Origin of the sequence: Saccharopolyspora endophytica, assembly GCF_018070075.1 — a bacterium.
In the GTDB taxonomy this organism is placed as follows: Bacteria; Actinomycetota; Actinomycetes; order Mycobacteriales; family Pseudonocardiaceae; genus Saccharopolyspora; species Saccharopolyspora endophytica.
On record NZ_JAGPXE010000004.1, the window covers coordinates 458161 to 514867 of the forward strand.

54 protein-coding genes (2 of these 54 running past the window's edge) are annotated in these 56707 nt (G+C 70.1%); 29 read left to right on the top strand and 25 right to left on the bottom strand.

The features are described 5' to 3' along the window. Together rsmH and mraZ are read right to left on the bottom strand one after the other, a co-directional pair. Positions 1–985, bottom strand: the 5' portion of a protein-coding gene (gene rsmH / locus KBO27_RS12715) for a 16S rRNA (cytosine(1402)-N(4))-methyltransferase RsmH (protein WP_210970174.1). It extends 50 nt beyond the left edge of the window; only the first 985 of its 1035 coding nucleotides appear in the window; the start codon lies at positions 983–985; its stop codon lies off the left edge, out of view. Between the two features lie 174 nt (positions 986–1159). Continuing rightward, positions 1160–1591: a division/cell wall cluster transcriptional repressor MraZ gene (mraZ, locus tag KBO27_RS12720; RefSeq protein WP_132620661.1), complete on the bottom strand. Its 432-nt coding sequence runs from the start codon at positions 1589–1591 to the stop codon at positions 1160–1162. 509 nt (positions 1592–2100) lie between these two features. Here mraZ and KBO27_RS12725 point away from each other — a divergent pair. Genes KBO27_RS12725 through KBO27_RS12735 form a run of 3 tightly spaced genes read left to right on the top strand, consistent with a single transcriptional unit; the run spans position 2101 to position 6633 of the window. Then, positions 2101–3132, top strand: coding sequence for an AAA family ATPase (locus tag KBO27_RS12725; RefSeq protein ID WP_210970175.1), 1032 nt, complete (start codon positions 2101–2103; stop codon positions 3130–3132). A gap of 1 nt (position 3133) precedes the next feature. Beyond that, positions 3134–4384 (top strand): DUF58 domain-containing protein, encoded by a 1251-nt coding sequence (locus KBO27_RS12730; RefSeq protein ID WP_210970176.1) that lies wholly within the window; start codon positions 3134–3136, stop codon positions 4382–4384. Then, the gene (locus KBO27_RS12735) at positions 4381–6633 is read left to right on the top strand and encodes a transglutaminase TgpA family protein (protein ID WP_307870384.1); all 2253 of its coding nucleotides are present in this window, start codon (positions 4381–4383) and stop codon (positions 6631–6633) included. Before KBO27_RS12730 ends, KBO27_RS12735 begins: the two co-directional genes overlap by 4 nt. 76 nt (positions 6634–6709) lie before the next feature. Here the strand turns inward: KBO27_RS12735 and KBO27_RS12740 are convergent, their stop codons facing one another. Then, positions 6710–7129, bottom strand: coding sequence for an SCO2097 family morphological protein (locus KBO27_RS12740; protein WP_132620667.1), 420 nt, complete (start codon positions 7127–7129; stop codon positions 6710–6712). Positions 7130–7422: 293 nt separating this feature from the next. Further along, entirely contained in the window at positions 7423–8151 is a 729-nt protein-coding gene (locus KBO27_RS12745; protein WP_210970177.1) for a class I SAM-dependent methyltransferase, read from the bottom strand. A gap of 116 nt (positions 8152–8267) precedes the next feature. Here KBO27_RS12745 and KBO27_RS12750 point away from each other — a divergent pair, with 116 nt between their 5' ends. Continuing rightward, complete coding sequence (locus KBO27_RS12750; protein WP_132674839.1) at positions 8268–9098, top strand: ParA family protein; 831 nt, start codon at positions 8268–8270, stop codon at positions 9096–9098. Between the two features lie 4 nt (positions 9099–9102). Then, entirely contained in the window at positions 9103–9882 is a 780-nt protein-coding gene (locus KBO27_RS12755) for a DNA-formamidopyrimidine glycosylase family protein (RefSeq protein WP_210970178.1), read from the top strand. Positions 9883–10063: 181 nt separating this feature from the next. Here the strand turns inward: KBO27_RS12755 and KBO27_RS12760 are convergent, their stop codons facing one another. The 7 genes from KBO27_RS12760 to rimO all read right to left on the bottom strand — a co-directional run bounded on the left by KBO27_RS12760 (position 10064) and on the right by rimO (position 16566). Then, positions 10064–11332, bottom strand: coding sequence for a uracil-xanthine permease family protein (locus KBO27_RS12760; RefSeq protein WP_210970179.1), 1269 nt, complete (start codon positions 11330–11332; stop codon positions 10064–10066). Positions 11333–11492: 160 nt separating this feature from the next. Further along, entirely contained in the window at positions 11493–12305 is an 813-nt protein-coding gene (gene pspM / locus KBO27_RS12765; protein WP_210970180.1) for a phage shock envelope stress response protein PspM, read from the bottom strand. Positions 12306–12321: 16 nt separating this feature from the next. After that, on the bottom strand, positions 12322–13149 hold the full coding sequence (locus KBO27_RS12770; RefSeq protein WP_132674831.1) for a PspA/IM30 family protein: 828 nt from the start codon (positions 13147–13149) through the stop codon (positions 12322–12324). Between the two features lie 288 nt (positions 13150–13437). After that, positions 13438–13866 carry a helix-turn-helix domain-containing protein gene (locus KBO27_RS12775; RefSeq protein ID WP_132674829.1) on the bottom strand — a complete coding sequence of 143 codons (429 nt, stop codon included), beginning with the start codon at positions 13864–13866 and terminating at the stop codon, positions 13438–13440. A 206-nt stretch (positions 13867–14072) separates the two neighbouring features. Beyond that, entirely contained in the window at positions 14073–14564 is a 492-nt protein-coding gene (locus KBO27_RS12780) for a CinA family protein (protein ID WP_210970181.1), read from the bottom strand. Continuing rightward, entirely contained in the window at positions 14561–15151 is a 591-nt protein-coding gene (gene pgsA / locus KBO27_RS12785) for a CDP-diacylglycerol--glycerol-3-phosphate 3-phosphatidyltransferase (protein ID WP_210970182.1), read from the bottom strand. Before pgsA ends, KBO27_RS12780 begins: the two co-directional genes overlap by 4 nt. Further along, positions 15148–16566, bottom strand: coding sequence for a 30S ribosomal protein S12 methylthiotransferase RimO (rimO, locus tag KBO27_RS12790; RefSeq protein ID WP_210970183.1), 1419 nt, complete (start codon positions 16564–16566; stop codon positions 15148–15150). The genes pgsA and rimO overlap by 4 nt, the downstream gene beginning before the upstream one ends. Before the next feature lie 132 nt (positions 16567–16698). Between rimO and KBO27_RS12795 the strand changes: the two genes are divergently transcribed. From KBO27_RS12795 to KBO27_RS12805, 3 genes are all read left to right on the top strand, one after another. Next, entirely contained in the window at positions 16699–17199 is a 501-nt protein-coding gene (locus tag KBO27_RS12795) for an amino-acid N-acetyltransferase (protein ID WP_210970184.1), read from the top strand. A gap of 42 nt (positions 17200–17241) precedes the next feature. Then, a complete protein-coding gene (locus KBO27_RS12800; protein ID WP_132674819.1) occupies positions 17242–17760 on the top strand; it encodes an amino-acid N-acetyltransferase in 519 nt (172 codons plus the stop codon). 182 nt (positions 17761–17942) lie between these two features. Beyond that, entirely contained in the window at positions 17943–18446 is a 504-nt protein-coding gene (locus tag KBO27_RS12805; protein ID WP_210970185.1) for a phospholipase, read from the top strand. Positions 18447–18657: 211 nt separating this feature from the next. On the opposite strand, the gene KBO27_RS12810 is transcribed toward KBO27_RS12805, so the two are convergent. Next, the gene (locus KBO27_RS12810; RefSeq protein ID WP_307870397.1) at positions 18658–19899 is read right to left on the bottom strand and encodes an exo-alpha-sialidase; all 1242 of its coding nucleotides are present in this window, start codon (positions 19897–19899) and stop codon (positions 18658–18660) included. A 251-nt stretch (positions 19900–20150) separates the two neighbouring features. Continuing rightward, positions 20151–22640 carry an FtsK/SpoIIIE family DNA translocase gene (locus KBO27_RS12815; RefSeq protein ID WP_210970187.1) on the bottom strand — a complete coding sequence of 830 codons (2490 nt, stop codon included), beginning with the start codon at positions 22638–22640 and terminating at the stop codon, positions 20151–20153. Positions 22641–22733: 93 nt separating this feature from the next. Here KBO27_RS12815 and KBO27_RS12820 point away from each other — a divergent pair, with 93 nt between their 5' ends. Further along, positions 22734–23570 carry a lysophospholipid acyltransferase family protein gene (locus KBO27_RS12820; protein ID WP_372448841.1) on the top strand — a complete coding sequence of 279 codons (837 nt, stop codon included), beginning with the start codon at positions 22734–22736 and terminating at the stop codon, positions 23568–23570. Between the two features lie 126 nt (positions 23571–23696). Continuing rightward, complete coding sequence (locus KBO27_RS12825) at positions 23697–25271, top strand: alpha/beta hydrolase (RefSeq protein ID WP_210970188.1); 1575 nt, start codon at positions 23697–23699, stop codon at positions 25269–25271. A gap of 64 nt (positions 25272–25335) precedes the next feature. On the opposite strand, the gene KBO27_RS12830 is transcribed toward KBO27_RS12825, so the two are convergent. Further along, positions 25336–25968 (bottom strand): TetR/AcrR family transcriptional regulator, encoded by a 633-nt coding sequence (locus tag KBO27_RS12830; protein ID WP_210970189.1) that lies wholly within the window; start codon positions 25966–25968, stop codon positions 25336–25338. Between the two features lie 188 nt (positions 25969–26156). Between KBO27_RS12830 and KBO27_RS12835 the strand changes: the two genes are divergently transcribed. Together KBO27_RS12835 and KBO27_RS12840 are read left to right on the top strand one after the other, a co-directional pair. Next, positions 26157–26960: an SDR family NAD(P)-dependent oxidoreductase gene (locus tag KBO27_RS12835; protein WP_210970190.1), complete on the top strand. Its 804-nt coding sequence runs from the start codon at positions 26157–26159 to the stop codon at positions 26958–26960. 30 nt (positions 26961–26990) lie between these two features. Then, entirely contained in the window at positions 26991–28118 is a 1128-nt protein-coding gene (locus tag KBO27_RS12840) for a DUF5938 domain-containing protein (protein ID WP_307870385.1), read from the top strand. Positions 28119–28188: 70 nt separating this feature from the next. Here KBO27_RS12840 and KBO27_RS12845 read toward each other — a convergent pair whose 3' ends face one another. Next, positions 28189–28377 (bottom strand): ubiquitin-like protein Pup, encoded by a 189-nt coding sequence (locus KBO27_RS12845; RefSeq protein WP_210970191.1) that lies wholly within the window; start codon positions 28375–28377, stop codon positions 28189–28191. A 69-nt stretch (positions 28378–28446) separates the two neighbouring features. Continuing rightward, positions 28447–28725, bottom strand: coding sequence for a WhiB family transcriptional regulator (locus KBO27_RS12850; RefSeq protein ID WP_132673177.1), 279 nt, complete (start codon positions 28723–28725; stop codon positions 28447–28449). Positions 28726–28845: 120 nt separating this feature from the next. Between KBO27_RS12850 and KBO27_RS12855 the strand changes: the two genes are divergently transcribed. After that, positions 28846–29595, top strand: a complete 750-nt coding sequence (locus tag KBO27_RS12855) for an alpha/beta fold hydrolase (protein WP_210970192.1) — start codon at positions 28846–28848, stop codon at positions 29593–29595. Here KBO27_RS12855 and KBO27_RS12860 read toward each other — a convergent pair whose 3' ends face one another. After that, positions 29596–30060 carry an ATP-binding protein gene (locus tag KBO27_RS12860; RefSeq protein ID WP_210970193.1) on the bottom strand — a complete coding sequence of 155 codons (465 nt, stop codon included), beginning with the start codon at positions 30058–30060 and terminating at the stop codon, positions 29596–29598. A 65-nt stretch (positions 30061–30125) separates the two neighbouring features. After that, positions 30126–30500 carry an STAS domain-containing protein gene (locus tag KBO27_RS12865; protein ID WP_210970194.1) on the bottom strand — a complete coding sequence of 125 codons (375 nt, stop codon included), beginning with the start codon at positions 30498–30500 and terminating at the stop codon, positions 30126–30128. A gap of 69 nt (positions 30501–30569) precedes the next feature. Here KBO27_RS12865 and KBO27_RS12870 point away from each other — a divergent pair, with 69 nt between their 5' ends. Further along, positions 30570–31784 (top strand): PP2C family protein-serine/threonine phosphatase, encoded by a 1215-nt coding sequence (locus tag KBO27_RS12870; RefSeq protein ID WP_210970195.1) that lies wholly within the window; start codon positions 30570–30572, stop codon positions 31782–31784. Here the strand turns inward: KBO27_RS12870 and KBO27_RS12875 are convergent. Both KBO27_RS12875 and KBO27_RS12880 read right to left on the bottom strand, forming a co-directional pair. Next, complete coding sequence (locus KBO27_RS12875; RefSeq protein ID WP_210970196.1) at positions 31781–31978, bottom strand: DUF2795 domain-containing protein; 198 nt, start codon at positions 31976–31978, stop codon at positions 31781–31783. The genes KBO27_RS12870 and KBO27_RS12875 overlap by 4 nt on opposite strands. Positions 31979–32046: 68 nt before the next feature. Continuing rightward, positions 32047–32937, bottom strand: coding sequence for an alpha/beta hydrolase (locus KBO27_RS12880; RefSeq protein WP_210970197.1), 891 nt, complete (start codon positions 32935–32937; stop codon positions 32047–32049). A gap of 290 nt (positions 32938–33227) precedes the next feature. On the opposite strand from KBO27_RS12880, the gene KBO27_RS12885 reads away from it, so the two are divergent. From KBO27_RS12885 to KBO27_RS12925, 9 genes are all read left to right on the top strand, one after another. Next, on the top strand, positions 33228–34016 hold the full coding sequence (locus tag KBO27_RS12885; RefSeq protein WP_210970198.1) for an MlaE family ABC transporter permease: 789 nt from the start codon (positions 33228–33230) through the stop codon (positions 34014–34016). Between the two features lie 3 nt (positions 34017–34019). After that, entirely contained in the window at positions 34020–34859 is an 840-nt protein-coding gene (locus KBO27_RS12890) for an MlaE family ABC transporter permease (RefSeq protein WP_372448842.1), read from the top strand. Next, positions 34856–36178, top strand: a complete 1323-nt coding sequence (locus tag KBO27_RS12895; protein ID WP_210970199.1) for an MCE family protein — start codon at positions 34856–34858, stop codon at positions 36176–36178. Before KBO27_RS12890 ends, KBO27_RS12895 begins: the two co-directional genes overlap by 4 nt. After that, positions 36175–37203: an MCE family protein gene (locus KBO27_RS12900; RefSeq protein ID WP_210970200.1), complete on the top strand. Its 1029-nt coding sequence runs from the start codon at positions 36175–36177 to the stop codon at positions 37201–37203. Before KBO27_RS12895 ends, KBO27_RS12900 begins: the two co-directional genes overlap by 4 nt. Continuing rightward, positions 37203–38228 (top strand): MCE family protein, encoded by a 1026-nt coding sequence (locus KBO27_RS12905; protein ID WP_372448846.1) that lies wholly within the window; start codon positions 37203–37205, stop codon positions 38226–38228. The genes KBO27_RS12900 and KBO27_RS12905 overlap by 1 nt, the downstream gene beginning before the upstream one ends. Then, entirely contained in the window at positions 38225–39409 is a 1185-nt protein-coding gene (locus tag KBO27_RS12910) for an MCE family protein (protein ID WP_210970202.1), read from the top strand. Before KBO27_RS12905 ends, KBO27_RS12910 begins: the two co-directional genes overlap by 4 nt. Further along, complete coding sequence (locus KBO27_RS12915) at positions 39409–40551, top strand: MCE family protein (RefSeq protein ID WP_210970203.1); 1143 nt, start codon at positions 39409–39411, stop codon at positions 40549–40551. The genes KBO27_RS12910 and KBO27_RS12915 overlap by 1 nt, the downstream gene beginning before the upstream one ends. After that, complete coding sequence (locus KBO27_RS12920; RefSeq protein WP_210970204.1) at positions 40548–41654, top strand: MCE family protein; 1107 nt, start codon at positions 40548–40550, stop codon at positions 41652–41654. The genes KBO27_RS12915 and KBO27_RS12920 overlap by 4 nt, the downstream gene beginning before the upstream one ends. 200 nt (positions 41655–41854) lie before the next feature. After that, the gene (locus KBO27_RS12925; protein ID WP_246536922.1) at positions 41855–43015 is read left to right on the top strand and encodes a PucR family transcriptional regulator; all 1161 of its coding nucleotides are present in this window, start codon (positions 41855–41857) and stop codon (positions 43013–43015) included. 2 nt (positions 43016–43017) lie between these two features. Here the strand turns inward: KBO27_RS12925 and KBO27_RS12930 are convergent, their stop codons facing one another. Then, the gene (locus tag KBO27_RS12930; RefSeq protein ID WP_246536924.1) at positions 43018–45246 is read right to left on the bottom strand and encodes a GH92 family glycosyl hydrolase; all 2229 of its coding nucleotides are present in this window, start codon (positions 45244–45246) and stop codon (positions 43018–43020) included. A gap of 450 nt (positions 45247–45696) precedes the next feature. Here KBO27_RS12930 and KBO27_RS12935 point away from each other — a divergent pair, with 450 nt between their 5' ends. The 4 genes from KBO27_RS12935 to KBO27_RS12950 are packed head-to-tail and all read left to right on the top strand — an operon-like array spanning position 45697 to position 49353. Continuing rightward, positions 45697–47970, top strand: a complete 2274-nt coding sequence (locus KBO27_RS12935; protein WP_210970205.1) for a sensor histidine kinase — start codon at positions 45697–45699, stop codon at positions 47968–47970. A 5-nt stretch (positions 47971–47975) separates the two neighbouring features. Then, positions 47976–48398 (top strand): roadblock/LC7 domain-containing protein, encoded by a 423-nt coding sequence (locus KBO27_RS12940; RefSeq protein WP_210970206.1) that lies wholly within the window; start codon positions 47976–47978, stop codon positions 48396–48398. A gap of 3 nt (positions 48399–48401) precedes the next feature. Continuing rightward, on the top strand, positions 48402–48776 hold the full coding sequence (locus KBO27_RS12945) for a DUF742 domain-containing protein (protein WP_210970207.1): 375 nt from the start codon (positions 48402–48404) through the stop codon (positions 48774–48776). Then, on the top strand, positions 48760–49353 hold the full coding sequence (locus KBO27_RS12950; protein ID WP_210970208.1) for a GTP-binding protein: 594 nt from the start codon (positions 48760–48762) through the stop codon (positions 49351–49353). Before KBO27_RS12945 ends, KBO27_RS12950 begins: the two co-directional genes overlap by 17 nt. Here the strand turns inward: KBO27_RS12950 and KBO27_RS12955 are convergent. Continuing rightward, positions 49307–50650, bottom strand: coding sequence for a flavin-containing monooxygenase (locus KBO27_RS12955; protein WP_246536926.1), 1344 nt, complete (start codon positions 50648–50650; stop codon positions 49307–49309). The genes KBO27_RS12950 and KBO27_RS12955 overlap by 47 nt on opposite strands. Here KBO27_RS12955 and KBO27_RS12960 point away from each other — a divergent pair. Together KBO27_RS12960 and KBO27_RS12965 are read left to right on the top strand one after the other, a co-directional pair. Then, positions 50636–52003, top strand: a complete 1368-nt coding sequence (locus tag KBO27_RS12960) for a tryptophan dimethylallyltransferase family protein (RefSeq protein ID WP_246536927.1) — start codon at positions 50636–50638, stop codon at positions 52001–52003. The genes KBO27_RS12955 and KBO27_RS12960 overlap by 15 nt on opposite strands. A 91-nt stretch (positions 52004–52094) precedes the next feature. Continuing rightward, positions 52095–53387, top strand: coding sequence for an aspartate aminotransferase family protein (locus KBO27_RS12965; protein ID WP_210970210.1), 1293 nt, complete (start codon positions 52095–52097; stop codon positions 53385–53387). A 102-nt stretch (positions 53388–53489) separates the two neighbouring features. On the opposite strand, the gene arfA is transcribed toward KBO27_RS12965, so the two are convergent. The 3 genes in view from arfA to KBO27_RS12980 are tightly spaced (at most 15 nt apart) and all read right to left on the bottom strand, a layout consistent with a single transcriptional unit that may run on beyond the window. Continuing rightward, positions 53490–55004, bottom strand: a complete 1515-nt coding sequence (gene arfA, locus KBO27_RS12970) for an arabinosylfuranosidase ArfA (protein ID WP_210970211.1) — start codon at positions 55002–55004, stop codon at positions 53490–53492. Positions 55005–55019: 15 nt separating this feature from the next. After that, the gene (locus tag KBO27_RS12975; protein WP_210970212.1) at positions 55020–55850 is read right to left on the bottom strand and encodes a carbohydrate ABC transporter permease; all 831 of its coding nucleotides are present in this window, start codon (positions 55848–55850) and stop codon (positions 55020–55022) included. Beyond that, positions 55847–56707, bottom strand: the 3' portion of a protein-coding gene (locus KBO27_RS12980; RefSeq protein ID WP_246536929.1) for a carbohydrate ABC transporter permease. 18 nt of this gene lie beyond the right edge of the window; 861 of the gene's 879 nt are visible here — the last part of the coding sequence; the start codon falls outside the window, past its right edge — the gene reads right to left on this strand; it ends in the stop codon at positions 55847–55849. Before KBO27_RS12980 ends, KBO27_RS12975 begins: the two co-directional genes overlap by 4 nt.

The window sequence follows — 56707 nt, forward strand, 5'->3', positions numbered from 1 at the left end:
GCCGCACCGAAGCCGCCCTGGGGTTGGTTTCTCTCTCGTCCTCACCGGCCTGCTCGGAACCCCGGGTGAGCAGCCGGAACTCCGGCCCGTGCCCGGGGAGTTCGACCGGCAGGTCGACCGGGGTGCGGGACTTCACGCGATCGGCGAACTCCCGCTTGGTGATCTTGTCCTCCAGCGAGTGGTAGGACATGACCGCGATCCGGCCGCCCACGGCCAGCGATTCCATGGCCGCGGGCAGAGCCCGCTCCAGCACGGCGAGCTCGGCGTTGACCTCGATCCGCAGCGCCTGGAAGGTGCGCTTGGCCGGGTGCCCTCCGGTGCGCCGGCTGGCGGCCGGGACCGTGTTGTAGAGCAGCTCGACCAGCCGTGCGCTGTTGCTGAACGGTTCCTTGTCGCGCTCGCGCAGGATCGCCGAGGCGATCTTGCCCGCGAACTTCTCCTCGCCGTAGACCCGCAGGACCCGCGCCAGGTCCTCGTGCGCGTAGGTGTTGAGGACATCGGCGGCGGTGCGCGGCGCACCGGGATCCATCCGCATGTCCAGGGGCGCGTCCTGCGCGTAGGCGAAACCGCGCTCGGCCTCGTCCAGCTGCAACGAGGACACGCCCAGGTCGAACAGCGCGGCGTCCACAGCGGACAGTCCGAGCTCGGCGAGCACCCGGTCCCACTCGTCGTAGACCGCGTGCACCAAGTGGATCCGGTCGGCGTACGGCGCCAGCCGCTCGCCCGCCAAGCGCAGCGCGTCCGGGTCGCGGTCGAGCCCGACCAGCGTCAGCCCCGGGTGCGCGGCGAGCATCGCCTCGGAGTGCCCGCCCATGCCCAGCGTGGCGTCGACGACCACCGCCCCGCCCCGGGACAGCGCAGGCGCGAGCAGCTCCAGCGTGCGCTCCAACAGCACCGGCACGTGCTTGTCGCGGGCGGAACCGCCCGTCTCATGCGGCTTGTCGGCCACTGCGGTCCCTCCCTCCCGCGTGCCGTTCTTGCTCATAACCAGCGATCGGCGCGCACTCAGCAGTGCGCACCGACCGTCGCAGCGTTGATCCCCCTCTTGCGCCGGATCCCGTCAGGTCCCCGCCCGCCCGTCGCTTCCTGGTACCGGGGAAGATGCACCAGGAGGCGAAAGCCGAGCGGACCGAGGCCTCACGAAACCCGACCGTCACGCCTAGAACACGCCGGGCAGCACCTCCTCGCGAGCCTGGGCGTAGCCCTCCTCGTGCTCGTCGAGGTAGCTCTGCCACCTCTCCGCCTGCCAGATCTCCAGGCGGGTGATCGCGCCGATGACCACGCATTCCTTGTTCAGTTCCGCGTAGCGCCGCAGCTCCGGTGCGATGGAGATCCGCCCCTGACCGTCGGGCCGCTGCTCGTCGGTTCCGGCGAACAGGTACCGCTGGTAGGCGCGAACCGCCTCGTTGGTGAACGGAGCCTCGGCGACCTTGCGCGCCATCTGCTCGAACTCGTCGCGCGGGAAGACGTAGAGGCAGTGGTCCTGACCTTTGGTGACCATCAGACCCCCCGCCAGTGCGTCCCGGAACTTCGCCGGCAGCGTCAAGCGCCCCTTGTCGTCGAGCTTGGGGTGATGGGTGCCGAGAAACATCCCGGTCCACCTCCCCCGGCCCGGATCGCCCCTGCCGACGACTGGTCCCCGCGCCGAACCGACGCGGAGTCAACTGCCGACGAAGGCAGCAGGACCCCCTTTTGCCCCACCGCGCCCCACAGTACCCCACTCCGCTCCACCGTCAACACGAAACGCCCCCTTCACCCCAGCGAGATCACCGCTGTTTCCGCAGGTAGTGCGCCGTGGGGGCGGAGTGGGGGAAAACGGGGGCGCCGCCGCGTCCCCACCCCACCACGCACCACCGCCGGTCCACCAGCCACGATGAGTGGGAAATTCGCGAAAACCGCCGGTCAGCACGCGTGTAGATCAACTAGTCGGGCGGGCGGTTATGCTCAGTCCGTTCGATGTCCGGCAGCCGCCGGGCATCGGTGGTGGGGTGAAGTGGGGGCAGTGCCGCCTCCGGCTCCGCCGGCCCGGTCCGGGTGTCCTCCCGGCACCCCCGGTCTGCGGGCCAGACATGACCGGGAGGGCGCAATCCAGGAGGTGGCGTGACGCCGAAAACCCAGCTGACCGGTGCCGTCGGACCAACGACCGATGGGGCCGTCACCGCCGCGCCCGGCATCGATCACGTGCACGGGACCATCCAGCGCATCGCCGCCAACGTCGAGCAGGTCCTCGTCGGCAAGCCCGAGGTGGTCCGGATCGCGCTGGTCACCATGCTCGCCGAGGGCCACCTGCTGGTCGAGGACGTCCCCGGCGTGGGCAAGACCTCGCTGGCCAAGGCCCTCGCGCGCTCGATCGACTGCACCGTCAGCCGCATCCAGTTCACCCCGGACCTGTTGCCCAGCGACATCACCGGCGTGTCCATCTACAACCGGCAGACCGAGAGCTTCGAGTTCCGGCCGGGCCCGGTGTTCGCCAACATCGTGGTGGGCGACGAGATCAACCGCGCCTCGCCGAAGACCCAGTCGGCGCTGCTGGAGTGCATGGAGGAGCAGCAGGTCACCGTCGACGGCGCCACCTACGCGCTCGGCTCGCCGTTCATGGTCATCGCGACGCAGAACCCGGTCGAGATGGAGGGCACCTACGCCCTCCCGGAAGCCCAGCGCGACCGCTTCACCGCGCGGGTGTCGATCGGCTACCCCGACGCCAAGGCCGAGCTGGCCATGGTCGACGAGCACTCCGGGCACGACCCGCTGAGCCAGCTGCGCCCGGCCGCCGACGCCACCGAGGTGCAGGAGCTGCTGCGCGTGGTCTCCCAGGTGCACACCTCCACCGACATCCGCCGCTACGCGATCGAGCTGGTCACCGCGACCCGCAACCTCGCCGAGCTGCGCCTGGGCGCCTCGCCGCGCTCGACGCTGCAGCTCGTGCGGGCCGCTCGCGCGCAGGCCGCGCTGGCCGGCCGCGACTTCGTCATCCCCGACGACGTGCAGGCCGTGGCCGTCCCGGTGCTGGCGCACCGGCTGGTGCTGACCAGCGAGGCGCGCGCAGCCCGCCGCTCGGCGACCGACCTGGTGCGGCAGCTGCTGGAGCGCATCCCGGTGCCGCGCGGCGACACCCACGACGAACGAGGCTGACATGCTGTCCGGGCTGACCATCCGCGGCCGCTGCCTGCTGGCCGCGGGCGTGGCAGCCGGGATCTGCGCGCTGGTCCTCGACGAGCGGGACCTGCTGCGGGTCTCGGCGTTCGTGATCGCCTTGCCGCTGCTGGCGCTGGCGCTGTCCGGCCAGGTCAGGTTCGGCGTCGCGGCCCGTCGGGTGATCGATCCGCCGCGCGTGGAGGTCGGGTCGCGGGCCGACGTGCAGCTGCACATCAGCGGCAGCGGCCGGTTTCCCGCCGACGGGCTGGTCCTGGAGGACGGCACCCCGCACGCGCTGGGCGGCCGCCCGCGGTTCCGGTTGCCGATCGTGCCCCGCCACGGCGGCCAGGTGCTGACCTACCCGGTGATCCCGGCGCTGCGCGGCATCCACCACATCGGACCGCTGCGGACCTGGATCGGCGATCCGTTCGGGCTGGCCCAGTTCGAGCGCGAGCTGGCCGGGCGCTCCCGGATGGTGGCGACGCCGCAGGTCGTCGAGCTGGCCGGGCTGCCCGCCGGATCCGGCCTGGGCACCGGCGAGGACGGCACCGCGCGGCTGCGCGCCGGGCACGGCGAGGACGACGCGATGGTCCGCCAGTACCGGCAGGGCGACGACATCCGCCGGGTGCACTGGAAGTCCACCGCGCGACGCGACGAGCTCATGGTGCGGGTGGAGGAACGGCCCTGGCACGGCGGTGTCACGGTGCTGCTGGACCGGCGTTCGGCCGCGCACCGGGGCAACGGCGCGCACAACAGCGTCGAGTGGGCGATCTCCGCGGTCGCCAGCATCTGCCTGCACCTGGCCCAGCACGGGCAGCAGGTCCGCCTGGTCACCGAGGACGGGCATCCGCTGACCCGCAACATCGGCGGCGACGACGGCGGTCGGGACGAGGCGCTGCTGGACTCGCTGGCCGCCGTGCGCCCCTCCCCGCAGCGCGACCTGGAGTGCAGCCGCGACCCCGGCGACGGGCACGAGCTCATCGCGGTGCTCGGCGAGACCACCACCGCGGCCGTCGCGGAGCTGACCAAGCTCCGCCCGCAGGAGACCCGCAGCATCGCGGTGCTGCTCGCGGTCCGGTCGTGGAACGGCGACGGCGCAGGCAACGACGTGGACGACGCGGCGCGCAGGCTGCGCGCGGCGGGCTGGACCGTCGTGGTGGCCGACGGCCCTCGGACCCCGATCACCGAGGTGTGGCGGGAGCTGTGCGGGCAGACCAGGGCAGGCGACACCGCGGGAATGATGCAGTGAGCACCGACAGGACCGGTTCCCTCGACACCTCGCTGGTCGCCGCCGCGGCGGGAGCGGTGGCCGTCATGTGCGCCTCGGCGGCCTTCGCCGGGGTGCTCGCCGACCTGCGCTGGCTGCTGCCCTCGCTGATCACCGTCGTCGCGATCGTGGGCACGGGCGTGCTGGGCAGGCGCCTGGGCTGGCCGAACGTGGGCGTCGCGGCCGGTCAGCTGGCCGTCCTGCTGGTGACGTTGACCGTTCTGTTCGCCGGGTCCAGCGCGTTCCTCGGCGTGCTGCCGGGACCCGCCGCGTTCGGCGAGCTGACCCGGCTGCTGGGCGGCACCAGGGAGTTGATCAGCACCGGGGTGCCTCCGGTTCCCGCCGAGCCGCCGCTGCAGGCGCTGGTGTGCCTGGGCCTGGGCGTGGTGGCGCTGCTGGTGGATCTGATCGCGGTGGGCATCGGCACCCCTGCGGTGACGGGCCTGGTGCTGCTGTGCGTGTTCGCGATCCCGGCGTCGTTGTCGGACCGGATGCTGCCGTGGTGGACGTTCGCGCTGGGCGGTGCCGGCTACGCGCTGCTGCTCGCCTCCGGCGGCCATCACCGCAGGTGGCGGCGCTACGAGGAGCCGGACCGGGTCGCCCACACGCTGTTCGGCCGGACCACTTCGGTGGTCGCGGGCACGGCCGGGGTGATCGCGGTGCTGGCCGGTTCGGTGTTCACCGGGGTCGGCACCGAGGGCCGGCTGCCGGGTTCGGTGCCCGAGGAGTTCGGCGGCACCGACGGGATCGGGCTGCAGCCGTTCACCTCCCTGCGCGGCCAGCTCAACCGCGACCAGGTGGTCGAGCTCTTCCGCGTCCGGGGGCTCCAGCAGGACAGCTACCTGCGCGCGATGACGCTGCGCAAGTTCGACCCGCGTTCCGGCTGGCAGCTCGACGGCCTGACGCAGGGCGTCGACGCGAGCGCCCCGCTGCCGCTGCCGGAGGGCACCACCATCGGGCGCGGCAGGCCGGAGCGGATCGAGGTCCAGCCGATCGGCTACCGCGACCCGTGGCTGCCGGTGTTCGGCACGCCGGTCGAGGTGTCGGGCATGGGCCGGAGCTGGCGGTACGACCCGGCCGCCGGGATCGTGTTCACCCAGACCAACCAGGAGACCCGGCCTTACACGCAGCAGGTGATCGTCCCGGATCCCTCGCCGGAGGAGCTGCGCGCCGCGCGGGGGCCGATGCCGATCGACCCCGCCTACGTCGACGCCTCGGGCATCGCGCCGGAGGTCACCGATCTCGCGCGGCGGTTGACCGAGAACGCGCCCACCGAGTTCGACAAGGCCGTGGCGCTCAACCGGTACTTCACCGACCCCGCCAACGGCTTCCGCTACGACCTGACCACGGCACCCGCGACCGGCCAGGACGCGCTGAGCGACTTCCTGTTCCGGGGCAAGCGCGGGTTCTGCGAGCAGTACGCCTCGTCGATGGCGGTGCTGCTGCGCTCGATCGGCATCCCGTCGCGCGTGGCGGTCGGCTTCACCGCCGGCTACCAGGACGGCACCGAGCAGGTCATCACCACCGAGGACGCGCACGCCTGGGTGGAGGCGTACTTCCCCGGCTGGGGCTGGCAGACCTTCGACCCGACGCCGCTCAGCGACGGCCGCACGGCGCTGCCGCAGTTCCTCGACACGGCGCTGCACCCGCCGCAGGCGGCAGCCCCGCTCCCGGGTCAGCCGCAGCCCGCCCCCGCACCGGGGGCCCCGGTCCCGCCCGAGGCCGGGGCGCAGCCCGACCAGCCCGACGCCCGCGACGTGCCGGATCAGCGCCGCGAGCCGGCCGATCGCACGTGGTCGGTGGCGGTGCTGGTGCTGATCGTGCTGCTGGCCTGCGCGGGCGCGGCGACGCCGCTGGCGGTGCGCGAGATCCGGCGCGGCCAGCGCCTCCAGGCGATCACCGAGGGCCGGGCGGGCGCAGCGGACACCGCGTGGCGGGAGGTGCTGGACGAGTTCCGGGATCGCGGCTACCAGCCGCGCGACACGCACACGGCCCGGCAGCTCGCCGATCGGCTGGCCCAGGACCACGACCTGGACGCCACGGGCACCGATGCGCTGAAGCATCTGGTCAAGGCCGTGGAGCGGGAGTGGTACGCACCCACATCCCAGGCCGACGGCACCCTGCCGGAGACGCTGAAGGCGATCACCGCGAGCCTCCAGCAGAACGCTCCCCTGGACCTGCGCTCCCGCCTCTTCCCGCGCTCCGCGCTGCCCCCGTGGCGCACGTCCTGAGTGAGGGTCGGCCCGCACGCACGAAGATCGCCGCCGGGTCCTCGCGGGGCCCGGCGGCGATCTTCGCTGTGAGGTTCTACTGCTCGAAGCGCTTGCGGAAGCGCTCCTCCATGCGTTGGGCCAGCGAGCCGCGCGCGGAGGCGCGGCCGGAACCGCGCTTCGGCTTGTCCCCGCCGCCGCTGTTGTTGTCCGTGGCCTCGGCGTCATCGCCGCCACCGCGCAACGCGGACAGGACGATCACTGCTCCGCCGAACATCACGAGGAAGCCGACCACGCTCAACACCGGGATCTCCGCCGGTCGGAGGGCGGGGATCACCGCGCCGACGACCAGCAGAGCAAGACCCAGCACGAAGACGGCGATGCCCTGCAAACGCCGACGTCGGGATGGGCGTTGTAGCCGTCCTCCGCGCACGGTGGAGGCGAACTTGGGGTCCTCGGCGTAGAGCGCGCGCTCGATCTGCTCGAGCTGTCGCTGCTCGTGCTCGGAGAGTGGCATGACTCCTCCTCCGGCACAGGTTCTCGGTGGCGCCGGGCTTGCCGACCGGCGAACGCTTGGGGGCGTCACCACTGAGGATACGGTTCCAGCGACGCGACGACTACCCGGTCCGGCCACCGGAAACCTGCGACGTTGCGGACATCGTCGGATCTGGGCCGTGATCGACTTCTTCCACGAGGTCAACGACCAGCGGTAATCAGCCGAAGCACCCTGGGTAGTCGCGGTCGGTGATCATTTTGTCACCTGTACGGCCGATCGTCGAAATTTCCGAAACCGCACGGTTCGCCCCGTTCTCAGCTGGGCTTCCGGGCGATCGCGTGCAGCCTGGTGGCGATGTCGCGCAGCGGCGAGCGGGTGGCCGCCGCCTGCTCCAGCTCCGCGACGGCGTCGGCGGTGCGCGGGTTGTCGTCGGTGGCCGAGCCCGGCACGAGGTCGCTGAGCGCTCCCTGACCCTGGACGAGCTCGACGGTGAACCCGCCCGCGCTCAGCGACCGCTGGAGCCCGTCGGTGTCGAACCGGCGCTGCAGGGTCTCCGACCCCGCGTCCAGGACGCCGTCGGCGTCGTTGAGCAGCCGCAGCGCCTCACCGACGCGGCCCGCCAGCGCCCGGGCGAGGACCGCCGCGTAGCGGTTGGCGACCAGCACCGACACCGCTCCGCCGGGGGCGGTGGAGGAGGCCAGCGCCGCGATGGCGGCGTCGACGTCGTCGACGACCTCCAGCAGCCCGTGCGCGAGGACGAGGTCCGCACCACCGTCGGGGCTGAGCGCGGCGAGGGCTTCGGTGTCGCCTTGCAGCGGGGTGACGCGGTCGGCGACCCCGGCGTCCTCGGCGCGGCGCTGCAGGGTGGCCAGAGCGTTGGGGCTGGGATCGATGACGGTCACCGCGCAGCCCGCTTCGGCCAGCGGCACCGCCCACACGCCGCTGCCGCCGCCGACGTCGAGCACGCGCGGTCGGCGGCCGAGCCGCTGCGCCGCGTCGGCGATCTCGGTTTCCAGCACCTGGTGGACGGCGTCCGATCTCATGCCGAAAGCGTAATGCCGGGTGGGCCGAGATCCGCAACGGCGTGCCGCACCAGGACCGCCTGGGCAAAACACGGCCAGCACTGCTCATGTCGGCGCCGGTTCCGTAGGCTGACCGCGTGCAGACGGTTGCGGTGCTGAGTCTCAAGGGTGGCGTGGGCAAGACGACCGTGGTGCTCGGGCTTGCTTCGGCGGCCATGCGGCGCGGGGTTCGGACGCTGGTGGTCGATCTCGACCCGCAGTGCAACGCCACGGCCGCCCTGGAACCGGAGAAGACCGCGAAGGGCCTCACCGATGTCCTCGCCGATCCCCGCCCGGAGGTGTTGCGGGAAGCGGTGACCGGCAGTTCGTGGGGCGACGAGGTCGACGTGCTGGTGGGTTCGGAGGACGCCGAGAGCCTCAACGGGCACACCGAGGGCGATCACCTGTCCCGGCTCGACGACGCTCTGTCCGAATTGGACGATCTGATCGCCGAGGGCGAGCTCCCCTACCAGCTGGTGCTGCTGGACTGCCCGCCGTCGCTGGGCCGGCTGACGCGGTCCGCTCTGGTGGCGGCCGACCGGGCGCTGCTGGTGACCGAGCCGACGATCTTCGCGGTGTCGGGTGTTCAGCGCGCTTTCGAGGCGGTCCAGGCCGAGCGCGCCAGCAACCCGGACCTCCAGCCGCTGGGCGTGGTGGTCAACCGGGTGCGGCCGAGGTCGCACGAGCACCAGTACCGCATCGACGAGCTCCGGGACATCTTCGGCCCGCTGGTGATGCCGGTCGCGCTGCCGGACCGGCTCGCGGTCCAGCAGGCCCAGGGCGCGTGCATGCCGATCCACCAGTGGGGCACGCCGGGCGCTCGCGAGGTCGCGCTGGCGTTCAACCTCATCCTCGCCCGCACGTTGCGCGCGGGCCGGACCCGCCGGCCGGAGCCCGAGGACGAGGACTTCGCCGAGGAAGTCGAGTGACCCGGTGCCCGAGGGCGACACGGTCTTCCTCGCCTGCCACCGGCTGAACGAGGCCCTGGCCGGGCGGGAGCTGGTCCGCGGTGAGATCCGACACCCCCGCCTGTCCACTGTGGAGCTGAAGGGCCGGGTGGTGAGCGAGGTGCGCCCGGCCGGCAAGCACCTGCTGATCCGCTTCGAGGACGGCCGCACGCTGCACAACCACCTGAGGATGGACGGCTCCTGGCACCTGTACCCGCCGGGCGGCCGGTGGCGGCGGCCCGGACATCAGGCGCGCGCGATCCTGGCGACGGCCGAGCGGGTCGCGGTCGGCTTCGCCCTGCACGACCTGCGATGGCTGCCCACCTCGCACGAGTCGGAGCTCGTCGGGCACCTGGGCCCGGACCTGCTGTCGCCGGACTGGGGCCCTGAGCAGGAGGACGAGGCGCTGCGCAGGCTCACCGCCGACCCGGACCGCGAGATCGGCCTGGCCCTGATGGATCAGCGGATCATGGCCGGTGTCGGGAACCTCTACAAGGCCGAGGTCTGCTTCGTGCTCCGCCGCTCGCCCTGGACCCCGGTCGGCGAGATCGACGCCCGCGCGGCGGTCCGCCTCAGCCACGACCTCCTCCTCCGCAACGCCTGGCACCCCGAGCAGACCACCACCAAGAGCCTCCGCCGCGGCGACGAGCACTGGGTCTACGCTAGGAGGACCTGTCTGCGCTGCGGAAACCCGGTCCGACGAGGCTCCCAGGGCCAACCCCCGGACCACCGCGTCACCTACCACTGCCCCCACTGCCAACCCTGACCTCACGACTCCCGCGTTGCTTCCTCGGATTTCAGTGGAAATCAGGACGTGGACTTCAGTGGACATCAGATCCCCGAATTCCACTGAAATCGGGAGAACGGGGACGCGGAGGACGAAGTCCTGGGGTTCTGGCGGCCCCGGTTCCGGGGTTCTCCGGTGTCCGCAGGGGTCGAAGGTCTGGTCAGGGGACGTTGCGGAGGTCTGCGAGGTTCCGCAGGAGGGGGTAGACGATGACGATCCCGATCGAGCCCCAGACGAGACCGGTGATGCGGAGGTCCCCGACGCTGAGCGTCAGATCGCCGACGCCGGCGATGACGGCCGTGCCGAGGACCGCGAGGTTGACGGGGTCGGCGAAGTCGACGCGGGCGTCGAGCCAGATCCGGACCCCGACCAGCGCGAGCATCCCGAACAGCACGAGCGTCGCACCGCCGAGGACGCCCATCGGCACCGTGTTGATCAGCGCGGCGAGCTTCGGGGAGAACGACAGCACGATCGCCGCCAGCGCCGCGACGAAGCAGGACGCGGTCGAGTAGACGCGGGTCGCGGCCATGACGCCGATGTTGGCCGCGTAGCTGCTCACCGCCGAGCCACCGGCCGAACCGGACAGCATCGTGGCCAGCCCGCCGCCGATGAGCGCGTCACCGACGTGGGGGTCGAGATCGCGGCCCGAGACGGCGGCGACCGCCTTGAGGTGCGCGACGTGCTCGGCGACCAGCACTATCGCCAGCGGCAGCACGAACGGCACCACCGAGACGTGCACCTGCGGCGTGATCATCTCCGGGAACCCGATCCACGGCGCCGCGGCCAGCTCGGCGACCCGCTCGGGCACCAGCTGACCCATCCCGGCCGCGTACAGCCAGCCCACCAGGACTCCGATCAGCACGGCCGCGCGTCCCGCCATGCCGCGGCTGATCACCGTCAGCAGCACGACGGTTCCCAGCGTCAGGGCCGCGGGAACGCGCTGCTGGTCGAACGACGAGACGGACTGCGGGGCGAGGCTGAGCCCGATCATGAGCACGATCGCGCCGGTGACCACGGGCGGCATCGCGGTTTCCAGCAGGCGCACGCCGAGCGCCTTGACGGCGACGCCGAAGGCCAGCACCACCAGTCCGACCACCATGATCCCGCCGAGCAGGGCCGCCGGACCGGCACCGACCTCGCCGACCGCAGCGCTCATCGGCACCACGAACGCCACCGAGGAACCCAGGTAGCTCGGCACCCGGTTGCGGGTGATCACCAGGAACAGCAGCGTGCCCACACCGGACATCAGCAGGGTGGTGGCGACCGGGAAACCGGTCAGCAGCGGCACGAGCGTGGTGGTGCCGAACATCGCGAGCAGGTGCTGCACGCCGAAGCCGATCGTGAGCGGCCAGCTCAGGCGCTCCTCGGAGGACACGACGGAATCGCGCAGCAGTCGTCGACCGTTGCCGTGCACGGCCCACAACGCCACATTGGCCTCCCCGAGCCACCGTTCAGGTGGAACAACTGTCACGGCATGTGATGACTGGGGAAAGATTACTATTCGGCATCACGCAATCAAGGCACCCGGTCCGTCGAATGTGAGAAATATCGACTACCGTTAGTGATGCTTCTGCAGCGCGGTGTGAAGATCAGTGCTGAGCGGATCCGTCCACTTCGCCGAAGACCTCGCGCATCCCGACGGCGAGCCCGGCCAACCGGTCCGTGGCGTCCTGCAGCAGGTGCCGCTGCTCGCCCGAACCGCTCGCGGCCACCGCGCGCCCGGCCGCGGCCACCACACCGCCGTAGGCCGACACGCCCTCGTCCAGCTCGGCCCGCAACCTGTCGACGTCCGCGCGGAGCTCCTGCTGCTCGGCGGATGGCGCGTACCGCAGCGCCGACTCCACCGCGACCAGTCGCTTGGCACCCCGGCGCAGCTCCGCCGCAGCGGCGTCCGCCGTCGCCCGCGCCTCGGCCGCGGAGGCACCCGCACCGGCCGAGGTGAGCTCGGCCAGCGCGTTGTTGAGCGTCTGCTCCGCCTCGCGCAACCGCTGCATCGGCGGTCGCGCGGCCGAGCCCGGAGCGGGCAGCGGCTCGCTGGCGGTGGACTCCGGCAGCGGCGTGTTCTTCAACTTCCGGTACTTCAACCCGGCGCTGACCGCGCCCACGCCACCGGCCACGGCGACGCCGCCGAGACCGACCGCGGCGGTTTCCCCGGCCAGCGACCATGCGAAGACCGAATCCACGATCGGCGTCATCCACGAAGCGACGGCGCCCAGCCCAAAGACACCGGCGGTGGCGCCGCTGGTGCCCGCGAGCCGCTTGGCGGTCTTGCGCCGGCGGACCAACCGCGCACGCGGATCGCGCCAGTCGGCCCACTTGCGCCGGACCTCGGTCGCCACCGGCCCGCGCAAGGTCTCCAGGGCGGCCTCGCCCAGCTGCGCGAGCTCCTGTTTCCGGGACATGGCGCCTCCGCCTCGATCAGGCCTGGTCGGCCTGCGGCTTCTCCTGCTTCTTCGTCTCGGCAGGGGTCTGCTCACCGCTGGAGAGCTGCTGCTGCGCACCGCCGGTGACCTGCTGCTGCTCGCCGCCACCCATGGAGGCGCGCAGCTGGGCCAGGCGGCTGGCACCGGCCGCGTCCACGGAGGCCTGCTCGACCTCCATCATCCGGCCCTGCACGCTGTTCTGCGCGAGCTCCGCCTCGCCGAGGGCGGTGGTGTAGCGGCGCTCGATCTTGTCCCGGACCTCGTCCAGCGAAGGCGTGTTGCCGGGCGCGGAGACCTCGGTCATCGACTTCATCGACGCCGAGACCTGCTCCTGCATCTTGGCCTGCTCCAGCTGGCTGAGCAGCTTGGTGCGCTCGGCGATCTTCTGCTGCAGGACCTGCGCGTTGCGCTCGACGGCCTGCTTGGCCTGCTCGGCGGCACCCAGCGACTGGTCGTGCAGCGTCTTGAGGTCCTCGACGCCCTGCTCGGCGGTGACCAGCTGGCTGGCCAGCTGCGTCGCGGTCTCCTCGTACTTCTGGGCCTTGGCCTCGTCCCCTTCGGTGCGAGCCTGGTCGGCCATCACCAGCGCCTGCTTGGCCGAGGCCTGCAGCTTCTCGACCTCGCCGAGCTGGCGGTTCAGCTTCATCTCCAGCTGGCGCTGGTTGCCGATCACCGACGCGGCCTGCTGGGAGAGGCTCTGGTGCTGCCGCTGGGCCTCTTCGATGGCCTGCTGGATCTGCACCTTCGGGTCGGCGTGCTCGTCGACCTTCGACGAGAACGACGCCATCAGGTACTTCCAGGCCTTCACGAACGGGTTGGCCATCTCCTCCGCCTGCCTTCTCTCCGCTTGCCGGCTGCCCCCAGCCGATCTCTCGCCGATACAACGCATCAGGAGCCTCGGCTGGTTCCATCGTGTCAGGTAGTTGTGTCCGCTTCCACCAAACACGGCAGATCTCCGGGTATTTCCCGGAGCGCTCAGCGTTGATCGAACCAGCCCCGTCCGACCGCCGCCGCTCCGGGGGCATAACGGACATTGAACCGTGATCAACTAAAACCCGACCGCCCCGCGGGCCGGTGGCACGCGGGGCGGTCGGGTGTGTCGTCTAGTCGTTCAGGCGGCCACTACCTGCTTGCGCACAGGAGCGCTGATGCGCTGGCTGAGCACCGGCTGAAGCCCCGCGCGGGCGTCACCGGCATCGGCGAACTGCTCGGCGTCGGCGAGCTCGGCACCGAGCAGGCTCGGCACCAGCTGACCACCGTCGAGGTCCGCGGTCGCTGGCTGCTCGACGACGGATGGCACGACCATCGTCCCGTCGAGGTCACCGGCCACGGTCACCAACAGTTCTGGCAGCGGCAGGTCCAAGGCATCACAGATCGAGGACAGCAGCTCACTGGACGCCTCCTTGCGGCCCCGTTCGACCTCGGACAGGTATCCGAGGCTCACCCGGGCAGCGCGCGAAACGTCCCGCAACGTCCGAGACTGTGCGGTCCGGGCGCGGCGCAGCCGTTCACCGACCGCCTCCCGCAACAATACGGTCATCGCGCGCCTCCCTTCCTTCGTCGCCTTCCGCGTGCACTACGCGTGAACGCCCCCTACGTTACTCATCGATGGGCCGGAACGAGAACGATCGAGCGGAAGTCCGCCCAGGGCGAACGGTCCATGATCGATCGGCCTAGTCCTCGTTGGGCCATGTTTACGCAGCGCACAGCGCACGCGGACACATGACGACCCCTCCTGCAAATTGTTCAACGCAGCAGCCCGGCGAAGTGTTCCAGAGCCACCCGAACGGCCGCCGCGCGCACCGCGTGACGATCACCGTCGAGCTCCACCGTGCGCACCTGCGCACCTCCCGGACCGGCAAAGCCCAGGTGAACGGTGCCGGGAGCGACTCCGTCCTGCGTATCCGGGCCCGCCACCCCGGTGAGCCCGATGCCCCAATCCGCCCCGCACCGACGCGACGCGCCGACGGCGAGTTGGGCTGCCACATCCGGGTGAACCGCACCGTGCTCGGCGAGCAGGTCGGCGTCCACCCCGGCGAGACGGTCCTTGAGATCGGTCGCGTAGACGACTAGACCGCCGCGCACCACGGCGCTGGCGCCGGGCACCTCGGTCAGCGCGGCGGTGACCAGTCCCGCGGTGAGCGATTCCGCGGTCGCGACCGTCTCACCGCGCTGCCGCAGAGCGGCGATCAACGCCGCGACCTGCGGGAACGGCAGGCCGAGAGGTTCGAGGATCATGCGCCGGCCTTCGAGCCGCCCGCGGCCCGCAGCCGCAGCGCGCGGATCACGTAGTCCAGGCCGGTCACGACGGTGGCGATCAGCGCCGCGCCGAGCACGATCCAGCGCGGGACGTCGAGCCAGGACCCCAGCGGCAGCAGGTAGAGCCCGATCGCGATGGCCTGCAGCAGCGTCTTGATCTTGCCGCCGTGGCTGGCCGCGATCACGCCGTGCCGGATCACCCAGAACCGCAGCAGCGTCACGCCCAGCTCACGCACGATGATCACCCAGGTCGCCCACCACCACAGGTCGCCGAGCAGGCTCAGCCCGACCAGCGCGGCGCCGGTGAGCGCCTTGTCGGCGATGGGGTCGGCGATCTTGCCGAAGTCGGTGACCAGCCCGCGCTTGCGGGCGATCTCGCCGTCGATGCGGTCGGTGATGGAGGCCAGCGCGAACACACCGGTGGCGATCCAGCGCCACAGCTCGTCGTGCCCGTCGCCCCAGAACAGCGCGACCAGGAAGACCGGCACCAGCAGCAGCCGGGACATGGTCAGCACGTTGGCGATGTTGAGGACGGGCGCCTGCGGCGCCTGGCCTTCTGCCGTCATGGCTGCTCCCCGGACTTCTCCAGCGGTCGCACCACGAGGTCCACGCCTTCGCTGTCGATGACCTCGCAGCGCACGAGCTCGCCCACGGCGAGCTCGTCGCACTCGACGATCAGGCATTCGCCGTCGACCTCAGGACCCTGGTGGTCGGCGCGGCCGATGACGTCGTCCTCGTCGAAGCGCTCGACGATGACGGTGACCTCGGTGCCGATCCGGTCCTCGGCGCGCTGCGCGATCAGCTCGTCGGCCAGGGCCGTCAGCTGCTCGACGCGCTTGGCGACCACGTCCGGGTCGAGCTTGTCGTCGAAGCCGGCGGCCTCCGTGCCGTCCTCGTCGGAGTAGCCGAACACGCCGATGGCGTCGAGCCGGGCGCGGGTGAGGAAGTCCTGCAGCTCGGCGAAGTCCTCCTCGGTCTCACCGGGGAAGCCGACGATGAAGTTGCTGCGGATGCCCGCTTCCGGGGACAGCTCCCGGATCTGCTCGATGAGCTGCAGGAACGACTCGGTGGAGCCGAACCGCCGCATCCGGCGCAGCACGGACTCGCTGGAGTGCTGGAAGGAGAGGTCGAAGTAGCGGGCCACGCCCGGCGTGGTGGCGATGGTGCTCACCAGGCCCGGACGGGTCTCGGCGGGCTGCAGGTAGGACACCCGCACCCGCTCGACGCCGTCGAGCTCGGCCAGCCTCGGCAGCAGGGTTTCCAGCGCGCGCTGGTCGGAGAGGTCCTTGCCGTAGGAGGTCGAGTTCTCGCTGACCAGGAACAGCTCCTTGGCGCCGTTGCGGGCCAACCAGGCGCCTTCGCCGAGGATCTCCTCCGGCGGGCGGGACAGGAAGGAGCCCCGGAACGACGGGATGGCGCAGAACGAGCAGCGGCGGTCGCAGCCGGAGGCGAGCTTGAGCGCGGCGACCGGCGAGTCGTCGAGCCTGCGGCGGGAGACCTCGCGCGCGGCGGGGACCCAGCCGTGCCCGGGGACGGCGACCTCGGCCGCGGCGGCCGGGCGCGAGACCGGGCTGATCGGCAGCATCGTGCGCCGGTCCTGCGGCTGGTGGGACTGCACGGCGCGACCGGCGAGGACGTCATCGAGCCGGTCGGCGAGGTTGTCGTAGTGGTCGAAGCCCAGGACCGCGTCGGCTTCGGGCATCTGCTCGGCGAGCTCGGCGCCGTAGCGCTCGGCCATGCAGCCGACGGCCACGACCTTCGCCCCGGTGTCGGAGGCGGCCAGCAGCGTGTCCACGGAGTCCTTCTTGGCGGACTCGACGAAGCCGCAGGTGTTGACCACGACGACTTCGGCGTCGTCGGGTTCGACGAGGTCCCAGCCCCGGCCGTGCAGGTTGCCGGCGAGCTCCTCGGAATCGACCTCATTGCGGGCGCAACCGAGCGTGACCATGGCGACTCGGTGGTGTTGCTGCTCGGTTGACATGGGTCGAGCCTAACGTCCGTCCTGTCGACGCTCGGCAACGAGCCTGCCACCGCAGAATGCCCCCGAGTGGTGGCCAAGATTACGACTGTCCGGACGACCATCCTCCTGTTGCCATGGTTAGGCTTACCTAACGTGAATGCCATCGAGGTGCGACCGGCCCGAGTCCGCGACGCGCGAGCGATCAAGTCGTTGATCGACCACTACGCGGGAAAGGTGGTCCTCGGCAAGGAACTGGTCACCCTCTACGAGGACATCCAGGAGTTCCGGGTCGCCGAGGACGAGGGCCACATCGTCGGTTGCGGCGCGCTGCACGTGCTGTGGGAGGACCTCGCCGAGATCCGCACCGTGGCCGTCGACCCGATGGAGAAGGGGCGCGGGGTCGGCCACCTCATCGTCGACCGGCTGATCGAGCACGCCGCGGAGCTGGGGCTGTCCCGGGTCTTCGTGCTCACCTTCGAGACGGAGTTCTTCAGCAGGCACGGCTTCCGGCCGATCGCCGACACGCCCGTTCCGCCGGAGGTCTACGACGAGATCCGCCGCTCGCCGGACGAGGGCGTCGCCCAGTTCCTGGACCTGGCGCACGTCAAGCCGAACACCTTGGGCAACACGCGGATGCTGTTGCAGCTGACCTGATATTCGCGCGCTCCGCTGAGGGCGCGGCGTTACGATGGATGCATGAATGGTTATGCGCCGTCGGAGATAGTGATTCGACGGGCTCGGATCGCCGACGTCCCGACGATCAAGGCGCTGGTGGACACCTACGCGGGAGAGGTGCTCCTGGAGAAGGAACTCGTCACGCTCTACGAGGACATCCAGGAGTTCTGGGTGGCCGAGGACGACGGCCGCGTGGTCGGTTGCGGTGCGCTGCACGTGCTGTGGGAAGACCTCGCCGAGATCCGCACGGTGGCGATCGATCCGGTGGTCAAGGGGCGCGGCATCGGGCACCGCGTCGTCCGGCGGCTCGTCGAACTCGCCACCGAGCTGGGCCTGACTCGCGTGTTCGTGCTGACCTTCGAGACGGAGTTCTTCGGGCGGCACGGTTTTCGCACCATCGACGGCGCTCCGGTCAGCCCCGAGGTCTACGAGGAGATGCGGCGCTCGGTCGACGCCGGCGTCGCGGAATTCCTGGACCTGGCCAACATCAAGCCCAACACCCTGGGCAACACCCGGATGCTCCTCGAACTACCGGGTTGAGCGGTTCTTCCCCGCATCAGGTGAGGGGACTCGGCTCGCACCCCCACGCGAGGTGAGCCCCGAACTCCGAACTCCGTCGTTCATCAACCGTTCGCGTTCGTAAGTTCGCAACTTTCTCACGAGTCCCTCTGGCACCGGTTATAAACACCTGTGGTCATCCGTTCCACCCAGAGGAGACTGCCTTGGAACGCAACCGTCGCCGTGGCCTGATCGCCACCGTGGCCGCCACCGGTGCCCTGCTGCTGACCGGCGGAACGGCGCTCGCCGCCGACCTCACGCCCGAAGAGCTGCAGAAGACCACCGACAGCTACCTGTTCGAGCACTCGCTCGACGAGTTCACCCAGACCCGCTCCGAGCAGCCCCACGCCGACCAGCTCGACTGGTCCTCCGACGGCTGCTCCTACTCCCCGGATTCGCCGTTCGGCTACGAGTTCCTGGAGAGCTGCGACCGGCACGACTTCGGCTACCGCAACTACAAGTCGCAGGAGCGGTTCACCGAGGACAACCGGCTGGAGATCGACGACAACTTCCACGACGACATGTACTCGGCGTGCGACGGCGACGGCGCCTGCGAGTCCACCGCGGACCTGTACTACCAGGCCGTTCGCCAGTTCGGCGGCTCCGCCTCGTCGGTCGCGGAAGCCGTGGAGATGGCCAACCTCCCGGAGCGCGCAGCCCAGCGCTGACCAGTCCCGTTCGAATTTCGCGCGAAATTCGAGTCGGAACTTCGGGACTCGAATTTCGCGCGAAATTCGACGACTACGCCACCCGCGCCGCGCTGACCTGCGCAGACACGCCCGACCGCGTGGGCGGATTCGGATGTCGCGCGAAATTCGAAAAGCCCCCACCCGGCGGGAGGACCAGCTCTTCCGGGTGGGGGCCGTTCCGCGGAGGCCGTCAGCGGCCGATTCGGGTGTCCATCGGGCGGGGCTCGGACTTCGCCGCAGCGCTCCCGCCGTCGATCGGGCCGACGCCGTAGAACGCCTCGCACGGCCCGCCGATGTAGTGCTCGAAGTCCGTGGCCACGTGGATCATGGACTCGCCGTCCTCGGTGGCCAGCAGGCTGGGGCTGAAGTTCCGGCAGGAGCTGCCCTGGTTGTAGCTGATCTGCACCGGGGCCGGGATCTCCTTCCACGGCCCGTCGAGGTCCTTCGGGTCGTCGTTGACCATCACGGTCTTGCCGTTCCCGGGCGCCCAGCCGCCGTTGTCACCGCCGAGCATCTGGTAGCCCAGCAGCACTCGCCCGTTGGGGTTCGGGCCGGGCGCGAGCGCGATGGTCGGCGTGCCGAGCGGCTGCCCGCCGGTGTCGGAGACGATCTCGGTGCCCAGGTCGTAGGGGTCGCCCCAGTCCCAGCCGTCGGAGGATTTGCGGATCCAGACCGTGCAGGTGTGCACCGGGTCGTAATTGCAGACCTCGTAAACCATCAGGTAGGTGCCGTCCGGCAGTGTGCGAACTCCCGACATCCCGGGGCGCACCGTGAACTCGTCGTTCTTCAGCATGTCCTTCGCATCGGTCCAATTGCGACCGTCCGAGGAACGCACCTGCACCAGTTTTTGATCGTGCTGCGGGTCGCTGTCATCGGAATAGAACGCGACCAGGTCGCCCTGCTCGGAAACGGTGAACTCGGGCTCCCACACACCGGGCCCGACCGGGGCCTGCACGACGTCGGAGAGGTAGCTCCAGGTCTTGCCGTGGTCGTCGCTGCGCCACACGCGGATGCTGGTCCGCCGCTCGTCCTCATCCGAGCCGATGCCCGCGGAACCGGCCCACAGCAGCGTCCCGGCGGGCATGTCGCCGACCTGCTGCGGCAGCTCGTACAGCGTCGAGCAGCACATCCCCTTGGTGTTCTCACCTGCGGGATCGCGGATCTCGGAGAGCGGCTGGAAGGTCTTGCCGTCGTCGCGGCTCTCGAAGATCACCGCGAAACCGGCGTTGTCCCGGTAGGTCGTCATGCTCGACAGCACGCGGCCGTTGGCCTCGCCGGAGTTCTCCAGCCGGACCAGGCGCGGATAGCTGGACCCGCCGACGCGCAGCAGCTCACCCTTGTCCACGTCCTGGGTCCCGACATCGCCGGGAGCGGGTGCGGATAACGCCGCGTGCTGCAATCCCGCGATCACCAATGCCGCCGAGAACAGCACGACCAACAAAGCGCGAACTTTTCGAAAGACCATGCGCAATACCCCTCAACCCGCGGGCGGTTCAACCGTCAGCGGCGGAGAGGCTATCGCAGAAAGGATCTGAATCGAGCCCTCTGGAAATTCCGTTCAGAGCAATTGGGAGAACGCAAACGGAGCAGTGGAAAGAATGCGAAACAAACGGTGATGAACAACCGTGAAAAGCGCGGAAAACGAAGCGGTCCCGCGGCTTGAACCTCGCCGCGGGACCGTGCTCACTCCTCTTCGCCGGGCGGTGGCCCGCCGCGGATCGAGTAGAGGGCGTTCTCCAGCTCGTCGGGTTTGACCAGCACATCGCGCGCCTTGGAGCCCTCCGACGGACCGACGACCCCGCGCGATTCGAGCAGGTCCATCAACCGGCCGGCCTTGGCGAACCCGACGCGCAGCTTGCGCTGCAACATCGACGTGGACCCGAACTGGCTGGTCACGACAAGCTCGGTCGCCTGCAGCAGGACGTCGAGGTCGTCGCCGATGTCGGAGTCGACCTCCTTCTTCTCCCCCGCCTTGGCCGCGGTGACCCCGTCGGTGTAGTCCGGGTCGGCCTGGTCCTTGGTGTAGGCGACGATGCGGTGGATCTCGTCGTCGGCGACGAACGAGCCCTGCACGCGCACCGGCCGCGAAGCGCCCATCGGCAGGTAGAGCGCGTCGCCCATGCCGATCAGCTTCTCGGCGCCGGGCTGGTCGAGGATGACCCGGGAGTCGGTCAGCGACGAGGTCGCGAACGCCAGCCGCGAGGGCACGTTGGTCTTGATCAGACCCGTGACCACGTCCACCGACGGCCGCTGGGTGGCCAGCACCAGGTGGATGCCGGCGGCTCGGGCCTTCTGCGTGATCCGCACGATCGCGTCCTCGACGTCGCGCGGCGCGGTCATCATCAGGTCGGCCAGCTCGTCGACGATCGCCAGGATGTAGGGGTAGGGCTTGTACTCGCGCTCGCTGCCCAGCGGCGCGGTGATCTCACCCGAGCGCACCTTGGCGTTGAAGTCGTCGATGTGCCGGACCCGGTTGGCCTGCATGTCCTGGTACCGCTGCTCCATCTCCTCCACCAGCCAGGCCAGCGCGGCGGCGGCCTTCTTCGGCTGGGTGATGATGGGCGTGATCAGGTGCGGAATGCCCTCGTAGGGCGTGAGCTCCACCATCTTCGGGTCGATCAGGATCATCCTGACCTCCTGCGGGGTGGCCCGCGCCAGCAACGACACCAGCATCGAGTTGACGAAGCTCGACTTACCGGAACCGGTCGAACCCGCGCACAGCAGGTGCGGCATCTTGGACAGGTTCGCGGTCACCATGTGACCTTCGATGTCCTTGCCCAAGCCCATGACCAGCGGATGCGTGTCCTTGGCGGCTTCGGTGGAGCGCAGCACGTCGCCGAGCCGCACCATCTCGCGGTCGCTGTTGGGCACCTCGATGCCGACGGCGGACTTGCCGGGGATCGGGGCGAGCAGCCGCACGTTGTCGGTGGCGGCGGCGTAGGCGATGTTCTTGGTCAGCGCGGTGATCTTCTCGACCTTCACGCCGGGTCCGAGCTCCACCTCGTAGCGGGTGACGGTCGGGCCTCGGGTGAAGCCGGTGACCTGCGCGTCGATGTTGAACTGCTCCAGGACCGCGGTGATGGCCTCGATCATCGAGTCGTTGGCCTTGCTGCGGCTCTTCGGCGGGTCGCCGTCGGTGAGCACGTCCAGCGGCGGCAGCTGGTAGTCGCCCTCGACGTCGCGGCTGATCAGCGGCTGGTCGCTCTTCTTCGACTTCTCGGGCTTCTCCGGCTTGGCGGCCGGGACCTCGGCGGCCTTGGGCTTGGCAGGCTTGGCCGGCTCCTCCGGGACGTCGTCGAGCGAGAGCTGCTCGTCCTGCTCGGACATCGCCGACTGCCGGCGGCGGGACGGGCGGCGCAGCTTGACCGTCTTCGGGTCGCCTTCGAGCTCGGCCTTGCTGGGCGCGGGTTCGAAGCCGTCCTCGTCGTCGTAGCCCTCGCCGCGCAGCTTGGCGAGCACGTCGCGGACCGAGGACCCGGTGAGCACCAGCAGCCCGAACAGCCCGGCGAGGACGAGCACGGGGACGGCGACGTAGCCGGTCAGGCCGTAGGCCAGCGCGCCACCGGCGACGAATCCGAGCGCACCTCCCGCGACGGGCCATGCTTCGGCCTCCAACGGGGAACCCGACAGGACGTGGATGGTTCCCAGCGTCGCGAACAGCAGCAGCACCGAGCCGATGACCACGCGCGGCCGGGCTTCGGGGCTGGTCTCGGTGCGCATCAGGACCACGGCGGTGATCAGAAGGACGATGGGCAGCACGAGCGCGCCGATGCCGATGACCGAGCGCAGCGCCCAGTCGAACCAGTGACCGACCGGACCGCCGGCCTTCCACCACACGCCCGCGGCCACGATGACGGCCAGCGCCAGGTAGATCAGCGCGATCCCGTCGCGGCGGTGGGCGGGGTCGAGCTCGCGGGTCTTGCCGACCGCGCGGACCACGCCGCCGAGTCCGCCACCTTGCTTCTTGGTGTTCTTGGCGGGGGTGCGCTTCGCGGGCGTCTTGCGCGGCGCGTGCGTCGACCTGGGGCTCGGCTTGCTCTGCCCCTTGGAGGCCGTGCTCTTGCCCTTCGCCCCCGCGGAGGAGCTGCCACGCTTCGCGGCGGAGCCGCTACGCTGCGTCGCCGCCTTGCCGCGCGACGAGCCCCGCCCCCCGTTAGTTGTCCGGCTCGCCATGCCCCACACGGTATCGGCACCCGCCTCTCCCGTCACAACAACCACAGGGGTTCGCGCCCTTCCGGCGCACAAGCCATGAGATCCTTGCCCATCATGGTTGCCCTGCCCAGCGGCCCGGAGCCGACACACCGAAGCGACCGCGAGAACCTGTTCCGCGCCACGCCGAGGCTGTGGCGTGCGCTGATGCGCGTGGACCGCGCGGTGATCGCGCTGACCGGGCGGCTGGTCATCACCGGCGACGTGCCGGACGACCTGCGCGGGAAGCCGCTGCTGATGGCGGCCAACCACATCGGGAACCTGGATCCGCTGGTGCTCATCGCGGCCTGCCGGGAGCGCAGGATCTCGCCGCGCTTCGTGGCCACGGGCGGCCTGTTCGACGCGCCGGTGATCGGTTCGATCATGCGCGCCGGACGTCACGTCCGCGCCGACCGGGGCAAGGCGAGCGCGGGCGAGGCGCTGGGCAAGGTCGTCAACGCCCTCACCGAGGACGCGAATCCGGTTCTGGTCTACCCGGAGGGACGGCTCACCCTGGAGCCGAACATGTGGCCCGAGCGCGGCAAGACCGGTGTCGCGCGGATGGCGCTGGCCGCCGGGACCCCGGTGATCCCGATCAGCCAGTGGGGCGCGCACGAGGCCATGTGCTACGGCATGGTCCGCGTGGAAAGTGCCCATGACCTGTGGGTTCTGTTCTCGTCGTGGCTGCGGGCGGTCGTGCGGCGACCGACGATGCGGGTCCACTTCGGCGCTCCCGTCGACCTCTCCGACCTGGCCGCCGATCGCGTCGGTGACGCCGCGCGCGCCCGCGATCGCATCATGCGCGCCATCACCGAGGGCCTGATCCCGCTGCGCATCGACGAGCCCGAGGCGCCGCTGCACCACGACCCGACCCGCCCGGTCACCGACAAGCCCTCCCCCTGGCTGAGCCGGTGACCGAGCGGAAACGCGGCCGGTTCGACCATTTTTCGCCAATCACGATCCCTGAACCGATTCGATCTCGTTAACTGTCCACACTGCATCGCCGTCACCGGCGAGAACTCGGACAGACGAGGACGATCCGTGAAAAAAGTCGCCACCACCGCGCTGGCGCTCGGGCTGCTGATCGGCTTATCGCCGACGGTCGGCTCGGCATCCGCCGCGCCGGCACCCGAATTCACCCCGGCACCGATCCAGTGGGGCCCGTGCGAGAGCGAGTCCCTGCAGAAGGCCGGTGCCGAGTGCGGCAAGGTCTCGGTTCCGCTGGACTACGCCGACCCGGCCGGCGAGCAGATCAAGCTCGCGGTCTCGCGCATCAAGCACACCGTCCCGGAGGACCAGTACCAGGGAGTCATGCTGGTCAACCCGGGTGGTCCGGGCGGTTCCGGGCTGAACCTGAGCGTGCTCGGCTCGTACGTCCCGAAGAACGCAGGCGCGGCCTACGACTGGATCGGCTTCGATCCGCGCGGTGTGGGCAGCAGTGAGCCCGCGCTGTCGTGCGACCCGAACTACTTCGGCTACGACCGCCCGCACTACGTGCCGACTCCCGAGCTGGAGAAGACCTGGCTGGAGCGCACCGAGAGCTACGCGAAGGCGTGCGGCAACGCGGGCAAGCTCCTCGACCACATCAAGACCACCGATTCGGTCGAGGACATGGACAGCATCCGCGAGGCGCTGGGCCAGGAGCAGATCAACTACTACGGCTTCTCCTACGGCACCTACCTCGGCCAGGTCTACGGCACGCTGCACCCGGAGCGGATGCGGCGCGTGGTGATGGACGGCGTGGTCGACGTCGAGGACATCTGGTACCAGGCCAACCTGAACCAGGACGTGGCCTTCGACCGCAACATCAAGATCTTCTTCGACTGGGTCGCCCGCAACGACGCGACCTACCACCTGGGCACCACCGCGGCCGACGTGGAGAAGCAGTACTACGACCAGCTCGCCAAGCTCGACCAGCAGCCCGCCGGTGACGTGATCGGCTCCTCGGAGTGGACGGACCTGTTCTTGCAGGCCGGCTACTCGACGTCGGTCTGGCCGGAGCGCGCGCAGGCGTTCTCGGCGTGGGTCAACAACGGCGACTGGGCCCCGGCCAAGGCGCTCTACGACGACACCAACGCCCCGGGCGACGACAACGGCTACGCCATCTACACGGGCGTGCAGTGCACGGACGTCCAGTGGCCGACCAGCTGGGAGCAGTGGCGCAAGGACAACTGGGAGACCCACGCCAAGGCGCCCTTCGAGACCTGGGGCAACGCCTGGTACAACGCCCCGTGCTTGAACTGGCCCGCCAAGGCGGGCAAGCCGGTCGAGGTCGACGGCAGCGAGGTCGAGAGCGCGCTGCTCATCAGCGAGGAGCTCGACGCCGCCACCCCGTTCCCGGGCGCCCTGGAAGCCCGCAAGCGCTTCCCGAACTCCAGCCTCATCAGCCTCCCCGGCGGCACCACCCACTCGGGCTCGCTGAGCGGGAACGCCTGCGAGGACGACCAGATCGCGGACTACCTGCTGACGGGCGAGCTCCCCGCCCGCCAGCCCGGCGACGGCCCGGACACCACGTGCGAACCCCTGCCGCAACCCACCCCCGAGCAGGTCGGCACCCAGTCCACCCACGGCCAACCAACAGTCCTGCAAGAAGCCCTGCAGTCCAACCACCGCTGACCCACCCCAAGAAGACGGGCCGACCTCCCCAGGAGGCCGGCCCGTTCTTTCTTTTCGCTGGGCGCTATTTCGCGATCAGGAGGTCCAGCAAGCGAGCGAGTTCTTCGGCGAGGCCGGCGACCTGGTCGTCCATTTCGGACAGTTGGTGGAGCAGGGCGAGCTGGAAGACGCCGTCGAGGGTCGCGTAGGCGGCTGCCTGGGAGGTGGCCGGTTCGGTGCCGGAGAGCTCGGCGTAGCGGCTCAGGACGCGCCAGATCATCTCCTGCCTGCGACCGTCGATGTCGAGCACGTCGTTGCGGAACGACTCGTCGAACAGGCTCTGGTTGCGCAGGTCGTACCAGAGCCGGTGCAGGTGGGCGTCGGCCTCGAGGGTCCCGAAGAACATGTCGACGAAGCCGCTCCGGAGCTCTTCGGCCGTGCCCGCGTTCGCCACGACGTCGTCGTAGCGGGTCACGCAGACCTCTTCGTACTGCCGGACCGCCTGGGTGATCAGGTCCCGCTTGTCGGCGAAGTAGTAGTGCAGAACGCCGTGCGAGAACTCGGAGTTCTGCGCGATCTCCCGCAGGCTCGTGCGCGCGTATCCCAGGTCGGCGAGGGTCTGCAGCGTCGCGACGGCGAGCTCCCTGCGTCGCGTCTCGAACTTGTCGACCTGACGGCGAGCGATCCGCTCCTGCTTGGTTTCAGCGACCTCGGTCACGGGTTCGTCCCTGTCGGCTGGCTGGTTCCGGCGTTGTGGCTGTCCGCCAGTCTATCTCCCGCCCTTCTCTTTGACAGTTGTCAAAGAATTTCTTGACGACTGTCAAAGGACGCTTCTATGGTGTGACCCAACTCGCACCCCGGGTTCGAGGGCGGCGCGCAGCAGTGATCTCAAGGAGGAGATTCCGCATGACCAGTTACGACCTGTCCGGAAGAAGAGCCCTGGTCACAGGGGGTGCGCGCGGTCTGGGAGCCGGAATGGCCGAGGCGCTGGCCGCCGCGGGCGCCGCCGTGGCCATCGGCGACGTGCTCGACGACGAGGGCAAGCAGACCGCCGAGTCGCTGCGCGCGAAGGGCGCGACGGCGGAGTTCGTCAAGCTCGACATCACCGACGAGGACAGCTGGGCCGCGGCGGTCCCGGAGGTCATCGCCTCGCTCGGCGGGTTCGACCTGCTGGTCAACAACGCCGGTGTCGAGATCACCAGCCTCGTAGCCGATCTCGACCCCGCCGACGTCCGCAGGATGCTCGACGTCAACGTGCTCGGCACGGCGTTGGGGCTCAAGCACGCCTTCCGCGCCATGCGCCCGGACGGTCCGGCCGGAAACGGCGGCGCCGTGGTCAACGTCGCCTCCGTCGCGGCCACCATCGCCTTCCCCGGGATCTCGATCTACTCCGCGACGAAGTCCGCGATCGACCGGCTGACCAGGGTCGCGGCGGCGGAGTCCGGGAAGCTCGGCTACGGGGTTCGCGTGAACTGCATCTACCCCGGCCTGACCCCGACCGCGATGGGCAACCAGCTCGCCGTCGACTGCGCGGAGATCGGGTTGTTCCCCTCCCCCGAGGAAGCCGCCAAGGCGGTCGTGGACCTCACGCCGCAGGGACGGCTCGGGCAGGTCGACGACATGGCCGACGCCGTCGTGTTCCTGGCATCGGGCGCCGCCAAGTACATCACCGGCGCAGGACTCCCGGTCGACGGCGGCATGGGCATGTGACCCGCTTCTGCACTGCGAAAGGACGAATTCGTGAGCACTGACAAGCCTGTTGTCGTCTACGGGGCCTCCGGCTACACGGGACGCCTCATCTGCGAATACCTGCGCGAGCACAACATCCCGTTCCTGGCCGCCGGCCGCGATCACCAGCGCGTCAAGGAAGCCGTCGAGGCGGTTCCCGGCGTGGAGACCGTGCCGCACGAGATCGTCGAGGTGGAGCACGACGCGGCGGCGCTGGCCGAGGCGTTCCGCGGCGCGAAGGTCGTGCTCAACACGGTCGGCCCCTTCGCCCGCCACGGGCACGAGGTCGTGCAGGCGTGCCTGGACATCGGCGCGCACTACACCGACCCCAACGGCGAGCAGAACTGGATGATCGACGTGGAACAGCGCTACGGCGCCGATTTCGCGGCCCAGGGCCTGCTGCTGTCCCCCGGTCTGGCGCAGATGTACACCATCGGCGAGATCGCGGCCAACATCTGCCTGGAGACCCCGGGGCTGGACACCCTCGACATCCAGGTGTTCTGGAAGGGCTACCCGACCGTCGCCTCGACCAACACGATCCTGACCAACGCGGCGTTCTCCGAAGCCTTCTACCTGGAGCAGAACCAGTTCGTGGCGTGGCCCGCCGACGGTGGCCTGACCGAGGTCGTCGTTCCGGGACAGCACGAGCTCGCGCTCGCGCTGCCGTGGGGCGGCACCTCGCACCCGGTGTGGTTCTACAACGACCCCCGGGTCGCCAACGCCCGAGCGTCGGGCGGGGTGTTCAACCGCGAGCTGATGCAGGCGGTCCCGCAGATCGTCACGGCCGCCCTGCAGCAGATGGAGGGCAAGTCCGAGCAGGAGAAGTACGAGATCATCGACGCCACGTCGGCGCAGGTGCGAAGCGAGATGCCACCGAGGGAGAACCCGCGGATCAACACCTCGCTGGACTCGGTGCACGCCTCGGGTCCGCTGGGACGCGCGCACTGCGTCATCCACGGCAACTGCAACTACAAGCAGACCGCACTGCTCAACGTGCACGCGGCCGCGCACCTGCTGCAGGACCGCCCCCGGCGAGCGGGTTTCGCCTCCGGCTGCCAGGCGTTCGGGCACCGGGAGCTGCTGGGCACGCTGCGCGCCTTCGGGCTCGTGCTCAACCCGATCGTCGAAGTCCACCAGTGACCCGCCGAGCCGGGCGCCGCCCGCCGGCGCCCCCCCCCCCCGCCCCCGCCCCCCCCCCCAACCCCTCTTCTCACTGCCCGTTCTTCTGCACGTAGCCCCGGACGAAGTCCTGCGGGTTGTCCTCCAGGACGTCGTCGATGTCGTCGAGCAGTTCGTCGGTGTCCTCGTCGAGCTGCTCGCGGCGCTGGTGGCCCGACGTCGTCGGGGTCGGGGCGTCCTCGTCGTCGTCCGGGGGTCTGCGGGTCCTGTCCTGGTGCATGTGGGCCTCCACGGTCGGCGGGCTCGCCCGCTGGCCATACCCGTTGCGGTGGAACGCGAATCCCCGCGCTCAGCTCGCCTTCCGGAGCAGGCTGCGGCGCTCCTGCTCGCCGAGGCCGCCCCACACGCCGTAGGGTTCGTGGGACCGCAGCGCGTGCTCGCGGCACTGGGCGATGACCGGGCAACGTCGGCAGACGGCCTTGGCCTGGCGCTCCCGCTGGGCTCGGCGCTCGCCGCGTTCGTTGTCCGGGTGGAAGAACCGGGCGGTCCTGAGGTCCCGGCACGCGGCGCGCAGCTGCCAGTGCCAGGAGTCGCTGTTGGGTTTCGGAAGGCGCTCCGTGGCGGTCATTCTCACCTCCGTGCTGCAGACGCTGATCATCCGGTCGATCATCGGAATACCCGATGGGGGCTCGGTTCACACATGGCGGCGTCCGGTTCGGACCGGGCCGTTGCGGGTAGCCCGGAGTCGATGCAGCGCACGAGGACCGAACTCGACCGCCCGGACCTGTCCGAGGCCGGCGTCGTGGCGTGGCACGTCGAGGGCCCGGGCCCTCCGTTGGTGTGCGTGCACGGCGCCGGGGTCTCCAGCCGGGAACTGCTGCCGTTCGTCTCGGGCCGGGCCGGTGTGCGCGAGACGTGGGCGGTGGACCTGCCCGGCTTCGGGTCCAGCCGTCGTTCCGGGCGCCCGCTCGGCCTCCACGACCTGGCGCAGGCCCTGGACGTGTGGCGCCAGCAGGCGGGATTGGCGGAGGTCGTGCTGCTCGGATGCTCCTTCGGGTGCCAGATCGCCGTCGAGGCGGCGCTGCTGGCCCCGGAGCGCGTGCGCGGGCTCGTCCTGGTCGGCCCGACCACCGACCCGCGCGCCCGCACCTGGCAGGGGCAGGTGCGCCGGTGGTTGCGCAACGCCCGCTGCGAACCGCGCCGGCTCGCACCGCTGACCTTCCGCGACTACCGGGAAGCCGGCCCCCGGCGCGTGGTGACCAGCTTCGCCGAGTCGATCCACGACCGCGTCGAGGACAAGCTGCCCCGGGTCGGCGCGCCAGCGCTGGTCGTGCGCGGCGAGCACGACGCGCTGGTGCCGCAGGACTGGGCGCAGCGGGTCACCCGGCTGCTCCCGGAAGCGCGCCTGCTGGTCTGGCCCGGCGCGGCGCACATGGTGCCGTTCGCGGCGCCCGACGACCTGGGGAGCGCGGTCGAGGACTTCCTCGCCGCGGTGTGATCATCCGGCGGCGTCCGCGGCCGAGAGGTCGCCCTCGACGCGTTGGCCCCGGAGTTCCCACCGCATCCGCACCCGCGTGCCGTTCTGCCCGGCGGACACGACCGCTTCGTCGGCGAGCCGGTGGATCAGCGGGAGACCGCGCTTGCGGTCCTGGTCACCGTCCTGCGGTGAGCGCCACGATCCGTGGTCGGTGACCGTCACCTCGACGCCCCGGTCGACGAGCGAGGCCTCCACGTCGAACGGTCCGGGCATGCCGCCGTAAGCGTGTTCGACCGCGTTGGCCATGGCCTCGTAGGTGGCCAGCGCCAGCGCACCGGCGAGGCTGTCGCCGAGCCCGGCGTTGCGGGCCCACTGGTCCAGCTCGTCGCGCAGCACCGGCAAGCTACCGGCGGAGGCGAGGATTCCGCGGCGGCGCAAGGCGTCCACGGACCTGGGCTCCGGCCCGCCTGACTGAGCGGGTGCCATAGGTCGCTTCCTCACAGTTCTCCGTCAAACGAGGCTCAGCTCCTAGGTTCGGCGGCTGGGACGGCTCACAAACCCCGTGCGCCGGTCAGCGCGTCATCGCGGTCGGCGAACACGTCGAACTCCTGGTCCAGCCCCATCAGCTGGATCGGGCGCAGCGTGGCGACGTTGGCGGCGACGACACGGAACCGGGTGCCGGCCTCCTCCGCGTTGCGGTGGGCGCGCACCAGCACGGCCAGCCCCGCCGACGACAGGAACGTGACGTCCATGATGTCGAGCACCAGGACCTCGGGCCCGTCGGCGAGGGCGTGGTTGAGCACCGCTTCGAGCTGCGGTGAGTTGACCAGTTCGACCTCGCCGGTCGCGGTGACGAAGAGCGTGCGGCCCGACCACTCGGCCACCGCGCTGAACGGTGTCGGGCTCTCGTTGATGTCGGTAGCCATGGCCCCATGATGAGACCGGTGGGCCCACTTGGCAAAGACGCACGGCAGCGCGACGGTTATGCTGAACGCATGCGTGCTTCTGCGGACTCTTCCGCCGAGGAGCGTTTGCGGCGCATCGAACTGGTCACGGACACCTCGTTGGCTCACCTGGACGTCAACGAGCTGCTGCGCGAAATCCTGGCCCGGGTGCGCGATGTCCTTGGCGTGGACATGGCGACGGTCCTGCTGCTGGATCCGGGCGGTGAGGAGCTGATCGCCACCGCCTCGGTGGGCGTCGAGGACGAGGTCCGGCAGGGCGTCCGGATCCCGGTGGGCAACGATTTCGCCGCAGCCGTGCTCGACTCCGAGCGAGCCGTGGTGTTCGATCGCGTCGACGACGACGTCCTCATCAGCACGCCGTTGCAGCAGAAGGGGATTCGATCGCTCGTCGGCGCCCCGATGGTCGCCGGCGGCGACACGCTGGGAGTGCTGTGCGTAGGCGCGTTCGGCGAGCACGGGTTCAGCGACGAGGACGCCGGTCTGGTGCGCATCGCCGCCGACCGCATCGCCTCGGTCTCGAAGGTCGGTTCCTCGCGCGCGGAACGCATCGCCGCGACCGTGCTGCAGCACAGCCTGCTGCCCGGCCGCCTGCCGTCCGTTCCCGGTGTCTCGATGGACGGCCGCTACATCGCCGGCGCCGACCACGGCATCGGCGGTGACTGGTACGACGTGTTCGAGCTGCCCTCCGGCCAGGTCGGCATCGTGATCGGCGACGTCGTCGGCCACGGTCTGCTGGCCGCCGTGGTCATGGGACGGCTGCGCAGCGCGCTGCGCGCGTACGCGCTCGACGACGAGGACCCGGCCCGGGTGCTGCACAAGCTCGACCGCAAGGTCACCTACTTCGAGCCGGACGCGATGGCCACCGTGTCCTACGCGCTCTACGACCCGGCCACGGCGCGGCTGGAGCTCTCGCTGGCCGGGCACCTGCCCCCGGTGCTCGCGCTGCCCGGTGACTGCGGCGACCTCGTGAAGGTGCCGGTGGACCCGCCGGTGGGGGTGGAGGTGTCCCGCCGCGAGCGGCGATCCACCACCGTCGAGCTGCCGGAGTCCTCGGTGCTGTGCTTCTACACCGACGGGCTCGTCGAGCGCCGCCGGCAGTCCATCGACGTCGGGCTGAACTCACTGTGCGAGGCGATCGAGTGCGCCCCGGCCCCCGAGGTCTGCACGACCGTCACCAACCGCCTGGTGACCGCGGCGTCGGCCGGGGACGACGTCACGCTGCTGGTCCTCAGCCGCAACGGCTAGCTTCCCAGCGCGACCTCCTCGTTGACCTCCTCCTGGTTCTCGTAGGTGCGGTCGGGCACGATGCGCAGCGCGCGCAGCACCTCGCCGTCCACGCCCTGCTGCTCGGCGATGTGCACCAGTTCCTGCTTGCTGACCGGGTAGTGCACCTCCCGCAGGAACGGCTGCACGCGGTCCGGGTCCGGAGGATGGGTCATGACCGCTCACCTCGTCTTCGGCGTGTCCGGGCAGGCTCTGCGTGGTGGTTTCCCAGAAACCGGCCAGTTCAATCACCTACGAGAGCCGAAACCCGATCGGTCGCGTGCCTGGCCTCCGGCAGGGATTGCAGTATCCAGCCGTGGAACATCCCCGGGTATTCCTCGTAGTCGAGGTCGGCCCCGGTCGAGCGGATCCTGTCGCGCAGTCGTCGCGAGTCGGTCAGCAGCACGTCGCGGGTCCCGGTGAACACGCTGATCGGCGCCAGTCCCGACAGGTCGCCGAACAGCGGGCTCACCCGCGGATCGCGCAGGTCGAGGCCGTCGGTGTAGAGCCGGGCGGCTTCGCGGAGCCCCGGTCCGCTGAGGAACGGGTCGTGCGGCTCGCGCTCGGCGATGCCCGGATCGGTCGTGGTGAGATCCAGCCAGGGCGCGAACAGCACCAGGCGGCGCGGCTGCGGCCGGTCGTGGTGCTTGATCCGCTGCGCCACGAACAGGGGCAACCCGCCGCCCGCGGAGTCGCCCATGATGATCTGGTCCTCGGCCGGGAGATCGCCGAGGACGCGCTGGTAGGTCTCCCAGATCATCGCCAGGGTCTCGTCGTAGGTGTGCGCGGGCGCCAGCGGGTAGATCGGCACGGTGACCACCGAGCCGGTCGCGTCGATCAGCCGGGCCAGGAACCTCCAGTGCGCCTGCTCGACCTGATGCACGTAGGCGCCTCCGTGCAGGTAGAGGATGTGCTGCGAGTTCTCCGGCTCGTGGGGGTGCAGGGTGTAGCAGCGGTGCCCGAGCACGTCCGACTCCACGACGTCGAAGCGCCGGTGGACCCAGTCGGGCACCTGCACTTCCTCGGCCTGGTGGCTCTCCGCGCTCTCCCGCAACTTCCCGGGGTCGGCGAAGACCTGCTTGCGCCGCGTCACCCAGTACTTCGCGATGACGGCCCGGGCCTGCCAGCTCACCACGGGCGGAACCCCCTCTCGTGCTTCGACGGGTCTTCGTTCCGGGAGTACCCGTTCCAGCCCGGTCAAACCGGGGCCACGTCGGAGGCGGACGGGCGTGTTCCACTTGGGACCGTGGATGTCGTTGGGGTGGAACGAATTCCGCGAGCCCGGAGATGTCTATCGCTCGCGGGTCGGATTCGGGTTACGGGCGATGTGCACCAGTGTGGGGGAATCGCGGGGCAGAGTGCCCCTGGTTGCGAGGTGTGTGGCTGATCACTCTGGATGTCCTGTCGAGACCTCGGGGAGCCGCGATGGGTGTGCGAGTGGCGCGACCGGCCGGTACCGGTCCGCTCAGCGAGACCGGACGGCTGTTCCTGCACGCCGTGGACGTGGCGAGGGCGGTGTTCGCCCGGCCGTTCCAGTGGCGCGAGTTCATCCAGCAGTCCTGGTTCGTCGCCAGCGTGACCATCGTGCCCACCGCCCTGGTGTCGATCCCGTTCGGGGCGGTGATCGCACTGCAGCTCGGCTCGCTGACCAAGCAGATCGGCGCCCAGTCGTTCACCGGTGCCTCCAGCGTGCTGGCCATCATCCAGCAGGCCAGCCCGCTGATCACCGCGCTGCTCATCGCCGGGGCCGGCGGCTCGGCGATCTGCGCCGACCTGGGCGCGCGCACCATCCGCGACGAGATCGCCGCGATGGAAACCCTGGGCGTCTCACCGATCCACCGGCTGGTCGTGCCGCGTGTGCTCGCGGCGATGCTGGTGGCCACCTTGCTCAACGGCGTGGTCAGCGTCGTCGGCGTCCTCGGTGGCTACTTCTTCAACGTCATCATGCAGGGCGGCACTCCCGGTGCCTACATGGCCAGCTTCAACGGCCTCGCCCAGCTGCCCGATCTGTGGATCGGCGAGATCAAGGCGGTGATCTTCGGGTTCATCGCCGGGGTGGTCGCCGCGCACTGCGGGCTCAACCCGGCGCCGGGGCCGAAAGGCGTTGGGGACGCGGTGAACCAGGCCGTGGTCATCTCGTTCATGCTGCTGTTCCTGGTGAACGTGGTGCTCACCGCGATCTACCTGCAGCTCGTCCCGGCGAAGGGGATGTGAGCCGTGGTCGTGGCGACCGGCCGGGTCCGGCGGCTGCTCAACGCCCCGCTGCGGGTGCTCGACGCCTCCGGTGACCAGGCGATGTTCTACCTGCGCGCCCTCGCGTGGGCGCCGCGCACGCTGCGCCGCTACTCCAAGGAGGTGCTGCGGCTGCTGGCCGAGGTGACCTTCGGCAGCGGTGCGCTGGCGGTGCTCGGCGGCACGATCGGCGTGATGGTGGGCATGACGCTGTTCACCGGCACCGTCGTCGGGATGCAGGGCTACACCGCGCTCAACCAGCTCGGCACGGCCAGCTTCACCGGGTTCGTCTCGGCCTACTTCAACACCCGCGAGGTCGCGCCGCTGGTCGCGGGCCTGGCGCTGTCGGCGACCGTCGGCTGCGGGTTCACCGCGCAGCTGGGCGCGATGCGCATCTCCGAGGAGATCGACGCGCTGGAGGTCATGGCGGTGCGCAGCGTGCCGTTCCTGGTGACCACCCGGGTGCTGGCCGGGATCGGCGCGGTGATCCCGCTGTACGTGATCGGGCTGATGTCGTCCTACCTGGCCTCGAGGGTGATCACGGTCTACTTCTACGGCCAGTCCGCGGGCACCTACGACCACTACTTCCACCTGTTCCTGCCGCCGGAGGACGTGCTGTTCTCCTTCGGCAAGGTGCTGCTGTTCAGCCTGATGATCATCCTGGTGCACTGCTACTACGGCTTCCGCGCCTCCGGCGGTCCCGCCGGGGTCGGCAGCGCGGTGGGACGGGCGGTGCGCACCGCGATCATCGCGCTCAACGTGCTGGACTTCTTCCTCAGCCTCGCCATCTGGGGCGCCACCACGACCGTGCGGATCGCCGGATGAGGGCGGGCGAGCGGGCCGAAGCGGTGCGCCGCCGGGTGGTCGGGGCGGTGTTCATCAGCGTGATCGTGCTGTTCCTGGCCTCGACGGTCGCGGTGTACCAGAAGGCGTTCACGCCGGTGGTCGACGTGCTGCTGCGCACCGACCGCGTCGGGAACCAGCTGCAACCGCCCTCGGACGTCAAGGTGCGCGGCCTGGTGGTCGGCGAGGTGCGGGAGGTGCGCGCGACCGCCTCCGGAGCCGAGCTGGACCTGGCGCTGCACCCGGACAAGGCGCACCTCATCCCGGCCGGGGTCACCGCGCGGCTGCTGCCCAAGACCCTCTTCGGCGAGCGCTACGTCAGCCTCGTCCCGCCACCCGAGCCCTCCCGCGAGTCGCTGCGCGACGACGCGGTCATCGAGCAGGACCGCAGCGAGGCGTCGATCGAGCTGGAGAAGGTGCTCAGCGACCTGATGCCGGTGCTGCAGGCCGTCCGGCCCGACAAGCTCGCCACCACGCTCAACACCGTCTCGATGGCGCTGGACGGACGAGGCGAGCAGCTCGGCGAGACGCTGGTGGCCACCAACCGCTACCTGGAGCAGTTCAATCCGGCGCTGCCCGAGCTCAAGGGCAACATCCAGGCGCTGGCCGACGTCGCGCACCTCTACGCCGAGACCACGCCGGAGCTGACGCAGGCGCTGCGCGACCTGGCGGTCAACCACCGGACCGTCGCCGACAACCGCGCGGGCCTCGACCGCCTCTACCGCACGGTGACGACCGGAGCCGGGGACCTGGACGGATTCCTGCGCGCCAACAAGGAGAACATCATCGGCCTCAACGCGGCCAGCCGCGAGCACCTGCGGCTGCTGGCGCGCTACTCGCCCGAATACCCCTGCCTGTTCGACGATCTCGCCGATGCCGTGCCCCGCCTCGACCAGGTCGCGGGCAAGGGCACCGACACGCCGGGGGTGATCCGCCTGCGGGTGGAGATCAGCGACAGCGCCGACAAGTACCTGCCCGGCCACGACGAACCCAGCTGGCAGGACCGGCGCGGCCCCCGCTGCTACGACCAGGTCCCAATGCCCGCCGACCTGCCCGGCGGCGGACCGCCGCGCGACGGCTCGACGCACCCGCCGCAGCGCGAGCAGCGCACACCACCGGCTTCGACCAGCCCGAGCTCGTTCACCGGGACCGCGGGCTCGATGCAGCACTCACCGGCCGAGCAGCGCCTCATCGCGGCCCTGCTGTCACCGGCGACCAGGCTGCGCCCGGACGAGGTCCCTGCGTGGAGCACGTTGCTGGTCGGACCGCTGTACCGAGGAGCGGAGGTGCAGGTGCGATGAGGTCGATCACGCCATCGTTGACCAAGCTCGTCGCGTTCATCGCGGTGACCCTGCTGGCCACCGGACTGCTCGGGGTCACCATCGCCAACACCAGCTTCGGCCCCACCACGGGGTATTCGGCCCGCTTCACCGACGTCACCGGGCTCAACGAGGGCGACGACGTGCGCATCGCCGGGGTCAAGGTCGGCCAGGTCCGCTCGATCGAGATCGCCGAGAAGCGGCAGGCACACGTGGAGTTCACGCTCTTCGGCGACCGCGCGCTGCCCGCCTCGACCACCGCGTCGATCAAGTACCGCAACCTCGTCGGACAGCGCTACCTCGCCGTCGAGAGGGGGAGCGGTTCCGGGGCGATGCTGCCGGAGGACTCGACGATCCCGATCGAGCGCACCCGGCCCGCGCTGAACCTCACGGTGCTGTTCAACGGTTTCAAGCCGCTGCTGCAGGCGCTCTCGCCCGAGGACGTCAACAAGCTCTCGCACGCGATCATCCAGACCCTGCAAGGGGAAGGCGGCACCGTGCAGAGCCTGCTGGCGCACATCGGCTCCCTGACCCAGACCCTGGCCTCCCGGGACCAGGTGATCGGCGACGTCATCACCAACCTCAACGACGTCCTCGGCACCGTCAACAGCCGCAACGCCGAGCTCGACGAGGTGCTGGTGCAGACCCAGCAGGTCGTCTCCGGCCTGGCCGCCGACCGGGAGCAGATCGGCTCGGCCGTGGAAGGGATCGGTCAGGTCAACGAGGCGACCGCCGGGCTGCTCGCCGAGGGCAGGCAGCCGCTGCGCGAGAGCATCGCGCACCTGGGCGTGCTCTCGCACCACCTCGACAACCACCGGCCGCTCGTGGAGCGGTTCGCCGCCGGTCTGCCCAACAAGCTCAACACCATCAACCGCACCGCCAGCTACGGGTCGTGGTTCAACTACTTCCTGTGCCGCAGCTCCGGGCAGGTGCGCATCTCCAGCCTCGGCGTGACCGCGCCGCTGCCCGCGACGTCCCCCGAGCAGATGCCCGAGAGGTGCCGATGATCGAGCGGCTCAAGCGGCGCGACCCGGCCGCCGCCGGGGTGGTGGGACTGGTGCTGATCACCGCGATCTCGCTGCTGGCGTTCTACTTCGAGGACCTGCCGGTGGTCGGCGGCACCACCTACCGCGCGCAGTTCACCGAGGCGGCCGGGCTCAAACCCGACGACGAGGTCCGCATCGCCGGGGTCAAGGCCGGCGAGGTGACCTCGATGTCGTTGCGCGGCAAGCACGTCGAGGTCGACTTCCGCGTCGACGACGCCTGGGTCGGCGACCGCACCACCGCCTCCATCGAGATCAAGACCCTGCTCGGCCAGAAGTACCTGTCGCTGGACCCGCAGGGCGATCGCGAACAGGACTCCGCCGCAACGATTCCCGCCGACCGCACCCGCTCGCCCTACGACGTCACCGAAGCCTTCCAGGACCTCGGCCGCACCTCCGGCGAGGTCGACACCGCCGCGCTGGCCCAGAGCTTCCAGACCATGGCCGACACCTTCCGCGGCACCCCGGCCCACGTCGGCGAGGCGCTGCGCGGACTTTCGGCGTTCTCCCAGGTCATCTCCAGCCGCGACCAGCAGCTCAAGCAGCTGCTGAGCAACACCCGGCAGGTCAGCCAGGTGCTCGGCGACCGCGACCAGGTCTTCGCGAAGCTGCTGGCCGACGGCAACCTGCTGATGGAGGAGATCCGCTTCCGGCGCGAGGCCATCAGCACGCTGCTGCGCAGCACCCGGCAGCTCTCCGAGCAGCTGCGCGGGCTCGTCGCCGACAACCACGCCCAGCTGCGACCTGCGCTGACCACGCTGGAACGGGTCACCGAGGTGCTGCACCGCAACCAGGACAACCTCGACCGGGGCCTGCAGAACCTCGCGCCGTTCGCGCGGTACTTCAGCAACACGGTCGGCAACGGGCGCTGGTTCGACAGCTACGTGTGCGGCCAGGTCCCGCCGATGCTGCACGCCGGCCCGGTGACGTCCAACGAGGAAGGCTGCCGCCCACCGATCGCGGGCGGCGCCGGGGGAGGTCCGCGATGAGCAAGCGCGCTGTGGTCATCGTCCTCGCGACGGCGATGCTGATCACCGGCGGTGCGTGGTGGGCCGTCTCGCTGGCCGCCCGCACCTCCGTGACCGCCCACTTCGGCGCCACCGTCGGGTTGTTCCCCGGCTCGGACGTGCGCGTGCTGGGCATGCGGGTCGGTTCGGTGACCGAGGTCGTCCCCGAGGGGACCAAGGTGCGGGTCGAGATGCGCATCGACGACGGCACGCCGATCCCGGCCGACGCCAAGGCCGTCGCGGTCGCGCCGAGCCTGGTCAGCGACCGGTACGTGCAGTTCACTCCGGTCTACGAGGGCGGACCGGAACTGGCCGACGGCGCCGTGATCCCGCGCGAGCGGACGGCGACGCCGCTGGAGCTCGACGAGATCAACCGCAACACCGACCGCACGATGCGGATGCTGGGACCGGACGGGGCGAACGAGCAGGGCGCGTTGTCGGACTTCCTCGACGTCCAGGCCGCCAACCTGGGCGGGCACGGCGCGGAGCTCAACGACATGCTGCACCGGCTGAGCCAGGCGACGACCACGCTGTCGGGGTCCAAGGAGGACATGTTCGCCACCGTCGACAACCTGCAGCTGTTCAACCGCACGCTCGCCGACAGCGACCAGCAGGTGCGCCGGTTCAACACCCAGCTGTCCGACACCGCCGCGTTCCTGGCCGCCGAACGCGGCGAACTCGGCGCGGCGCTGCGGGAACTCGGGCCCGCGCTGTCGGAGACCGCCGGGTTCATCCGCGACAACCGCGCCGTGCTGCGGACGAACGTCGACCACCTCCAGGCGGTGACGCAGGTGCTCGTCGACCAGAAGGCGGCGCTGGAGGAGGTCACCGACCTCGCACCGCTGGGGCTGTCGAACCTCGCCAACACCTACGACGCCTCCACCGGCTCCACCCGCACCCGCGGCAACATCAACGAGCTGACCCACCCGCCGATCGTCCTCGTCTGCAAGCTGCTGCGGCAGTCGCCCCCGGACCGCCCGGTGCCGCCCGTGCTCGCCGACGCCTGCAAGCGCATCGAACCGGTCGTCACCGGAGCGGTCCCGCTGCCCTCCCCGGCCGAGGCGATCACCTCGCTGGAGCACGGGCGCGCACCGGACATCCCGCTCCCGCTGGTCGACGCCCTGCGCGACACCGGAACGCCGCATCCGGGAGGTGGTCGCTGATGCGGATCGCGATGGCGCTGCTGAGCTTCCTGCTGGTCGCCGGATGCGGCCAGCACGGGTTCACCGGCCTGTACAACGCGCCGCTGCCCGGCGGCGCCGACCTCGGCGACGACCCGTACCGGGTCACCGCGCAGCTCGCCGACGTGCTGGACCTGGTGCCGCAGGCCAGCGTGAAGGTCAACGACGTCGCCGTCGGCCGCGTCTCCGGCATCCGGCTCGCCCCGGACGGCTGGACCGCCGAGGTCACCCTGGAGATCAACCGCGACGTGCGGCTGCCGGCGAGCGCCATCGCCCAGCTGCGCCAGTCCAGCCTCCTCGGCGAGAAGTACGTCCAGCTCGACGGTTCCGCGACGGAGGGGCAAGCGCTGCTGTCCGACGGCGACCGCATCCCGCTGTCGCGCACGAACCGGCACCCGCAGGTCGAGGAGGTGCTCGGTGCGCTGTCGATGCTGCTCAACGGCGGCGGCATCGGCCAGCTCCAGCACATCAACCAGGAACTCGGCGCCGCCCTGTCCGGAAACGAGGCCGACATCCGCTCGCTGCACCGGAACCTGGAGGTCTTCACCCGGGAGCTCGACGGCCAGCGCGACGAGATCACCCGCGCCATCGACGGGCTCAACCGGCTCGCCACCTCGCTGGTCGGGCAGAAGCACGACATCGCCTTCGCGCTGGACAACCTCGGACCCGGCCTGAAGGTCATCAACGAGCAGCGGGGGCAGCTGGTCACCATGCTCCAGCAGATGGACCGGCTCTCCGAGGTCGCGGTGGAAACGACCGAGCGCAGCCGGCAGGACACCGTGGAGAACCTGCGGTCGCTGAGCCCGATCCTGCAGAAGCTGGCGGAAGCGGGCGAGGACCTCCCCAAGTCGCTGGAAATCCTGGTCACCTTCCCGTTCACCGACTACACCGTGAACGCGATCAAGGGCGACTACACCAACCTGGACCTGCAGCTGGACCTCGACCTGAGCACCATCGTCGACAACGTGCTGCAGGGACGCCCGCCGCCCACCGGTGGCGTCGGGCCCGGCGAGTTCCCGCTCCCGCTCCCGCTGCCCGGACCGGCACCCGCGCCCGCACCTGCCATGCCGCCACCGCCGCGACCGGGCGGGCCGTTCGACGCAGTGCTCGGAGGTGTCCGGTGATCTCGAAGCGGGTCAAGCTGCAGATCGGGGCGTTCGTGCTGATCGCCCTGGTCGGCATCACCTACGTCGGCGCCACCTACGCCGGGCTGGACCGGCTGGTGTCCTCCCGCGGGTTCACCACCATCGCCCGGTTCCGCGACTCCGGCGGCATCTTCACCAACGCCGAGGTCACCTACCGAGGTCTGCCCATCGGGCGCGTCGGACCGCTGCGGCTGACGCCGGAGGGCGTCGACGTGTCGCTGGAGATCGAGGACAGCGCTCCGAAGATCCCGGCCGACACCGACGCCGTGGTCGCCAACCGGTCGGCGGTGGGGGAGCAGTACGTCGACCTCCGCCCCCGATCCGACGGCGGACCGCACCTCGGGGAGGGCTCGGTGATCACCAGCGACCGCACCTCGATCCCGGTGCCCCCGGAGGACCTGCTGGCCAACCTGGACCGCACGGTGCGCAGCATCCCGATCGGGTCGCTCCAGACCGTGGTCACCGAACTGGACCTGGCGTTCACCGGCCTCAACGGTCCGCTCGGCACCCTGCTCGACACCTCGAACGCCTACACCCGGCACGCCACCGACCACCTGCCGCAGACGCTGGACCTGATCTCCAGCGGCCGGGAGGTGCTGGAGACGCAGCGGGAGCAGGGCGCCGAGATCGCCTCCTTCAGCCGGGACCTCCACCTGTTCGCCGGGCAGCTGCGCGCCTCCGACCCCGACCTGCGTCGCGTCATCGGCGCAGCACCGGACGCCGCCGAGCAGGTCAGCGGGCTGCTGCGGGAATCCGGACCGCAGCTCGGCGGGCTGTTCTCGAACCTGCTGACCACCGCCAACGTCTACCGCACCCGGCTGGACGGCGTGGAGCAGCTGCTGGTCACCTACCCGAGCCTCGCGCAGGGCACCAAGACCACCGTCCCCGGCGACGGGCGAGCCCGGTTCGGCCTGGTCCTCAACAGCTTCGACCCGTTCGTCTGCACCCGGGGCTACCAGAGCACCCACCAGCGAGCGGGCACCGACCTCGCCGAAGTCCCCGCCAACCTGCAAGCCCACTGCGCGGAACCCCCGGGCAGCCCCATCAACGTACGGGGCTCCCAACACGAATCACCCCGGTAGGGGAATTGAGGGATTGCTTTGCGTGGCGGTGCGGGCTGAGTCCCACACCTGAAGCACCGGCTCCGCCGCATTCCTAACCAGCTGCTCACCGACACTCCACAAATTGGACCTTTTGGGGCATAGTGCCTGCCGTGACTCGATCGTGGCCCTGTCCGTCCGCTCGGGTTCGGGAGTTGATCCGGCTCGGCGCGGAGACGGCGTTGAAACCGCCCGCGCGCTGGGCGGACGAGCTGCACGCCGCGGTGCTCGCCACCGACCGCACGCAGGCCATCGCGGCCGATCCGGTGCTGGCCGACGGGCTGCGGCAGACCAACGTCGACAACGTCGTGCACTGGGCCGCGGCCAACGTGCAGGACCCCGGCTGCCGCGTCCCGCCGCACCTCGGCAGGCAGGCGCTCGACACCGCGCGGGACCTGGTCCGCCGCGGGCTCGACGCCAACGCCCTCGACACCTACCGGGCCGGGCAGAACGTCGCCTGGCGGTACTGGATGGAGATCTGCTTCTCGCTGACCTCCGACCCCGATGAGCTGCGGGAACTCCTCGACGTCACGGCGCTGTCGATCTCGACCTACGTCAACGACACCATCGCCTGCATCAGCGAGCGGATGCAGGCGGAGCTCGACACCCTCATCCGCGGCACCAACGCCGACCGCCGCGCCGCCGTCGCGCTCATCCTCGAAGGTTCGCCGATCAGCGCGCGCCGGGCCGAGCTCAAGCTCGGGTACGGCCTGACCGGGCCGCACACGGCCGCCGTCGTGTGGAGCACCGCCCACGTCGGCCTCGAGGAGCTGGAGAGCGCGGCCGAGGAACTGGTGTCCCTCACCGGTGCGCGCCGCAGGCTGACCGTGGTGGCCACCGCAGGAACCCTCTGGGTCTGGCTGCCGGTGGCGACCACCGCGGGCACCGAGGAGCTGTCCGAGCACCTCGGTTCCCACCCGCACGTGCGCGTGTCGATCGGCAGACCGGGGCGGGAGGTGGACGGCTTCCGCCGCAGCCACCTCGACGCGCTGACCGCGCAGCGGATGCTGGCGAGGCTCAGCTCCCGTCGTCAGGTGGCCCGCTACGAGGACGTCCAGCTCGTGGCACTGATGACGGCCGATCCCGCCCACGCCGACGAGTTCGTCGCCGAAGCGCTCGGTGCTCTTCGAGACGCCGACCCCGAGGTGCGCCAGGTGGTGCGGACCTACCTCCGCGAGCAGTGCAACGCCTCCCGCACCGCCGAGCGCCTCTACACCCACCGCAACACCGTGCTGCGGCGCCTGGCGCGCGCCGACGAGCTGCTGCCGCGTCCGCTGGCCGAAGACGTGATCGGGGTCGGCGCCGCGCTGGAAGTGCTGCGCTGGCGCGGCGCCGACGCCTGACCTCAGCTCCCGACGTCGTAGGACGGCGGTGCGTCCTGCGGGGCGCTGCCCCACGCGGGATCGGGCTGGTCGCCGAGGGTGAAGTCGAGCGTGCCGCCCGCCGCGACGAAGTCCTCGCCCACCCACGGCTTGGTGCTGTCGGCGCCGTTGACCTTCAGGTCGTGCACGTACTTGGTGCCCTCGGAGGCCTCCGGCGCGTTGACGGTGATGCTCGTGCCGTTGCCGCGGTCGATGGTCACCGAGGAGAAGATCGGGCTGGCCAGCACCAGTTCCGACCTGCCCGGCACCTGCGGGTACATGCCGATCGAGGCCCACACCGACCACGACGACATCTGCCCGAGGTCGTCGTTGCCGACCTCACCGTCCGGTGTGGACTTGAACAGCGAGGTCAACGCCCGCCGCACGACGTCCTGGGTCTTGTCCGGCCGGCCCGCGTAGGCGTAGGCCCACGGGGTGTTCAGCGACGGCTCGTTGCCCAGGTAGGCGTAGGGCTTGTCGGGGCCGCCGTTGAGCTCGGTGAAGAACTCGTCCAACCGCGACACCACCTGCTCGTCGCCGCCCATCAGGTCGAACAGCGCCCGGTGGTTGAACGGCACCATCCAGGTGTACTGGGCGCCGTTGCCCTCGGTGTACTCCTCGGTCTGCACCGGATCGAACGACGGCCACGAACCGTCGGCGTTGCGCGGCTGGAGGTAGGAGTTGGCGGGGTTGAACAGGTTCTTGAACTTCTGCGCCTGGGCCAGGAAGTGGTCGTGCACCTCGGTCTCACCGAGTCGCGCGGCGAACTGCGACACGGCGAAGTCGGCGCTGTTGTACTCCAGCGTCGTGGCCGCCGACCCCCACACGTCCTGCACGCCCGGCGGGACGTGGCCGAGCGAGTCGTACTCGGAGTGACCGGGCCGCTCGTCGGTGTTGGTGGCGCCTTCCCGCATCTCCCGCAGCGCGGCCGCGGTGTCGAAATCCGTTGCGCCGAAGGCGTGAGCGCCGGCCACCATGATCGGCAGCGGATCGCCGACCATCACCCCGGTGCCGCCGTTGGCGACCGTCCAGCGGTCGAAGTAGCCGCCCTGCGCGGACTGGTTCACCGCCGACTGCGCGATGTCGGAGGCGATGTCCGGGGCGATCAGCGCCACCAGCGGCAGCTGCGAGCGGTAGACGTCCCACCCGGAGTAGTTGGCGTACTGGGCGTGGCCCTCGGCGGCGGTGTGCACCTGGCCGTCGAAACCCGCGTACTCGCCGTTGACGTCGCTGAAGACGTTCGGGTGCAGCAGGGAGTGGTAGAGCCCGGTGTAGAGCCGCCGCCGGTCCTCGTCGCTGCCGCCGCCGACGTCGATGCGCCCGAGCACGCCGTTCCACGCCGCGCGGGAGCCGTCGCGGACCTCGTCGAAACCGCGCCCGCCCTGCTCGGTCTCGGCGTTGGCCCTGGCGTTGTCCGCGCTGACGAACGAGATCCCGACCCGCGCCACGACCTGCGGGGACCGGGCGGTGTCGAACTTCACGAACGCTTGGCCGCCGTTGACCTCGTGGGCGGTGAAGTCGTGGTCGAAGGTCGCGTGGAAGTACACGCGGTAGGTGTTGTCGGAACCGCAGAAACCGCCGCTGTCGCTGTGACCGCTGATGGTGTTCGGTCCGATCTGCACCGAACCGCTCGCGTCGTTGAACGCCTTCGCCGCGTCCACCGACAACGCCGCCTGCTGCCCCTGCGGGTAGGTGAACCTCGCGATGCCGGAGCGCTGGGTCGACGAGAGCTCGGTCCGCAGCCCGTTGTCGAAGGTGACGTCGTAGGAACCGGGGGAGGCCGACTCGTTGTCGTGCGAGAAGGGGTAGTCGTTCACCGGCGAGTCGCCGAGGACCGGCATGAACGGGACGTTGCCGAAGTCCCCGCACCCGGCCCCCGAGAGGTGGGTGAGGCTGAACCCGCGAATCCGGTTGTCGTCGTAGGAGTAGCCGCCGTGCTGGTAGGTCGCGGTGTCCGGGCTGAACTGCATCATCCCGAACGGCGCCACCGCGCCCGGGAAGGTGTTGCCCGCTCCGCCGCCGTGCCCGAAGTCCGGCCCACCGGGCTTGGTTCCGACGAACGGGTTGACGTGCTGGGCCGGATCGTCGATCCGGTCTTGCGCCTCGGCGGCGGGGGCGATGGCGAGCGCGGTGGCCGCGGCGACCGCGAGGGCCGCGAGCCGGCTGGGAACGTTGGAGCGTCGAACGGTCTTGACGTCGTGCTGGCGTCGCAAGGAAGACCTCCCGATTGACAACGTTGTCTAGACCAGGATCTTCCCAACGTAGCGATCAGTCCGAGACCGTGCAATATCGGGCGAAAATGACAATCGGACAAGCGCGGGTGAATCTGCGCCGCGCGCGAATGGCCGCCGCAGCCCCGCCCTCCGGGGAAGATCTGCGCGGCGATCGAAAGAAGAACGTAACCGAAATTCAGTGCTGCTGTTCATTTCGGTTGAACGTGAAGACCTTTTTGGATCGCTGATCAACCGCGAAAACCGTGCTGGTACTGTCCCGGCCAAGCGCGGATGATCACGGAACCGGGAGTGCGGCGCGCCCGCTCGCATCGGTGACATCGCCCAATGCCGGGGAATCCCAGCGGAGCTCGTGCTTCGCGCAATTCGCGCCGAGGCTGCCGGGGGCCGGGGCCTGTCTCGTGAGAGCACAACCGAAGGAGCGCGGTCGACGTGAGGTTAACCAGGGACAGAACGCGCGAGCCGGACAGGACGAGTCTCCGGCGGCGGATCAGGAACATTCTGATCGCCATCGTCGCGCTGTTCTTCGTGGTCGTGCTGGCCGGGTTCGCGCCCGCGTTCGTCGACGCCTTCATCGTCCGCGCGGTCGCCGTCACCGTGCAGGACACCTCGATCCCGGCCGTGCGGACCTTCGCCGCCGTGCAGTCCGAACGCCAGCTGGTCGCCCGCGCCTTCGACGGGGAAGCCACCCCCGACACCCTCGGTCAGCGCTACGCCGTCACCGACCAGGCCATCGCCGAGCTCTCCGGCAGGCTCACCGAACTGTCCGGGAACTCCGCGACGCCGCCGGACCTCAAGGTCAAGATCGACGACGTCAACACGTTGATCGGGCGATTGCCGAAGTCCCGTCCCGACTTCCCGCTCGACCCGACCCGCAAGCGTGAAACCCTCCAGCGCTACAACGAGGTCCTCGACGCCGGTGCCGACCTCTTCGACGGGCAGGCCCGCGCCGTCGAGGACGCCAAGGCCGGGCAGGCGGGCATCACCGCCACCGAGTTCTTCCGCGCCGGTGACCAGATGGCGCAGAGCGCGCTGCTGGCGTCCCGCGGTGTGGTCACCCGGCTGCAGCCCGACGAGCAGGTCAACTTCGCGGTCCTGGTCGGCTCCTACCACGACGAGCTCGAAGAGCAGATCTCCAACGCCTCACCGCTGGTCAAGCAGCGCTACGAGGAGCTCACCCGCTCCCAGAGCTGGAAGCAGCTGCAAGTGGTCGAGCAGGAGCTGATCGCCCACGGCCAGGTGCAGGGCGTGACGATCCAGCAGTGGCACCAGATCAGCGACCAGGTCGGCGGGCAGCTCACCGAGATCGCCGTCGAACAGGCCCGCTACGGCGCCGAGCTCGGCCTCGACAACGGCAGCGCCGCGCTGCTGCGCACCGCGCTGTTCGCCGGCCTCGTGCTCGTCGCCACCGCCGGTGCCGCGCTGCTGATGTGGTGGTTCGCCGGACGTCACCTGGTCGCCCTGGTGCCGCAGCGACTGGTCGAACTGCGCGACGCCGTGCGCAAGATCGCCGACGAGGACGTCCCCGAGCTGTTCCGCAGGGTGGAGCGCGGCGAGGACGTCGACGCCTCCACGTCGTTGCGCTCGCTGGACTTCGGCAAGGACGAGATCGGCGAGGTGGCGGACGCTTTCGCCGGCGCCTACCAGGTCGCCGTGCAGGAGCGCATCAAGCAGAAGCAGACGAGCGACGCGTTCACCCGCGTCGTGGTCGGCATGGCCGCGCGAGTCCAGCAGATCGTGCAGAGCGCCATGCAGATCGTCGACACCGAGGAGCGCGAAGCCGGCGAGGCCGCGCCGCGGTACCGCGCGCTGCTGGTCCTCGACAGCCTCCTGCTGCGGGCCCGCCGACTGGCGGAGAACCTGCGGCTGCTGTCGGGGAACCGACTCGCCCGCTACCACCGCGGTCCGACGCCGATGGAGGTCATCCTCGAATCGGCGCGAGCCGAGATCGAGCACTACGGGCGCATCCACACCCGCAAGCCGGGAGCCGTGGCCGTCGACGGCCAGGCCGCGCCGTACCTGATCCGCGCGCTCGCCGAGCTGATGGACAACGCCGCCAACTACAGCTCCCCGCAGGGCAAGGCCCGGGTCTGGACCGAGGAGCGCAGCGGATCGCTGGTGGTCATCATCGAGGACCGCGGTCTGGGCATGCCGGCCGAGAAGCTCGGCGAGGCCAACACGATCCTGGGCACCGAGGCGGACTTCGCGCTCGGCAGCGTGCAGCGCCACATGCAGCTCGGCCTGCCGGTGGTCTCCAGGATCACCCAGCAGTGGAACATCGAGGTCACCTTGGCCGCGGGCGAGTCCGGAGGCATCCGCGCCGAGGTGTCCATCCCCTCGGACCTGCTGCGCGAGACGGAGATCGAGAGGGCCGCCCCGGTGGGCGTTTCCAGCGCGCGCGGCACGCTCAGCGGCGCGACCGCGCTGCTGGCCGACCCCGTCGAGACCCGCACCCAGACGCGACCGGAACCGCCGAGGCCGCGCGCCGAGCCGGTCGAGCAGGAGCCGCTGGAGACCTCCTCGGTGGGCCTCCCGGTGCGGCGCAGGGGCGCCTCGGCGGTCGGCCGGGCCCTCGACGAGGAGAAGAAGGCCCAGTCCGGATCCGCCAACGACAACACCGGAACCCGGCGCAGCCCGGGCGGCGGCGGGGCCATGGGCTTCGTGTCCGGACGCCAGAACCACAGCAGCGACACAGGTGAGGGGTGAACACAATGAGCGATGGCCGGGATGACTTGAGCTGGGTGCTGACCGACTTCGCACAGCGCGTCGCGGACGTGGACTGCGTCGTGCTGTGGTCGTCGGACGGATTCCCCCGCGGGGCCTCCGACGGTGTGTCCAAGGAGCAGGCGGAAGACCTCGCCGCGATGTCGGCGTCGGCGTTCAGCTCGTCGAAGCGGGTCAGCGTCATCGGTGGGGGCGGTGATCTGAGCAAGACGGTCATCGAGGGCGCGAACCGGTTCGTGATCCTCGCCCTGGCCGCCGAGCGGACCGGGATCACCGTGGTCGTCGACACCGCCGCCGACCCGCTGATCGTCAACGTCGAGCTCGACCGGTTGCTCGCGCAGGTCGGCGAGCACCTGGTGACCGAGGGCCGCGGCGGTTCCGCGAACCCGCTGACCGGGACGAGGCCGTAACCCATGTCCGATCAGCAGAACGTCCACGCAGAGGACCCCGTCGCGGGTGTCCGGCCCTTCGTCGTGGCCGGTGCCCCCGAGAAGTCCGACCTGGACCTGGACCTGGCGACCCAGGTGGTCGCCAAGCCCGGCGGCGAGGGGCACCGAGACCTGTCGATGAGCGACAGCGCCGCGCTGGAGCTGGCGAAGAACCCGGTCGCGATAGCGGAGGTGGCGGGGAGCCTGGGCACCCCGGTGCTGACCGCTCGCGCCCTGGTGGGTGCGCTGCTCCGCCGGGGAGTGCTCACCCTCGACGGCGAGAGCAACCCCGAAGAAACCGTTTCCGACGCAACACTGGAATACCTACAGGGGGTTCTGGACAGTGTTAAACAGCTTTGAGCGGCCGCCGGTCAAGCTCGTCATCGCCGGTGGATACGGTTGCGGCAAGACGACACTGATCAAGAGCGTGGCGGACCCGGACCGGTACGTGCGGCTCACCGACGAGCCGATCACCGACGCCAGCGCCTCGGTGGACGCGCTCACGGGTGTTCCGGAGAAGACGACCACGACGGTCAGCATCGACTTCGGCCGGATCAACCTCAGCAACGGCACGCCGCTGTTCCTGTTCGGAATGCCCGGCCAGTCCCGCTTCTGGTCGGTGTGGGACGACCACACCCACGGCGCGTTCGGCGCCGTGGTCGTGGCCGACACCCGCCGGCTGGACGACTGCTTCTCCAGCCTGGACTTCTACGAGGACCGCAACATCCCCTACGTGGTCGCGGTCAACGAGTTCGACGGCACGAAGCGCTACCAGCCCGAGGACATCGCCAACGCGCTGCAGATCGACACCGCCAAGGTCCCGGTGATCAACTTCGACGCCCGGCAGCGCGCCGACGTCAAGGACGTCCTGGCCCGGCTGCTGGAGCACGTCATGAAGCTGATGGCCACTCAGCAGACCGTCGGCGCAGGTCAGTGAGCCCGTTGTTCGGGTGAGCGTCAGCCGCCGGGCGGTCCGCACCCCGGCGGCGCTCCCGCTTGAGCCCCCGGACGTAGCTGCCGACGTCGACGTTGAGGGCGTCCTCGGGGCGCTGCGCGCCGTAGCGCTTGGCGATCCGGTCGAGGTGGCCGCGCACTTCCGCGGCCATCTCGTCGCGCCCGGGGAGCCTCGCCTCGCCGCTGATGAGGTCGCTGATCCACTCCGCCTGCAGTTCGGCGAGCCGGGTCAGCGCCCCCACCGGGCGCAGGAATCCCGCGAAGTAGAGACCCTCGTGGCCCAGCGGCACGATCCGCTGGAACAGCGAGAGCCGGCCGTCGCCGTCGAAGGGGACCTCGTCGGGCAGCGGCAGTGACATGTCGTAGCCGGTGCAGAGGACGACCGCGTCGGCGTTCTCGGTGCTGCCGTCGGTGAAGGCGACCTGGTCGGCGGTGAACTCCCGGACGCCCGGTTTGACGGTGATCTCGCCGTGCGAGAGCCGGCTGAGCAGTTCGTCCGAGATCGTGATCGGCGCGTCCATCACCCGGTGATCGGGCTCCGGCAGGCCGTAGTCGGCGATCCGCCCGCGCGAGAGGTACAGCAGCACCTCGATGAGCTTGCGCTGCACCCGGAACGGCAGGAACGACCACCAGCGGCTGGCGGCGATCTCGTCGATCGGCAGTCCCATCAGGGTTTTCGGCACCACGTGCGCGCCCCGCCGGATCGACAGGACCGTGCGGGCCGCGACGCGGGAGAGCTCGACGGCGATGTCGCAGGCGGAGTTCCCGAATCCCACGACCGTGACCTTCTTGCCGCGGAACGGCTCCGGGTCGGTGTAGTCCGCGGAGTGCAGCCGCCTGCCCCGGAACACCTCCGAACCGGTGATCGCCGGGTCGGGAAGCCGTGGGGCGGAGTGATAACCCGAGGCCATCACGACCTCCCGGAAGTGCCGGGTGCGCGTGCTGCCCCCGCTGCGGCTGGTGACCAGCCATCCGCCGCCGGGCGCCGGTTCCACCTGGTGCACGTGGGTGCCGAACTCGATGCGACCGGTCAGGTCGTGCTCGTCGGCGAATCGCTCCAGGTAGGAGGCGACCTGGTCGTGGCGCGGGTAGCGCGGGAAGTCCTCGGGCACGGGGAATCCGGTGAACCCGGTGACCTTGCTGGAGGTGTTGAGGTGCAGGGACCCGTAGGCCGGGTGCGAGCTCCGCGCATCGGCAGGGCTGAAGTTCCACACCCCGCCCACGGCGTCGTCGCGTTCCAGGCCGACGAAGTCGATTCCGCGGCGATGGAGCGACCGCATCATCGCCAATCCGGAAATGCCGGCGCCGATCACGCACACATCACGGGTGTCAACCTGGGGAGATGTTTTCTTTCCACGACCGTCCACAGTGCCCATCGAACCCTCTCCGCGTGGAGACCATTCCCAATTCGTCGTCTGGATGAGATCGTGTTGATGTTGCTGACAGGCGCCATGCCGCGATCAAGAGTAACCGCGATGCGGAAGGTCGGGGTAGTGCCTAGTTCACGAGCGGGATCGCCATCCGTTCGCCGGTGGGGAGTCTTTCCCACGCACGGCGTGTCATTCACACAGTTCCTGACCAGCCAGTACCGAACCGTTGCCGGACATCTCGGGTTCTCGCCCTCCGATGTGGAGACCCTCGTCACAGAACTCAGCGTTGCGTTGAGCCCCTGGGGCGATCACCCGATCGGCTCTTGTCCGGAGGTTCCCTCTTTTGTTTCGGCGGACGGTTTTCCGGCCGAGATGTCCATCAGCTGGCGAGACCGGCGACCCGAGCTCCGGATCCTCTTCGAGTCCCTCGGGGAGGACGCGACACCTGCGGGTTGCCAGCGCGCCGGGCGCGCGCTCACCGAGCGGCTGGCCGATCGGCCGGGCGTCGACCTCAGCCGCTACCACCGCGTGGAAGACCTCTTCGTCAGCGACGATCCGCGGGTGAACCGTCCCACCATCTGGCATTCGCTGGCCTGGCGCCCGGGCGAATCCACGCGGTACAAGGCGTACTTCAACCCGCAGGCGGACAGCTCGGATCCGGTCGACGTCCTGGCCAGGATGACCGAGGCGATGGCACGACTCGGATTGGAGAGGCCGTGGAGTTCGGTTCGAATGTGGATGCCGGAGATGATGGACCGGGGAAATGAGATCGAATTCGCGGCTCTCGATTTGACCAATTCGGATAAGGCGCGGGTGAAGGTCTATTTCCGGATCACCAGTCGCGCGTGGGAAGACCTGGATTCGGTGGCCGCTCTCGCCGCCGGGCACGATTCCGAGCGGGCGGCCCGGGTGTGGCGGTCGCTGTATCACGGTCAGGACAAGGCAGAGGGCGAGGAACCGATGGTCTGCCTCGCTTTTCGCCGCGGTTCGGCGCAACCGGAGGAGGCCAACCTGTACCTCCGATTACCGGAGAACGCGGTGTCCGATGAGGACGCCGCGGAGCGCACCGCCGTCCTCATGAGACAGGAAGGCCTCGACCCGAGGCCGTACCTGTCGGCGATCAACGCTCTCGCACCCCAGCACCCGTCGACCACGACCGGCCTCCAGGACCTCCTGGCGTTCCGCACGACGTCCCCGGACGAGGCCGCCGACATCGGCATGTACCTGCGCTTCTCCGTCTACGACCGTCCCGTCGATTCCTGATCCCAACGAGGAGGTGGTGGTGCTTCCCGAGGGAACCGCCACCTCCTCCCAGGGCTCCCGTTCACGGGTGTGAGCACGTAGCTTCGGGGGCATGGACGACCTCGCCACACGTGATCTGATCCGCTACTCCGGGCACGGTGCTTTCAGCCCCGGGATCATCGAGCGCGCCGAGGGCGCCTCGGTCTTCACCGAGGACGGGCGCGAGCTGCTCGACTTCACCTCCGGGCAGATGAGCGCGATCCTCGGGCACTCCCACCCGGAGATCGTCAGCACCGTCCGGGACCAGGCCGCCAAGCTCGACCACCTCTACAGCGGGATGCTCAGCCGTCCGGTCATCGACCTGGCCCGGCGCCTCGCCGAGACCCTGCCGGAACCGCTGGACAAGGCCATGTTCCTGACCACCGGCGCGGAGTCCAACGAGGCGGCGCTGCGGATGGCCAAGCTGGTCACCGGCAAGCACGAGGTCGTCTCCTTCGCCCGCTCCTGGCACGGCATGACCCTGGCCGCCGCCAACGCCACCTACAGCGCGGGTCGGGTCGGTTACGGCCCGGCGGCTCCGGGCAACTTCGCGCTGCCCGTCCCCGACCCCTTCCACCCCGACATCGTCGACGCGGACGGCGCACTCGACTGGCGGCGCCAGCTGGACCTCGGCTTCGACCTGATCGACGCGCAGTCGGTCGGCAGCCTCGCGGCCTGCATCGTCGAGCCGATCCTGAGCTCCGGGGGTGTCGTCGACCTGCCGCCCGGCTACCTGGCCGCGCTGCGGGACAAGTGCCGCGAGCGCGGGATGCTGCTGATCCTCGACGAGGCGCAGACCGGCCTGTGCCGCACCGGCGCCTGGTACGCCTTCGAGCGCGACGGCGTCGTCCCGGACATCCTCACCCTGTCCAAGACCCTCGGCGCGGGACTGCCGCTGGCCGCGGTGCTCACCAGCGCCGAGATCGAGCAGCAGGCCCACGACCGCGGATTCCTGTTCTTCACCACCCACGTCAACGACCCGCTCCCGGCCGCCGTCGGCAACACCGTCCTCGACGTGCTGACCCGCGACCGCCTCGACCTGCGCGCCCGCGAGCTGGGGGAGCGGTTGTCCGGTGGCCTCCGCGAGCTGGCCGGGAAGCACCCGGTGATCGGCGACGTCCGTGGCCGGGGGCTGCTCGTCGGCCTGGAGCTGACCGCCGGAGCAGACGGCGGCGACGTCGACAAGCTCGGCGCCGCGGTCACCCGTCGCTGCACCGAACTCGGACTGCACATGAACATCGTCCAGCTGCCCGGCATGGGCGGCACGTTCCGCATCGCACCACCGCTCACCGCGACCGAGGCCGAGATCGACCGCGGTCTGTCGATCCTCGACGACGCCCTCACCGGAGTGACCCGGGAGCTGTAGCGGCGGATCTTCCCGCGAACGCGAAGGGCGGCGGTGATCGCCCTTCGCGCCGGTCGAGGCGCGAGGCCTGACCGTCCCGGTGGAAGCGGGAAAGGCCCGATCTCAGCGTCGCAGCCGGAGGACGTTCCAGGACAGCGGTGGCAGGGTCGCGGTGAGCGCGCCGCCCTCCACCACGGCACCGTCGAGCGTCCGGGGCCGCACCCGGTCGGGTTCGGCGGCGGTGTTGCGGGCGTGACGGTCGGAATCGGCGAGGACCCGGTGCTCCAGGACCCGCGTGCTGCCCGCCCCGCGGACGTCGGCGACCAGCTCCAGCGGCAGGTCGGTGGAGCGGTTGACCGCGAACACCACGACGGTGTCCTCGTCCTCCTGCACCGCCGTGGCGTGCAGCAGGTCGACCTCGCCGTACTGGGCGGTGTCGTGCCTGGTCGAGCGCGGTTCCACGCGCAGCACGCGGCCACGTCCGTGCCGAGCGGCGTCGGCGAACGGGAAGAATGTCGTCTGCCGCCACGCCGTCCCACCCGGCTCGGTCATGATCGGCGCGATCACGTTGACCAGCTGAGCCAGGCACGCCGCCGTGACCCGGTCGCAGTGCCGCAGCAACGTCACCAGCAGGCTGCCCACCACGACCGCGTCGGTGAGCGTGTAGTTGTCCTCCAGCAGCCGCGGCGCCACCTCCCACTCCGGCTCGGTGGCGGGATCGCGCAGGCCCCGGTACCAGACGTTCCACTCGTCGAAGGAGAGCTCCAACCGCTTGGTGCTGCGCACCTTGGCGCGCACGTGGTCGCAGGTGGCCACCACCGAGTCGATGAAGTGCTCCATGTCCTGCGCTGAGGCGAGGAAGCTGTCGACGTCCCCGCCGGACTCCTCGTAGTAGGCGTGGCAGGAGATGTGGTCGACGTGCTCGTAGGTGTGCTCCAGCACGGTGCTCTCCCACGCGGCGAACGTCGGCATGGACGAGTTCGAGCTGCCGCAGGCCACGAGCTCCACCCCGGGGTCGACCATGCGCATCACCCGTGCCGTCTCGGCGGCGACCCGGCCGTACTCCTCGGCGGTTTTGTGCCCCATCTGCCACGGTCCGTCGAGCTCGTTGCCCAGGCACCAGAAACCGATCCGGTGCGGCTCGTCGTGACCGTGCGAGCGCCGCAGGTCCGACCACGTGGTGCCGCCCGGGTGGTTGCAGTACTCCAGCAGCTCGCGGGCCTCCTGCGGTCCGCGCGTGCCCAGGTTCAGCGCCATCATCGGTTCCACCCCGGCGACCTCGACGAACCGCATGAACTCGTTGAGCCCGAACTCGTTGGTCTCCACGGAGCACCACGCCGGATCCAGCCTGCTCGGCCGCTCTGTCAACGGCCCGACGCCGTCCTCCCACCGGTAGCCGGACACGAAGTTGCCGCCGGGATAGCGCACCAGCGTCACGCCGAGCTCGCGCACGAGGTCCAGCACGTCCTGCCGCAGCCCGTCCTCCCGTGCCGCCGGATGCCCCGGTTCGTGGATGCCGGTGTAGACGCACCGGCCCAAGTGCTCGACGAACGAGCCGAACAAGCGCGGGTTGACCTCGCCGACCGCGAAGGCCGGGTCGATCGTCAAGCTCGCACGCGCGCTCTCGCCGTGGGTCATGTTCAGGTCCCCTCCCTATCGTCCCGCCAAACCGGTGTGCGCGACGCCGCGCACGATGTGGCGTTGGAACAGCACGAACAGCAGCAACAGCGGCAACCCGGCGATGACCACGGTCGCCATCACCTCGGCGTAGCGGACGCCGTAGCTGCCCTGGACCGTCGCCAGCCCGACCGGCAGGGTCATCGAACCCGGGTCGGCGGTGACGATGAACGGCCACAGGAAGTTGTTCCACGTCGTGATGAACGTGAAGATCGCGACGGCCGCCAGCACCGGTCGGGACAGCGGCATGACGATGCGCCAGTAGATCCGCCAGCGGCTCGCACCGTCGACGATCGCGGCCTCTTCCAGCTCGCGCGGAACGCCGTCGAAGAACACCTTGAGGATGTAGACCATCGCGGGCAGCACCACCTGCGGGAGGATGACGCCCCACGGCGTGTCCACCATGCCGAGGAACACCATCTCGTGGAACAGCGGGACGATCAGCACCTCGGTGGGAACCAGCACTCCCGCGACGACGAACCCGAAGAGCGCCCTGCGACCGCGGAAATCCGTTCGGGAGAACCCGTAGGCGGCCATGCTGGAGAGCAGCACCACCAGCACCGTCACCGTCCCGGCGGTGAAAACGCTGTTGAACAGCCAGATCCAGATGTCGTCCGTCGCCAGTACGCTGCGGTAGGCATCGAGCGTGAACTCACTCGGCAGCCAGCGCAGCGGTACCTCGGTCGTCTCGGATTCCGGCTTCAGCGACGTCAGCAGGGTCCACGCGAACGGGAGCGACCACAGCCCCGCCAGCGCCACCGTCACGACGCCCAGAACGGCCGTGCCCCAACGGAATCGCTCGGTCATGGTCGGTCTCCTCCCGCCCGGCGGCGTTGGATGCTGAAGTGCGCGAGCGTGAACAGCAGGATCGCCGCGAAGAACACGTAGGACACCGCCGAGGCGTATCCCGTGCGGTAGTTGGTGAACCCGGACTCGTATATGTATTGCAGGACCGGTCTCGTGCTGTGCTGCGGACCTCCGTTGGTGATCAGGTAGAACTGGTCGAAGACCTTCAGCGAGGCCAGGACCTGCAACACCGCGATCAGTCCCGTGGTCGGCCGCAGCAGCGGCAGCGTGATGTGCCAGAGCTGGCGCCACCCGCCCGCGCCGTCCAGCGACGACGCCTCGTGGAGATCGTGCGGAATCGCTTGCAGCGCGGCCAGGTACAGCAGGAAGTTGAAGCCGACGGTCCACCACACGGTCGCCACGACTACGCCGAGCATCGCCGCGACCGGGTGCGAGAGCCACCCCATCGGTCCGAACCCGAGCCAGGACAGCAGCGAGTCGGCCAGCCCGAACTCGGGCTGGTACATCCAGACGAAGATGAGCGCGATCGCCGAGGAAGGCAGCACGTAGGGCGAGAAGAACGCCAGCCGCCACAACCAGCGAGCCGGGGCGAGGTGATGGGTGAGCAGCGCCATCACCAGCCCCACCAGGATCAGCGGGGGAGTGCTGACGGCGGTGAAACCGACGGTGACCCCGAAGGACCGCCACATCGCGGGATCGGTGAGCGCCTCGGCGAAGTTCGCCAGCCCCACGAAATCGGTGCTCGCACCGGTCAACCCGGCGTCGGTGAGGCTCGCGACCAGCCCCATTCCCAGTGGAAGCACCAGGAACAGCAGGTAGGCGGCCAGGAACGGCGTCACGAACGCGAAACCCGAGCC

Bases quoted from the DNA above. Each gene is read 5' to 3' on its own strand.
- KBO27_RS12975 (WP_210970212.1), bottom strand. From the start codon at position 55,850: ATGACCGAGCGATTCCGTTGGGGCACGGCCGTTCTGGGCGTCGTGACG.
- KBO27_RS12885 (WP_210970198.1), top strand. From the start codon at position 33,228: ATGGGTGTGCGAGTGGCGCGACCGGCCGGTACCGGTCCGCTCAGCGAG.
- KBO27_RS12915 (WP_210970203.1), top strand. From the start codon at position 39,409: ATGCGGATCGCGATGGCGCTGCTGAGCTTCCTGCTGGTCGCCGGATGC.
- pgsA (WP_210970182.1), bottom strand. From the start codon at position 15,151: ATGACGGCAGAAGGCCAGGCGCCGCAGGCGCCCGTCCTCAACATCGCC.
- mraZ (WP_132620661.1), bottom strand. From the start codon at position 1,591: ATGTTTCTCGGCACCCATCACCCCAAGCTCGACGACAAGGGGCGCTTG.
- KBO27_RS12955 (WP_246536926.1), bottom strand. From the start codon at position 50,650: ATGCGGTCGCTCCATCGCCGCGGAATCGACTTCGTCGGCCTGGAACGC.
- KBO27_RS12845 (WP_210970191.1), bottom strand. From the start codon at position 28,377: ATGCACCAGGACAGGACCCGCAGACCCCCGGACGACGACGAGGACGCC.
- rimO (WP_210970183.1), bottom strand. From the start codon at position 16,566: ATGTCAACCGAGCAGCAACACCACCGAGTCGCCATGGTCACGCTCGGT.
- KBO27_RS12770 (WP_132674831.1), bottom strand. From the start codon at position 13,149: ATGGCCAACCCGTTCGTGAAGGCCTGGAAGTACCTGATGGCGTCGTTC.
- KBO27_RS12745 (WP_210970177.1), bottom strand. From the start codon at position 8,151: ATGAGATCGGACGCCGTCCACCAGGTGCTGGAAACCGAGATCGCCGAC.
- KBO27_RS12940 (WP_210970206.1), top strand. From the start codon at position 47,976: ATGAGCGATGGCCGGGATGACTTGAGCTGGGTGCTGACCGACTTCGCA.
- KBO27_RS12945 (WP_210970207.1), top strand. From the start codon at position 48,402: ATGTCCGATCAGCAGAACGTCCACGCAGAGGACCCCGTCGCGGGTGTC.
- KBO27_RS12910 (WP_210970202.1), top strand. From the start codon at position 38,225: ATGAGCAAGCGCGCTGTGGTCATCGTCCTCGCGACGGCGATGCTGATC.
- KBO27_RS12900 (WP_210970200.1), top strand. From the start codon at position 36,175: ATGAGGTCGATCACGCCATCGTTGACCAAGCTCGTCGCGTTCATCGCG.
- KBO27_RS12780 (WP_210970181.1), bottom strand. From the start codon at position 14,564: ATGATCCTCGAACCTCTCGGCCTGCCGTTCCCGCAGGTCGCGGCGTTG.
- KBO27_RS12740 (WP_132620667.1), bottom strand. From the start codon at position 7,129: ATGCCACTCTCCGAGCACGAGCAGCGACAGCTCGAGCAGATCGAGCGC.
- KBO27_RS12850 (WP_132673177.1), bottom strand. From the start codon at position 28,725: ATGACCGCCACGGAGCGCCTTCCGAAACCCAACAGCGACTCCTGGCAC.
- KBO27_RS12965 (WP_210970210.1), top strand. From the start codon at position 52,095: ATGGACGACCTCGCCACACGTGATCTGATCCGCTACTCCGGGCACGGT.
- KBO27_RS12800 (WP_132674819.1), top strand. From the start codon at position 17,242: ATGAATGGTTATGCGCCGTCGGAGATAGTGATTCGACGGGCTCGGATC.
- KBO27_RS12860 (WP_210970193.1), bottom strand. From the start codon at position 30,060: ATGGCACCCGCTCAGTCAGGCGGGCCGGAGCCCAGGTCCGTGGACGCC.
- KBO27_RS12960 (WP_246536927.1), top strand. From the start codon at position 50,636: ATGGAGCGACCGCATCATCGCCAATCCGGAAATGCCGGCGCCGATCAC.
- KBO27_RS12875 (WP_210970196.1), bottom strand. From the start codon at position 31,978: ATGACCCATCCTCCGGACCCGGACCGCGTGCAGCCGTTCCTGCGGGAG.
- KBO27_RS12820 (WP_372448841.1), top strand. From the start codon at position 22,734: ATGGTTGCCCTGCCCAGCGGCCCGGAGCCGACACACCGAAGCGACCGC.
- KBO27_RS12855 (WP_210970192.1), top strand. From the start codon at position 28,846: ATGCAGCGCACGAGGACCGAACTCGACCGCCCGGACCTGTCCGAGGCC.
- KBO27_RS12895 (WP_210970199.1), top strand. From the start codon at position 34,856: ATGAGGGCGGGCGAGCGGGCCGAAGCGGTGCGCCGCCGGGTGGTCGGG.
- arfA (WP_210970211.1), bottom strand. From the start codon at position 55,004: ATGACCCACGGCGAGAGCGCGCGTGCGAGCTTGACGATCGACCCGGCC.
- KBO27_RS12730 (WP_210970176.1), top strand. From the start codon at position 3,134: ATGCTGTCCGGGCTGACCATCCGCGGCCGCTGCCTGCTGGCCGCGGGC.
- pspM (WP_210970180.1), bottom strand. From the start codon at position 12,305: ATGTCCCGGAAACAGGAGCTCGCGCAGCTGGGCGAGGCCGCCCTGGAG.
- KBO27_RS12815 (WP_210970187.1), bottom strand. From the start codon at position 22,640: ATGGCGAGCCGGACAACTAACGGGGGGCGGGGCTCGTCGCGCGGCAAG.
- KBO27_RS12775 (WP_132674829.1), bottom strand. From the start codon at position 13,866: ATGACCGTATTGTTGCGGGAGGCGGTCGGTGAACGGCTGCGCCGCGCC.
- KBO27_RS12870 (WP_210970195.1), top strand. From the start codon at position 30,570: ATGCGTGCTTCTGCGGACTCTTCCGCCGAGGAGCGTTTGCGGCGCATC.
- KBO27_RS12835 (WP_210970190.1), top strand. From the start codon at position 26,157: ATGACCAGTTACGACCTGTCCGGAAGAAGAGCCCTGGTCACAGGGGGT.
- KBO27_RS12865 (WP_210970194.1), bottom strand. From the start codon at position 30,500: ATGGCTACCGACATCAACGAGAGCCCGACACCGTTCAGCGCGGTGGCC.